We start from the raw sequence: 55,335 nt of genomic DNA, 5'->3' as shown, positions 1-55,335 counted from the left end.
GGCGGCGAAATCGCGTCGCGGCCGGCGTGGGTTCGGTTTCTTCGGACTTTTCGGCGGCGTCTGCTGCCTCTTCGTCGTGGCCGCGATTGTGCTGGTCATCGTGCTGGTGCAGCGGAACAAGCGGAACAAGCGCCCGTAACCGGGAGTGAGGGATTGTCGATACCCCGGCGATCATGGCGGAGCGCGACCTAGCGTTGAAGGATGCGGATCCGCCCTCACCACGTCAGGACGGTCGCGCTCGGCGTCGGTCTCGCCGCGGTGCTCTGCGCACCGCTGGCCATCTCGGTGGCCGCCGGGGCCGACAACACGGTGGTGATCTCGCGCGGCCGCCCGGCCCTCGCGACGTCGAACCTGGGCAGTGAGATCGCGACCCGGGCCAACGACGCCAGCACGGTCACCCGCTGGTCCAGCGCGGCCGGGCCGGGCACCCAGTGGGTGCGGATCGACCTCGGCTCGGTCAAGCGGATCGAGCGCGTACGCCTGAGCTGGGGCAGCACCTACGCCCGGTCCTATCGCCTGCAGGTGTCGTCGGACGGCTCGAACTGGACCGACCTCTACACCACCTGGGCCGGCAACGGCGGCGCCGACGACCTCAAGAAGCTCAGCGGCAACGGCCGCTTCCTGCGAGTGCTGGCCACTCAGCGGGCCCGGGCCACCGGCGGATACACCCTGGCCGACGTCCGGGCGTGGGGCCCGCAGTCGACCGCCCTGCCGGCCGCCGCCCCGGCCACCGGTTCGCTCGTGTCGGGCCTGGAAGACACCCGCAAGAAGGAACGGGCACTCGAGCTCGTCTCCAGCGCCGAGAACTCCACGCTGAGCTGGCGGCGCTCGTTCAGCTACATCGAAGACATCGGCGACGGCCGCGGCTACACGGCCGGGATCGTCGGCTTCACCTCGGGCACCTCGGACATGCTGGCCGTGGTGGCCGAATACACCAAGCGCAAGCCCGGCAACGTACTGGCGAAATACCTGCCCGCCCTGCGCGCGGTGGACGGCTCGGACTCGCACGCCGGTCTCGACCCCGGCTATGTCACGGCCTGGCGGACGGCGGCCCGCGACCCGTTCTTCCAGCGGGTGCAGGAGGCCGCGCGGGACACGTACTACTTCAACCCGTCGATGAGGGTCGCCCGGGCCGACGGTCTACGGGCCCTGGGGCAGTTCGCCTACTTCGACGCGGCCGTCGTGCACGGGCTGTCGGGGCTGCGGACGATCCGGGCCAACGCGATGCGGACGGCCCGGACACCGGCCCAGGGCGGGGACGAGATGGGCTATCTCAACGCGTTCCTCAACGCCCGGGTGGCCGAGATGCGGACGGAGGCGGCGCACGAGGACGTCAGCCGGATCGAGACGGCACAGCGCCTGTTCCTGCGGCGCAGCAATCTGGACCTGACCGCGCCGCTCACCTGGCAGGTCTACGGAGACCCGTATCGCATAGTCAGGTGAGCAGCGCGGTAATGCAGGCTAGGCCTTGGTCCACTTCTGGTTGCTCGTGCCGGCGCAGTCCCAGAGCTGGAGCTGCGCGCCGTTGCCGCCGTTCCAGTCCTTGATGTCCACGCAGCGGTTGGCCGAGATGTTCACCAGGTCGCCCTGACCCGAGAGGGTCCAGCGCTGCACCGGGTTGCCGTTGCAGGTGACCAGCTGGATCGGCGTGCCGTTACCGAGCGCGCCACCGGCCGGGTCGAAGCACTTGCCCAGCGCGGTCAGCGTGCCGTTGGAGTTGAACGTCCACTTCTGGGCCCCGGAACCGTTGCAGTCCCACATCTGGATCCGGACGCCGTCGGACGCGTTGCCGTTCGGGATGTCGATGCACCGGCCGCTGAAGTTGCTCTTCAGCATCGTGCCGCCGGTCGAGGGCGGCGGGGTGGTGCCACCGTCGTTGTTCCAGGCGTTGACCCGCACCCAGTCGACCAGCATGGTCTGCGGCATCTGCGTGCTGCCGTCCGGGTAGCCGGGCCAGTAACCGCCGACGGCCACGTTCAGGATCATGAAGAAGTTGTGGTCGAAGACCCAGTTGCCGGGCAGGTTCGACGGGGTGACCCGGAAGTACTCCGAGCCGTCGAGGAACCAGCGGATCAGGTTGGGCGACCACTCCACGCCGTAGTTGTGGAAGTCGTTGCCGAGCGGCGCGCCGTTGACCCGGTTGCCGCCGATGCTCGCGCCGCCGGAGTAGCCCGGGCCGTGCACCGTGCCGTACAGGGTGTTCGGCTCCTTACCGACGTTCTCCATGATGTCGATCTCGCCGGTCTGCGGCCAGTTGTTGCCGCCCAGCATCCAGAACGCCGGCCAGATGCCCTGACCCTTGGGGATCTTGATGCGGGCCTCGAACTTGCCGTACGTCTGCGAGAACTTGTCCGCGGTCAGGATGCGACCCGACGTGTACTGGCACGAGCCGTAGTGGCACTGGTAGCCGGCCGGGTTCTCGCGCCGGGCGGTGATCTCGAGCTGGCCCGCGCCGTTGACCCGGACGTTGCTCTGCGAGTTGGTGTAGTACTGCTGCTCGTTGTTGCCCCAGCCACTGCCGCCGATGTCGAACTTCCACTTGCTGCCGTCGATCGGGCCGGCGGCGCCGTTGAACTCGTCGGAGAAGGTGACTCCTCCGACCGCGGCCTCGGCGGTGTCGTTGCGGGAGGCGGCGAAGAGGCCGCCCGTGAGTGTCGTCGCGATCACGGCCGCGGCGAGAAGAACCCTTGCCTTACGCATGGGGGGATGCCTCCGGGGGAAGAGGTGCGTATCGGAAACAGTCTTTATAGATTGACGTCGTGCAGTCAATGGAGACCGTTCCCGGAACCCCGGATAACGCCTTTTCTTACAACTTTTCGAAGAGATTGGGCAGGGCGGACGGCTCCCAACCGGGCAGCGCCGTGTGCGCCTCCTTGACCCGGTAGGTCGCGCCTCCGTAGGTCACCAGATCGCCCGCCTTGTACGCGGTGAACGCCTTCCACGGCTTGGCTGCCGGCTTGGGCTTCGGCGGCGCGCTGGTGGGCGCCTTCGTGGGCGGCTTGGGCGGAGTGGTGGTGGCCGGCGGCGCAGTAGTAGCCGGGGGCGCAGTGGTGGCTGGCGGCTCGGATGTGGGGGCCGTCGTCGGCGGCGGGGCCGAAGCGGTCTCCGTGGGCTCGACGGACGGGTCGGTGGGCACGGGCATCGGCTTCGACCCGGCCGTCACCCGCACGAAGTCGACCAGCATGGAAGCCGGCCGCCGCCCGTCGGTCGCCAGGTTGAGCACCAGCGCGATCGGCAGCCCCGGCTCGTCCGGCGTCAGCTTGAGGCTCGGCCGCCCGTCGACCGACCAGATCACCGACTCCGGCGACCAGTCGATCACGTACGTGTGGAAGGACCGCCCGGACGTCGGATCGGCCCGCCGGTTCAGGGTCTCCACGTTGCCGCGCAACACCCGGCCGTACTTGTCGACCACGCCGAAGGCCCGCCACGGCCCGGCCGCGCGGCGCACCTTGATCCGCGCCTCCGCGCGCCCGTACGGCTCCGCGAACGCCTGCTTCGTGATGATCAGCCGGTCCACGGCCAGGCGGCCGTCACCGTCCAGCCGTCCGTTGCGGTTGTCGCCGTCGAGCCGCCACTTGTCCAGGTCGACCGCGGCTCCCCGCCGTCCGCCGAAGTCGTCGGCGAAGATCGGCCGGTGCTCGGACGCGACCGCGACGCCGCCTCCACCGGTGAAGATGACGGCCGCCGCGAGGCCGGCGCTCGCCGCGCCCAGCGCGACCAGAGCACGCGGCCGGATCCTCCACGACGACGTGCCGGTACGGTGCCGCGCCTCGCCCACCCTTTGCCCCCTCAGGTAACAGCAGGCACGACTTTGGGAGAGGTGAGATGTTCTCGCAAGATCGGAGCGGCAGAGTTAAGGGTTGCTTAAAGAAGACCGGCTGGACACCCGAACCGTGGTGCCCGCATCGCCGGTGATGAGCTCGAAAGTATCGGTCAGTTCCTCGGCCAGCCACAGTCCCCAGCCGCCGGGTTGATCGGCCGCCGGGCGGGTCGCCGGCTCCGGCCGTGTCGCGGTCAGCCCGGCCCCGGAATCGCTGACTTCGCACACCACGGCGCCCTCGGCCGCCCACATGACGACGCGGCCGAGACCCCCGCCGTGCCGCACCGCGTTGGTGAGCAACTCGTTGACCGCCACTACGAAATCGGCCAGCCGGTCACCGCTCAGTCCGGCCGCCCCGGCGCAGGACGTGACGGAGTGCCGCAGCGTCGTGATGGCGTCGCGGTCGAAGGTCTGGGAGAGCAGAACGTCGGTGCCGATGCCTCCGACGGTAGGCCACGCCTGATCTTCCCGCAGGGCGGGCCGATGGTGGCGCATCTCATGTGGGAGGGTCGGCGCATGCTCCCCGTGCGGAACAGCGGCCTCGAGGCACCGCTGTGGCGGGCGATCGCGGTCTATCGCATCGCCGCCCTGGCCTACGCGTCCGGCCTGGTGATCGCGAACGCCGGCGACTACGCGCGACCGGTGTGGGCGTGGCCGGTGCTGGCCGCGATGGCGGCGTGGACGGTGCTCACCACGTACGGCTACGCCGACCCGAACCGTCGCCGGCTGCCGCTGCTGGTGGCCGACCAGCTCGTCACCATGGCCGCCCTCACCTCGAGCCTGTTCGTCGTCGGTGAGAACGAGCTCGCCGCGGGCACGCCCACCCTGACCGTCGCCTGGCACGTCTCGCCGGTGCTGTGCTGGGCGGTCGGTGGCGGCCGGCGGGCGGGCATCACGGCCGCGCTGGCCATGGGTGCGGTCGACCTGATCGTCCGCGCGCACTGGGACCAGGCCGCCTGGACCGGCACGGTGCTGATGCTGCTGGCCGCCATCGCGGTCGGCTATCTGGTGCGGATCGCCGAGGTCGCGCAGGAGCGGCTGGAACGCGCGATCGAGCTCGAGGCGGCCACCCGCGAGCGGGAACGGCTGGCCCGCGACATCCACGACTCCGTGCTGCAGGTGCTGGCGCTGGTGAAGCGGCGCGGGGCCGGTCTCGACGGGGAAGCGGGCGAGTTGGCCCGGCTGGCCGGTGAGCAGGAGGCGGCGCTGCGCACCCTGGTGGCGGGACGGCAACAACCGGTCATCGCCGGTGACGATCTCGACTTCATGGCCATGCTTTCCCCGTACGCATCACCCGAGGTCACCGTCTCAGGTCCGGCCGACCCGGTGCTTCTCCCCGCCCACGCTGCCCGCGAGCTGCTGGCCGCCGTGACCGCAGCCCTCGACAACGTGGCGCGGCACTGCGACCCGGGCACCAAGGTCTACCTGTTCGTGGAGGACGAGCCGGGCGAGGTGGTGGTGACCGTCCGCGACGACGGTTGTGGCATCGCCCCCGACCGGCTGGCCCAGGCCGAGGCGCAGGGCCGGCTCGGCGTCGCCCAGTCGATCCGCGGGCGGCTGACCGACCTGGGCGGCCGGGTGCGGATCGTCTCCGAGCCCGGCGAGGGCACCGAGGTCGAGATGACGCTGCCCCGGACCCCGATATCGTGACGGGCATGACCACAGCGATCCGGGTGATGGTGGTCGACGACCACCCGATGTGGCGCGAGGGCGTCAGCCGCGACCTGTCCGCCGCCGGCTACGACGTGGTCGCGACCAGCGGCGAGGGCCGGCAGGCGGTGCGCATCGCGGCCGCGGCCCGGCCCGACGTCGTGATCCTCGACCTCCAGCTCCCCGATGTGTCCGGGGTCGAGGTCATTCACGGCCTGCAGACCGAGGTTCCGGGCGTACGCGTCCTGATGCTCTCGGCCAGCGGCGAGCAGCAGGACGTGCTCGACGCCATGAAGGCCGGCGCCACCGGCTACCTGCTCAAGTCGGCCGCCCAGGCCGAGTTCCTCGACGCGGTGAGCCGCACCGCCGCGGGCGACACCGTCTTCACGCCGGGTCTGGCCGGGCTGGTGCTGGGCGAGTTCCGCAGGCTGGCCACCGCGCCCCCGGCCGGCCCGGACGATGCGGCGCCGAAGCTCACCGAACGCGAGACCGAGGTGCTGCGCCTGGTGGCGAAGGGGCTGTCGTACCGCCAGATCGCCGAGCGGCTCGTGCTGAGCCACCGCACGGTGCAGAATCACGTTCAGAACACGCTCGGCAAGCTCCAGCTGCACAACCGCGTGGAGTTGACGAGATACGCCCTGGAGAACGGGCTCGACTGACCTACTCGTAGCGCGGGGCGTTGGTCTCGTGCATGGCCAGCTCTTCGGCGCTCGCGCCGCCGCCGGCCGCACCCGCGTCGTAGGCCACGCTGTCGGCCTCGTCGTCGAAGCCGTAACCCTCGTCCGGCGCGACCAGGCGGCCCACGGTCTGGGGGTCGTCGTCGTCGAGCTGGCCGTCGTCATAGAGCGAGACCTGCGAGTCGGGGTCGGAGGTCGGGCTCGCACCCCACACGTCGGCGTCGAAGTTGCGCTGTTCCGAGTTGCCGACCGTCTCGTCGTCGGTGTCGTCGGAGTCGTCCGAGCCGACGTCGGGCTCCTCCTGCCGCAGACGGCGGTCGAGGGACTCGCCCTCGCGCGCTTCCTCGGCGGTGTCGCCGAAGCGGTTGGACCCGCCCGGTCCGACCCCGGCCAGCGCCGCCGGATCGGGACCGTCGGCCCAGCGCGAGCTCTCCACCTGGTCGTACGCGGTCGAATCGTCATCCGCGGTGTCGGGCAGACCGGATGCTTCCGGGTCGGACACCTCGGCGGGATAGTCGTTGTCTCGCATGAGCGCAATCTACCCGCGGAAGGGGTCTTACATGCTTGCCGATTCCGGGTCTTCGGAGTCCGGCAGCAGCGCCCAGACGACCTTGCCCTCGCCCAGCCGCAGGTTGCCCCAGCGCTCGGCCACCGAATCGATCAGCAGCATGCCCCGGCCCCCGTACGCCGTGGGCGGAACCGGTCCGCCGGTGAACGTCGGCACGATGCCCGAGTGGTCGCGTACGGCCACGCTGAGCCCGCTGCCGTGCGTCGCGACGAGCACGACCATCGGCGTGCGGGCGTGGACCACGACGTTGTTGACCAGTTCGGTGACGACGATGCAGGCCGGGCCGGCCAGCTCGGGCCGGTCCCAGCGCGCGCACGCCTCGGTGATCAGCTCGCGGGCCCGGCGGGCGGCGCCCAGCGCGGGTTCCAGGGCCAGGTGGAGCCGGTGGTCGGGGTCGGGACGGCCCAGGTCGGCCAGGGCCTCACGCGGACCGGGCCAGACCGGCCAGCCGATCCCGGGCCAGGCCGCGGCGCCCCGGGTGTCGCACAGGGCGAGGTGGGCGGCGGGCCAGTCGGCCGTCTCCTGACGCACATCACGCAGCACGCTCACGGCGTCGGGCGCGGGCAGGATCAGCTCGCTGGCGTCGACCAGAACGGCCTCGGGCTGCTCGGCGAGCACATCCAGCAGGGCGGCGCGCATCGCCTGCGCGGTGCCGGCGTCCAACGCCCCGGTCAACCGCACCAGGGGGTACTCCGACCCGCGATCGACCAGGTGTCGCACCTCGCTCGCCATGATCGCTCCATTGTGCATAACGTGTCCCCTTTTCGCATTTCCCGCGTGCCTGGGGGACCTCGGACCGCCTTCCGACGCGAGTCTCACGGAATTTATCGGGACATAACATCCGCCAGCGGCATGGTCAGCAATTACCCGGGGTCGCATGTCTCATGCCCCGTGAAGCTCCAGAAATGCTCAAGCTTTTCGGAACTCCGGAGTTCCTCTCGCGCGGCGGCTCAGCGACTGGGCGAGGGGGTGCGCAGCGGCGCGGGCTCGCGACGGCGCTCGGGCGGCGCCGGGGCGGCGTGGTGCTGCGGCTCGGCATAACGGGTCAGGGCGATCACCGCGGCCAGCGTGACCACGAACCCGAGCCCGGCCAGCCACTCCTTGCCCGGCTCGATGCGGTCGCCGAGCAGAAGCAGGCCGACGATCGCCGCGGGGACCGCGCCGGCCGCGTCCATCGCCGCCACCGCGGCCGTGGTCGAGCCGCGCTGCATCGCCAGGCCCAGCAGCAACTGGCCCACCAGCGAGTGCACGACCAGCAGGTAGAGCAGCGGGTTGGCGAAGAAGCCGACGGCCGAGTGCTCGTTGGCCAGTGGGCGGGCGGCGATGGCGGCGGCCGAGAAGCCGACCCCGGCCAGCGAGCCGAGCACTACCGAACCGAGGGCGCCCTGGAGGCGTACGGCGAAATAACCCAGACCACCGATGACCAGGAGCGCCAGGGTCAGACCGATGATGGCGGCGGCGCCGAGCGGGCGGGCCGGAGCCGGCTGGGCCGACTTGACCAGCGCGGCGATGCCCACCATGAGCAGAACCAGCAGCACGACCTCGGCCGCGGGCAGCGACCACTTGAGGAAGACGACGCCGAGCACGGCCGTCACGCCCAGTCCGGCGGCCACGCTGGCCTGCACCAGGAACAGCGGCAGATCGCCGCGGGCGAGGAAGGCGAGCACGAAGCCGAGCACCTGGCAGCCCAGGCCGAGCAGGTAGGTCCGCTGGCCGGCCAGCCGCACGAGCAGGCTCGGGTCGAAGGTGTGGTGGACCGTCGTGCGGGCTGCGGCCGCCGACTGCAACAGGTTTGCCACCCCGTACGCCAGAATCATGGCGGCGAGGAAGCACCAACCCGAGGACACCACCTGACGCACGATAGACCAGCCCAGCCCGGGCATCAGCGGTTCGGGGGACACTGTCGTCGTGGGGTGTTTGTCCGCTTACTCAGCGCTATGACTTCTGGGCTTTTTGTCCGTTTACCGAGTCAGCGCGGTGAGCACCGTTTCGTGCAGCAGCCCATTGGTGGCGATCACTGAGGACTTGTCGGCGGCCGGGCGCCCGGACAGGTCGGTGATCGTGCCGCCGGCCTCCTGGACGATCGGGATCAGCGCCGCCACGTCCCACAGCGACAGCTCCGGCTCGACCATCGCGTCGAGGGCGCCCTCGGCCAGCAGCATGTAGCCGTAGAAGTCGCCGTAGGCCCGGCTGCGCCACGCGGCCAGGCTCAGATCCACGATCTTGTGCAGCCGCCCGATCTGCTGCCAGCCGTCGAGGCTGGCGTAACAGACGCTGGCGTCCGAGACCCGGCCGACGCCGGAGACCTTGATCCGCGTGGCGGCGTGCTGATGCTTTCCCGCGTACGCCCCGTGGCCCCGCGCGCCCCACCACCGGCGGCCCAGGGCGGGGGCGCTGACCAGGCCCGCGACCGGGGTGTCGCCCTCGAGCAGCGCGATCAGCGTGCCCCAGATCGGCACGCCGCGCACGAAGTTCTTGGTGCCGTCGATCGGGTCGATCACCCAGCGGCGGCTGCCCGGCCCGGCCGCGGCGTGGGTCAGCCCGAACTCCTCGCCGAGCACGCCGTCGCGCGGCCGCGCCCGAGCCAGCGTCGAACGGATCGCCTGCTCGACCGCAGTGTCGGCGTCGGAGACCGGGGTCAGGTCGGGTTTGCTCTCGACCCGCAGGTCGAGGGCCCGGAACCGGCTCATCGAGATCGAGTCGGCGGTGTCGGCGAGCAGATGGGCAAGCGCGAGATCGTCGGCGTAACCGGGCATGCCCGAACGCTAGCCGATGATCGCCCCCGGCTCGTCGTCCCCGCCGCTGTTCTCGCGCGGATCGGTCTCGCCGGCCCGGGATGCGAGCAGGCGGCGGTAGGACTCCAGGCGGCGCGGGTCGGCCTTGCCGGCGGCGACCCACGCGTCCAGGTGGCAGTCCACGTCGGCGGCGGTGTGGCCGCAGTTGGGCGGGTCGTCGAGCGTGCCCTCGACCAGATCGGGGAAGCCGTGCAGCAGGCTCTCGGCGCTCACGTGGGCCAGACCGAAGCTGCGGATGCCGGGCGTGTCGATGATCCAGCCCGGATCCTTGCGGCTCTTGCCGACGACCGGCAGCCGCAGGGCGACCGCGCTGGTCGACGTGTGCCGGCCCTTGCCGACCGCGCTGACCACCCCGACGGCGCGCAGCGCGTCCGGCACCAGGCGGTTGACCAGCGTGGACTTGCCCACGCCGGAGTGTCCGACCATGACCGAGATCGCGCCCGCCAGCCGCTTGCGGAGCTCGGTCAGGTCGCTGTCCGGGCGGACCAGCACGTACGGCAGGTCGAGCTCGGCGTAGTAGTCGACCACCGCCTCGGGGCCGGCCAGGTCGGCCTTGGTCAGGCAGAGCAGCGGCTCGATGTCGGCGTCGTACGCCGCCACCAGGCACCGGTCGATGAACCCGGTGCGCGGCTGCGGGTCGGCCAGCGCGCTGACGATCACTAGCTGGTCGGCGTTGGCCACCACGACCCGTTCGAGCCGGCCCTCGGGGGTGGTGTCGTCGTCGTCGGCCGTGCGGCGCAGCACCGACGTGCGCTCGGCGATCCGCACGATGCGGGCCAGCGCCCCGGCGTCGCCCGACACGTCGCCGACCAGGGCGACCCGGTCACCGACCACGACCGACTTGCGGCCGAGCTCGCGGGCGCGCATGGCGGTGATGATCGGGCTGTCGGGCGGCGCGTCCTCGCGGACACAGCCGTAACGGCCCCGGTCCACCGTGATCACCAGGGCGTCGACGGCGTCGTCGTGCTTGGGGCGCGTCCGGGTACGGGGGCGTGACGAACGACCGGGCCGGACCCGGACATCGTCCTCGTCGTACTCCCGCTTGCGAGGTGGCAGGTCTGGCTCCTAGCTCTCAACGCCGGCTACGAGTCCCGCCCAGAGTTCGGGGAACTCGGGCAGCGTCTTCGAGGTACACGCTACGTCGGTCAGTGAGACCCCCGGCACGGCGAGTCCGATTACCGCGGCCGCGTGGGCCATGCGGTGATCGGCGTAGGTCTCGAAGGTGGTCTCGTGCAGCGGCCGGGGCTCGACCCGGAAGCCGTCGCGGAACTCGGTGACCTCGGCCCCGGCCTTGCTCAGCTCGGCCACCAGCGCGGCGATGCGGTCGGTCTCGTGGCCCCGGATGTGCTCGACGCCGCGCAGTTCGGACGGCCCGTCGGCCAGCGCGGCCAGGGCGGCCAGCACCGGGGTGAGCTCGCTGACCTCGGACAGGTCGGCCGTGATGCCGTGCAGCTGACCGGTGCCGCGGACGGTCAGCCCGTCACCCGACTGGGTGACCTCGGCGCCGATCGCGGTGAGCAACTCGGTGAGCCGCCCGACCGGCTGCCAGCTCTCGGCCGGCCAGCCGCTGAGCGTTACCGCGCCGCCGGTGACCATGGCCGCGGCGAAGAACGGGGCCGCACCGGACAGGTCGGGCTCGATCACCCACGTGCGCCCGTGCATCGGACCCGGCTCGACGGCCCAGACGTCGGGCACCGACTCGTCGACCACGGCCCCCGCGGCCCGCAGCATGTGGGTGGTCATGCGCAGATGAGGCGCGGACGGCACCGGCGGGCCCTCGTGCCGCAGCACCAGCCCCTTGGTGAAACGCGGCGCCGACAGCAGCAGACCCGACACGAACTGGCTCGAGGCGGACGCGTCGATCACCGCCTCGCCGCCCTCGATCAGGCCGGCGCCGCGCACGGTGAGCGGGAGCCCGCCGGTGGGCGACGAATCGATCGACGCGCCGAGCGAGCGCAGCGCCTCGATGATCGGCCGGAGCGGGCGGTTGCGCGCATGCGGATCGCCGTCGAACTCGACCGTGCCCTCGGCCAGCGCCGCGACCGGCGGCAGGAATCGCATGATCGTGCCGGCGAGACCGACGTCGACCCGGGCCGGACCGCGCAGCGGGCCCGGCTCGACCAGCCAGCGCTCGTCGTCGGCGGTGTCGACCGTGACGCCGAGCGCGCGCAGACCGGCGGTCATCAGCTGGGTGTCGCGGGCGCGCAGCGGGCGCTCGATCACCGACGGCCCGTCGGCCAGCGCGGCCAGCACCAGGGCCCGGGCCGTCATCGACTTGGAGCCGGGCAGCCGCACGGTGGCCGAGAACGGGGCGGACGCGGACGGGGCGAGCCAGGGGCGAGGTTCTGCAGTCACGCGGGCCATTGTGCCGGGGGAGTCCGACAATTTCCCGGACGTTTCCCGTCCGGCGGGACGGGTAGCGTGTGCGGACATGTGCGGGCGGTATGCGACGACCCGGAGCGAGGCCGACCTCGAAGACCTGTTCGAGGCGGTCAGCGTCGCCGGTGACCGGGAGCCGAGCTGGAACGTCGCACCCACCGATCCGGTGCCGGTGGTGCGCATGTCGGCGTCCCGCGAGGCCCGGGTGCTCGACCGTGCGCGCTGGGGCCTGGTGCCGCCCTGGGCCAAAGATCTGCGGGCCGGCGCCCGCATGATCAACGCGCGTTCCGAGACGGTGGCGACCTCGCCCGCCTTCGCCAAGTCGTTCGCTCAGCGCCGCTGCCTGGTGCCGGCCGACGGCTGGTTCGAGTGGGTCCGCGACGGCAAGCAGCGGCAGCCGTTCTACATGACCCCGGCCGACGGGTCTCCGCTCGCCTTCGCCGGCCTGTGGACCACGTGGGGCCCCGACGCCGTGCTCACCTGCAGCGTGCTGACCACGGCGGCGCTCGGCGGCCTGGCCCGGGTGCACGACCGTATGCCGCTGATCCTGCCCCGCGACCGCTGGCCGTCCTGGCTGGCCGGGGGTGGCGATCCGGCCGGCCTGCTGACGCCGCTGACCCCGGCCGAGCTCGAGAAGATCGAGATCCGTCCCGTACGCAACGATGTGGGCAACGTCCGCAACAACGGTCCCCACTTGCTTGAGCCCCCGCCTACGCCCGAGGCCGCCACGCTGTTCTGACCGGCCCTCTTTCGAGTCTGACCGGCCCTCTTTCGAGTGGTCGAGCGAGCCGGGACCGGTTCCGTGAAACCGCAAGATCAAGAGACGGTTTCGTTGGGCGATGTCACGATTTTGTATTGGCAACTTTGTTTCAAGATAGATAAGACCCTTGTTCTGATCTCCTACCGTGCGATACAAAACTGCGCCGGAGTGGTGCAGGTTCGCACGGTGCGGACCCTTCGCCACATGCACGACCGGTCCCACGGGGGAGGTGGGCTGATGACACGGGCTCGTATGCCGCGTCCACATGAGGTAGCCATCGCGCGGCGTGATCCGCGCTTGATCGAAGCCATCGGAGAACGCCGCACCGACGAGGCTTGGCGGACCCGCGGCGCGTGCCGCACGGTCGACCCGGAAACGTTCTTTCCGGCGCCCAATGAGCCGTCCGAGAGTGCCGTCTCGCTCTGCGGCACCTGCACCGTCCAGGGGCCTTGCCTGGCCTGGGCACTGCAGGTCGGCGACTGCCACGGCGTCTGGGGCGGCACCACGCCCCGCGAACGCCGGGCGATGCTCGTCGCCTGGCGCGAACGCGTCGGCCCGAACGGCGAGGAAGTCGACGACGACACCGACGAGGAAGACCGCCGGTTGCTCAGCCTGACGCCGATCAGCCGCTGACCATAACGTCCACACCGACCGGCCCGCCACCAGCGGCGGGCCGGCCTGTGGATTGTGGATAACCGCGTGCTGTTTACGCCACTGTCTTAGGGTGGTGGCCCCCTGGGTGGGCGGGTCAGGGCTGGTTGGCCCTTGTCGAGTGCCAAGGCCTGGTTTGATGGTGCGGTGAATGACATCGAGGTCGACACGCCCCGCGGCCCGGCCCGCATCCGGGTCACCGAGCCGGTCGGTGACGTAGTCAGCGTTCTGGTGCTGGGGCATGGCGCCGGTGGCGGGGTCGACGCGCCGGACATTCAGGCCGTGCAGGACGCCGCGGTCGCCGCGGGTGTGCGCGTGGTGCTGGTGACGCAGCCCTATCGCGTGGCCGGTCGTCGCGCGCCGGCGCCGGCCGGGCAACTCGACGAAGCCTGGTCGGCCGTGGTGCGCGGTCTCGACGTACGGGGAAAGCCGTTGATTCTCGGTGGGCGGTCGAGCGGGGCGCGGGTGGCGTGCCGGACCGCGGGTGATCTCGGGGCGTCGGGTGTGCTTGCGCTGGCCTTTCCGCTGCATCCGCCGGGCAAACCGGACAAGAGTCGCGCCGACGAGTTGCCCGTGACGCTGCCCACGCTCGTGCTCAACGGGGACCGGGACGCCTTCGGGGTGCCCGCGCCGACCGCCGCCGTCGAGGTCATCGTGCGGCCGGGGGCGACCCACGACCTGCGTAAGGGTGTGCAGGGCACCGCTGAGCTCGCGGTCGGCTGGATGCGCAAGCACGGCTGGGGGGTCGGCAACGGGTGAGGTGAAGTGAAGGAATGCAAGTTGCGCCGCCGACGTTATTAGCCCCGGAGCATGAAAGTCGGAAGGGGTTTTTCTGGTGCGAGCCGGAACCGAGAGCATCGAGCGCCGGGACGTCGACCGGGTGCGGAACCTGCTGGGTTCCCCGGAATGGCCGGCCACCGAGACCATGAACACCGCCGCATCGGTGAGTGTCAGCACACCGGCGGTTTTCGAAGCCACTGAAGGGGTAGTGCCCGTATCCTCGGCGGGGCGGTCGAGGGGAGAGCTCAGGGTGGCCCAGACAGAACGGACCGAGGAGCGCCGTGCGCGCTTCGAGCGGGACGCGTTGCCTTTTGTGGACCAGCTTTACGCTGCTGGTCTGCGGATGACGCGCAACCCGGCCGACGCGGAAGACCTGGTGCAGGAGACGTATCTCAAGGCGTTCTCCGCGTTCCACCAGTTCGAAGAGGGCACCAACCTCAAGGCGTGGCTGTACCGCATCCTCACGAACACCTATATCAACTCGTATCGGCGCAAGCAGCGTCAGCCGGTGCAGGCTCCCACCGAGGAGATCACCGACTGGCAGCTGGCCTCGTCCGAGTCGCACACGTCGGTCGGCCTGCGTTCGGCCGAGACCGAGGCGCTCGACCGGCTGCCCGACAGCGATATCAAGGAAGCCCTGCAGGCGCTGCCGGAGGACTTCCGCCTGGCCGTCTACCTCGCCGATGTCGAGGGTTTCTCATACAAGGAGATCGCCGACATCATGGGTACGCCGATCGGCACCGTCATGTCCCGACTGCACCGCGGGCGGCGCAACCTGCGCAAGACCCTCGAGCAGTACGCCGCCGACCGGGGCATCACCCGGACCGCGTCGGAACCGCAGGAGGCGTGAGGAAGCGATGAGCGGCCTGAACGGTGAGGATCACGAGACCGACTGCGGCATCGTCATCAGCGAGGTTTACCTCTACCTCGACCTGGAGTGCAGCGAGGACCGCCGGACGCTGATCCAGAAGCATCTGGACGACTGCGACGGGTGCCTGCGCGAATACGGCATCGAGCACGAGGTGAAGGCGCTGGTGTCCCGCTGCTGCGGCGACGAGAAGGCGCCGCGCGAGCTGCGTGAGCGGCTGCGGATCAAGCTCGATCAGCTCGAGGTGCAGGTCGAGACCAGGGAATATCTGCCGTGAGAAAAGGCCCCGCCGAGGCGGGGCCTTTTTCGTGTCAGCTGTTGGGGCGCTTGCCGTGGTTCGCGCTGCTCTTCTTACGGGCCTTCTTCTTACGGGCCTTCTTCGCCATGGTGTGACTCCTTGTTCGTGCGGTGTTTCCCGCCGTCGATCGTAGTCGGCGCGTCCGGCCGCCTCGGACTCACCCGGAGCCGATCCGTGGTTTGATGGCGCATACCAACTGGTGAGCGTAAGGGGTTCCTCGATGGCCGACGAGATCCGCGCCGAGATGGTGGCCAACGTGTGGAAGGTCGTGGCCTCGACCGGCGACACGGTCGCCGAGGGGGACACCCTGGTGATCCTCGAGTCGATGAAGATGGAGATCCCGGTCGTCGCCGAGACCGACGGCACGGTGGCCGAGCTCAGCGTGCACGAGGGTGACGTGGTGCAGGAAGGCGACCTGATCGCCATCATCCAGGGCTGAGTCCGGGGCGGAGAAAACTCAGCCTCGGCGCCATCGCAGCAACAAGCGGCTCCGGCCTCGCTGGCGGGGCAGGGCCGGCACCCGGGTCATGGCCGCGGCCAGCTGCCGGGTCGGCACATCGAGGGCGGGCGTGGCCAGGGCCAGTTCGGCGAACGAGCGCGCCCCGGGCCGCTGCGCCACCTCGGTGAGCCGGGCGGTGACCACCTCGGCCACGTCGGCTCGGGCCGAGGGGTCGATCCAGGCCGCCACGATCAGCGCGAACAGGGCCGCCTCGGTGACCCGGTCGGCGGCACCGTCGACCAGCCCGAGCAGCATCCGCCGTCGTTCCGAGTCGAGCCAGGGCTCCTCGGGACGCTGGTGCAGCAGGCCCAGGCAGGCCCAGATCTCGGCGGCGGCCACGTCGGCCGGCGGGTGGGCCAGCAGCGCCATCAGGTCGGCGGGCGACACCATGATCAGCGGGAGCGCCGCGTCGTAAGCGGCCGGTGGATGCGCCCACGAGAGCGCAGCGACCTGGCGGAGACGGCGTACGGCCTCGTCGCCCGGCTCGTCCGACGCCGGCGCGTGCCCGCGGGGCAGGGACGCCGACGCCGGGATTCCGCTCAGCCAGGACGTGTCGCGGCAGCAGTCGGCGAGGTCGGTGTGCTCATGCGACTCGTCCGGGTGGTCGCGGATGTAGTCGGCCAGGCGCACCAGGTGCATCAGGTCGCCGTCGGCCCGGTGCCGCAGCCGGTGCGCGGTGTGCACGGCGCAGTCGTAGTCGGGGTCGCGTTCCAGGGCCCGGTCGACCCAGCTCAACGCGTCGTCGAGCCGGCCGTTGTCGGCCAGGGTGCCGGCGATGTCGGCGTACACGGAAAGGTCGTCGGGGTCGTGGGCCACCGCCCGGCGCAGGGCGGCCAGGGCCTCGGGCAGGCGACCGGCGCTGCGGTAGGCGTAGCCCAGCCAGATCTCGCCGAGCTTGGACGGCCGGACCCGGGAGCCGCGGGCGGCCCAGTCGACGGCCAGCTCGTGTTCGCCGACCCGCCGGGCCAGGGCCGAGCCGGCGCCCAGCAGCATCGCGTGCTCGGGATAGGCGGCCACCGCGTGCCGGGCCACGGTCAGATAGGGGCGCAGGGTCGGCGGGGCCGGTTCGCCCACCCGGGTGCACAGACGCATGAGCACCTGGGCCAGCAGGCCGGGATCGATGCGGACGCCGAGGGCGGGCTCGGCCACCCAGGGGATGCCGGCCCAGTCACCGATCGGAGCCTGGCCACTGGCCGCGGCCAGCAGGGGCAGACCGTCTTCGGGGCGGCCGGCCGCGGCCAGCAGGTGCGCGCGGGCGGCGAGGCGGCCGGGGGAGGCGTGCGGACCGGCGCGGAACAGATCGAGGCCGCCGCCGGGGCGCGCCGCCAGCCGGCCGAGCACCTCGTGCACCTCGGGCAGGGCGGGGGCGTGGGCCAGCGCGCCGGCCAGGTGATCGGCGGCCTTCTCCGGCTGATCCGCCGCCAGCGCCGATCTTGCCTGTTCAAGAGCGCGGTCGGCGGCGCGGCGTACATCCACGATGCAAGACAGTAGGGGAAACCGTCTCTCCTGTCAGTAGGAGACCGGCTGCGCATTAGTGCTCGAAACGTTGACCAAGTAAGCTCTTTCTTGCAAGACTGCGCACGAATCGAGCGTAGAGTCGCTCATCAAGGTCGTCAGGGGAGGAACACGTGACAGCACGAGGCCACGGGATGGCCGCGGACATCGCGGAACAACCGGGCGGATTCGCGCGGCTGCTCGAGGGTGAGCACGCCGGGGCGATCGCCGCGGTGGCGGCCGAGGTGGCGCGGCGCCGGCCCCGCAATGTCGTCTTCGTGGCCCGGGGCACCTCCGACCACGCCGCGCTCTACGGCGCCTATCTGACCGAGATCCGGCTCGGCTTGCCGGTGGCCAGCGCCTCGCCGAGCGCGATCACGCTCTTCGGCGCCCGGCCCGACTTCACCGACACTCTGGTGGTCGGCGTCAGCCAGAGCGGCGGGTCGCCCGACCTGACCGGTGTGCTCCAGGTGGCCCGGGAGACCGGCGGGCTCACCCTGGCCGTCACCAACAACCCCGAGTCGCCGCTGGCCCGGGCGGCCGAGCTGTCGATCGACGTCGCGGCCGGGCACGAGCGGGCGGTCGCGGCCACCAAGACGTACACGGCCGAGCTTCTCGCCCTTCTGCTGCTGATCGAGGGCATCCGCGCCGGCGACGGCACGCTGCCCGACGACGAGCGGGCCGCCCTCGACAAGCTGCCCCAGCTGGCCGAGGACGCGCTGGCCGACCGGACCGCCGACGACCTCGCGCAGCGCTACCGGTTCGCGTCGAGGATGGTGACGACCGGCCGCGGCTACGCCTATCCGACCGCGCGCGAGGCCGCGCTGAAGCTGATGGAGACGTCGTACCTGCCCGCGCTGGCCTTCTCGGGCGCCGACCTGCTGCACGGCCCGCTGGCCATGACCGACCCCGACGTGCCGGTGCTCGCCGTGGTGGGCGACGGCCCGGGCGGGCAGTCGATGCGCGACGTGGTGACCCGGCTCGGCGAGCGGCGGGCCGACGTGGTGACGATCGGCGCGACCGACGTGCCGGGGGCGGCCGGGCGGCTCTCCGTGCCCGCGGTGACCGACGAGCGTTACAGCGCGCTGCTCGACATCCTGCCGCTGCAGAAGCTGGCGCTCGCCCTGGCCCTGGCCCGCGGCGAGGACCCGGACGCGCCCCGGGGGCTGAAGAAGGTGACCACGACTCTGTAACCCATTTAATTGCAGTGCGGCGAAGCCGCCTTAGCCGCTCAGTAACAGTGACGTGGCACGCTTGCTGCGTGTCAACGTTGCGTGATCTGGCCGAGGAACACACCGGTCTGGGGCCGGCCGACATCGACCACCTGCACCGGCTCGCCGGTGACTGGCAGCTGCTGTCCGACCTCTCCTTCGCCGACCTGCTGATGTGGGTGCCGGTGCGGGGCGAGGACGGGCAGCCGCGCCGTTATCTCTGTGTCGCGCAGGTGCGGCCGACCACCGCCCCGACCGCGTACCAGGACGACCAGGTCGGCAAGATCGTCGGCGGTCCCGAGGTGGCCCACCTCGACATCGCCTTCGCCCAGGAGCGGATCTGGCGCGAGGGCGATCCGGTCTGGTACGGCGACACCCCGGCCCGGCACGAGGCGATTCCCGTACGCCTGCGCGACCTCAACGACCACGACGAGGGCTTCAGCGAGGTCGTCGCCGTGATCGGGCGGGACACCAACCTGTCCACCGCCCGTACGCCGAGCCAGCTCGAGCTCAACTATCTGACCACCGCCGACGACCTGGCCCAGATGGTCGCCGACGGCACCTTCCCGCCGCCCCGTCACCCGGGTGAGACCACCTCGGCGCCCCGGGTCGGCGACGGCCTGATCCGGCTCGACGCCAGCGGCAAGGTCACCTACGCCAGCCCGAACGCCCAGTCGGCCTACCGGCGTCTCGGCTTCAACGCCCACCTGGTCGGCGAGGAGCTTTCGGCGCTGACCAGCCGGCTCGCGGCCGACCCGCTGGAGGGCAACGACACCGCCGAGCGCATCCTCTCGGCGCTGCGCGGCGAGTCCCCGCCCCGGCAGGAGATGGAGGCCCGCGGCGCGACCGTGCTGATCCGGGCCCTGCCGCTGATGCCGGCCGGGGTGCCGATCGGCGCGCTGGTGCTGGTCCGCGACGTGACCGAGGTCCGCCGCCGCGACCGTGCCCTGATGACCAAGGACGCGACGATCCGCGAGATCCACCACCGGGTCAAGAACAACCTGCAGACGGTGGCCGCGCTGCTGCGCCTGCAGGCCCGCCGGGTCGACGCACCCGAGGCCAAGATCGCGTTGCAGGAGTCGGTGCGCCGGGTCGCCTCGATCGCCCTGGTGCACGAGACGCTGTCGATGTCGAGCGACGAGGCGGTCGAGTTCGACGGGATCGTCGACCGGGTCGCCACCGCCGCCTCCGAGGTCGCGGCGACCAGCGTGCCGGTGAAGATGCGGCGTGAGGGCACGTTCGGCGTGCTGCCCGCCGAAATCGCCACCTCGCTGGTCATGGTGCTCAACGAGCTGCTGATCAACGCGGTCGAGCACGGTTTCCCGGCCGGCGAGGACGATCTCCCCCCGGAAGACACGGAAGGGGACGGCGAGGTCGTCGTCTCGGCCCACCGGTTCCGCAAGCAGTTGCACGTCACGGTGGCCGACAACGGGCAGGGGCTGCCCGACGACTTCCAGCCGGACAGCCAGCGGCTCGGCCTGCAGATCGTGCGCGCGCTGGCCACCGGGGAGCTGCGCGGCAGCATCGAGCTGCGGAATCGGGCCGGCGGCGGCACCGAGGCCGTGCTGGTGGTGCCGCTGGGCAAGCGGTGAACGACACACTCCCGAAATCTGGACCGCACTGGCCCAGATTCGAATGCCGTGAGAGGCTTGCCGACATGACCGCTGCTCTGAACCGCCGCTTCGTGGCTCGCCGCCACGTTGATTACGGCCGTGTTCGCAGCGCGATGTGTCCGGCGTCCTGACGCCGTCCGTTTTCATTTCCGGGCGCGCGAGACGCCCGGCCTCTCCTGACACTGAAGTCACGAGCCTCCGCCGTGAGCGTCCAGCCGCGCCCACGAAACCCGGAGGATCGCCGACATGGCGCCCAGCAGCACCCCAGCAGGCCCCACCGCCCGCCCCCGCAAGGCGCGTGGCGAGGGTCAGTGGGCGCTCGGACACCGCGAGCCGCTGAACCCCAACGAGCGGATCAAGAAGGACGACAACCCGCTCAACGTCCGCGCGCGCATCGAGAACATCTACGCCCACACCGGTTTCGCGTCGATCGACCCGCAGGACCTGCGCGGCCGGTTCCGCTGGTGGGGGCTCTACACCCAGCGCAAGGCGGGCATCGACGGCGGGCGCACGGCGGTGCTCGAGCCGCACGAGCTCGAGGACGAGTACTTCATGCTCCGCGTCCGCATCGACGGCGGCGCGCTCAACCTGGCCCAGCTGCGCACCATCGCGCAGATCTCCGAGGAGTTCGGCCGCGGCACGGCCGACATCACCGACCGGCAGAACATCCAGCTGCACTGGATCCGGGTCGAAGACATGCCGGAGATCTGGCGGCGCCTGGAAGCGGTCGGCCTGCAGACCACCGAGGCGTGCGGCGACTGCCCGCGCATCGTGCTCGGCTCGCCCGTGGCCGGCGTCTCGGTCGACGAGGTCATCGACCCGACCCCGGCGATCGACGAGATCCTCGAGCGCTACATCGGCGACCCGCGCTACTCCAACCTGCCGCGCAAGTTCAAGTCGTCCATCTCGTGGCTGGTCGACACGCCTTACCAGGTCAACGACATCTCGTTCCTGGGCGTCGACCACCCCGAGCACGGCCCCGGCTTCGACCTCTGGGTCGGCGGCGGGCTCTCGACCAACCCGCGCCTGGCCGAGCGGCTCGGCGTGTGGGTGCCGCTCAACGAGATCCCGGACGTCTGGGAGGCCGTGGTCGGGATCTACCGCGACTACGGCTACCGCCGGCTGCGGACCCGCGCCCGTCTGAAGTTCCTGCTGGCCGACTGGGGTGTCGCCAAGTTCCGCGAGACCCTCGAGAAGGAGTACCTCGGCCGCACCCTGCTCGACGGCCCGCCGCCCGAGCTGCCCGAGAAGCCGATCGACCACATCGGTGTGCACAAGCAGGTCGACGGGCGTAACTACGTCGGCGCGGCGCCGGTGGTCGGCCGTTCCTCGGGCGGGCAACTCGCGAAGCTGGCCGATCTGGCCGAGGCGGCCGGGTCGGACCGGGTACGGCTCACGGCGTACCAGAAACTGCTTGTCCTGGATGTTTCGGACGACAACGTCGAGGGTCTCGTGCGCGGCTTGCGCGACATCGGGCTCGAGGCGCGCCCGTCGGCCTGGCGGCGCGGCACCATGGCCTGCACCGGCATCGAGTACTGCAAGCTGGCGATCGTCGAGACCAAGGCCCGCGGCGAAGAGCTGGTGGCCCGGCTCGAGGAGCGGCTGCGCGACTTCGACGCCGACATCTCGATCCACATCAACGGCTGCCCCAACGCCTGCGCCCGCACCCAGGTGGCCGACATCGGGCTCAAGGGCCAGCTGGTCATGAACGCCCACGGCGAGCAGGTCGAGGGCTTCCAGGTGCACCTCGGCGGCGCGCTCGGCATGGCCAAGGGCGAGACGGCCGGCTTCGGGCGCAAGGTCCGCGGGCTCAAGGCCACGGCCGAGGAGCTTCCCGGGTACGTCGAGCGGGTGGCCCGCAACTACCTGGCCGACCGCTCGTCGACCGACGAGACATTCGCCAACTGGGTGGTCCGCGCGGACGAGGAGCTCATCAAATGAGTGACGCCCGGTCGACCCCCCTGTACTGCCCCTATTGCGGCGACGAAGACCTGTACCCCAACGAGGCATCGCACGGCGCGTGGGAGTGCCACTCCTGCGCACGGGTTTTCACGGTCAAGTTCAACGGGCTGCTTTCCAAGGGAGTGAACCGATGACAGTCGTGGCTGCCACTTCTCTCAATCTCGTCAACCTGGGTTTCGGCAGTGCTGCCGTCGACCCCGGCCGGCGCTCCCGCGACGAGCTCGAGGCGCTGGCCCGCGACGCCGGCCGTGACCTCGAGGGCGCCCCGGCCGAGGTGATCGCCAAGTGGGCGACCGACACCTTCGGCGACCGGTTCTGCGTCACCAGCTCGATGGCCGACGCCGTCGTGGCGCACCTGTTCTCCCGGGTCGCGCCGGGCGTCGACGTGGTCTTCCTCGACACCGGCCTGCACTTCCCCGAGACGCTCAAGGTGCGCGACATCGTGGCCGCGACCATGGACGTGAACGTCCGCTCGATCCGTCCGCGCCAGACGGTCGGCCAGCAGGACGGCGAGCTCGGGCCGCGGCTGTTCGCCCGCAGCCCCGACGAGTGCTGCTTCCTGCGCAAGGTCGAGCCGCTCGAGCGCGCCCTGTCCGAGTACGACTCGTGGGCCACCGGCCTGCGCCGTGACGAGTCGCCGACCCGGGCCAACACGCCGGTCGTGGCCTTCGACCCGAAGAAGGGCAAGGTCAAGGTCAACCCGATCGCGGCCTGGACCCAGGCCGATGTGGACCGCTACATCAGCCGGTGGAACGTGCCGGTCAACGAGCTGTTCAAGATGGGCTACGGCTCGATCGGCTGCTGGCCGTGCACCCGCCGCACCAAGGCCGGCGAGGACCCGCGCGCGGGCCGCTGGGCGATGTTCGAGAAGACCGAATGCGGTCTGCACGTCTGACCGACCGTCTCGCGGTCGTCCTGGTCGCTCACGGCAGCCGGGACCCGCGGGCGGCCGAGTCCACTCACGCGCTCGCCCGGGCGGTGCGCCGGGCCCACCCGTCGTGGGACGTGCACGCGTCGTTCCTCGATCACGCGGGGCCGCGTCCGCTCGACGTGCTGGCCGCGCTGCCGGGTCGCCGGGCCGTGCTGGTGCCGCTGCTGCTGACGGCGGCCTACCACGGGCGGGTCGACGTGCCGGCCATCCTCGACGACGCCGCCTCTTTGCCCGTCGACGTGACGCTGGCCGACGTCCTGGGGCCGGCCGGTCTCATCGATGGTCTCGTACGACTGCTGCCCGGTTCTTTCGATGGCGTCGTGCTGGCCGCGGCCGGCACACGTGACGCTGTCGCCCGGGAAACGATCATGTGGGCCGCGGACGCCCTCAGTGCCCGTCTGAGCGTCCCGTGCGTGCCCGCGTATGCCTCGGCCTCCCCGCCCGACCCCGGCGCGGCTGTGAGCCGTCTGTGGGCGTCCGGTGCCCGCCGCATCGGGATGGCGACCTATTTCCTCGCTCCGGGCTTCCTGTACGACGTGGCGGTGCGCTCGGCTCTGGGGGCCGGCGCCGTGGCGGTGGCGCCACCGCTGGGTGATGCGCCCGAGCTCGTACGTCTCGTGGCCGCCCGCGTGCTGGCCGCTACCGGCCGAAGCCTGCACGCCGCCGCCTGAGAGAGCGCTGCTCGATTCGCCAGTTGGGCGTTCGCCGCTGTATACCGCGCAAACTACCGGGAATCTCCTAAGAGGATCGGTAAGGCAACCCTAAATTGGTGGCTCTGCGTTACCGGGCGTTGTGCGCTCCGCCTATCGCCACGCGGCGTGCGGGGAATGTGGACCATTGGTGGTCGTCGCGCAATTTCGAGATCATTTCGTGGATTCTCGATGAAACCCAACGTGATCGAATTAGCGCGTTCGGCGAACCTCTCACGAAGCTCTCAGGATTCGACGCGCTGAGTAGTCGGCCGGAAACAGCAAGACGCCCCGGTGCCGAACGGCCCGGGGCGTAAATGCTGTGGGGGATTGATTCAGGCGGTGGGAGCTCCGACCCGCAGGCCGCCGCGACGCTTGACCGCGCGCCGTTCGTCTTCGCTCATCCCGCCCCATACGCCGGCGTCCTGACCGGACTCGAGGGCCCACGTGAGGCAGTCCTCGGTCACGGGACACCGCCGGCACACGGCCTTGGCCTGCTCGACCTGCAGGAGCGCGGGGCCGGACGTCCCGATCGGGAAGAACAGCTCCGGGTCCTCGTCGCGGCAGATCGCATCGTGACGCCAGTCCATGGCGGCAACACTCCTTGTTTCGGATGGGGTAATGAATTGCGTTACTGGTTTACCTATGCGTTCGCGGTGGCGTCCGGCGGTGAGTGACCCGCGGCTCGCCATGCGTAGCAAGCTTTTGTGTTATCGGAAGCCGTACGGCGCTTCTGGATTGGAAACGCGCGCAACCGGCTACCGGTTACTTCTTATCGCTTGTGAATGCTTTCACGAACTCTCGCGATGTCAAGGGTAGCGCCGGAAGTTTCTCCGGGCGGGTGAGCTGGCTCACGCCCTCTTTGTCCGGTTCTGCGGCTTGCAGGCAGCACCGGGTGACCAACGCTCCTATCAATGTAGTACGGTCCGTGCCCTCCTGCCGACCTTTTGATCGCGTTTCTGTAACTGATCGTGATCTCCGGTACCCAGCGATCAGCAGATCACACGCAAAGCTTCGGGGACGGACACGAAGTGCACCTTCTGCCGCTCGCCCAGATAGTCACCGTCCAGCTGGAACGCCTGCGGACGGGTGGCGATCACGGTGAACTCGTCCTGGTCGTGCAGGTGCACCACCTGCTTGCCGTGCGGCTCGGCCCGGCGCAGGGCCAGCTGGGCCATCGTCCGGCTCGTGCTGGTGACGGCCAGGCCACGCAGCGCCATCACGTCGAGGCCACGGTCGAACGAGGCGCCGGGGCTCGGGTTGATCGGCCGGTCACCCAGATAGGTCCACGGCGCGGTGTTCTGCACGATCACGGTGCCCAGGTCGGGCTCGGGGGCCTCGCCCGGGCGCTCGATGGTCAGCGGCGGGGACTTGCGGTCCTCTTTGCTGATCATCTGGCCGACCACCGAGCGGAAGTAAAGGGCAGGCGTCGACGTGCGGCCGCGCAACCGGGCCTGCTCGACCCGGCGGACCACAGCCGCGTCGAGTCCCATGCCGGCCGCGAAGGTGAAGTAACGGTCGTCGGCCCGGCCGAGACCGATCACCCGGTGCCGCCCGTCGCGCAGACCGTCGAGGATCACGCTGACGCCCTCGACCCAGTCGCGCGGCAGGCCGAGCGCGCGGGCGAAGACGTTGGTCGATCCGCCCGGCACCACCGCGAGCGCCGGCAGCACCTGGGCGCGGGGGCCGGACAGCCCGCTCAGCACGGCCTCGGCGGTCATCAGCCCGTTCACCGCCTCGTTGACGGTGCCGTCGCCACCGAGCGTGACGACCACGTCTACCCCGCTCTCGGCGGCCGACCGGGCCAGGGCGGCGGCGTGCCCCCGGCGGGTCGTGTATTCCACCGACAGCTCGACCGCGCTCCGCAGTGCTCTGACCAGGACGTCCCGGCTGCGCTCGCTGGTGGTCGTTGCCTTGGGGTTGACCAGCAGTAACGCTCGCATGCGCGGCACTGTACCCAAGAGCGCGCGAAAACACTGTCGGTATGGTGCTGGTGTGACCGGTGAGAAGTCCGTCGTTGACAACCCCACGACCCTGCTGTGGGCGGTGCGGCTGCTCTATCTGGAGTGTCTTGCCCTGGCCGGGCTCACGGTGTATTTGGTGGTTCTCGATCTGACGAGCCGTTCCGAGAACGTCGGGATGGCCGTGGCATTGACGGTGTTTGCCGCTCTCGGCGTGGCGGCGATCTTCTTCGTCGCGCGGGGCCTCGGCCGCCGCACCCGGGGCGCGCGCGGCCCGGCGATCGTCATCCAGCTCTTCACCATCGCCACCGGCGGCTTCCTGCTCCAGGTCGGCCCGCTCTGGCTGGGCGTACTGATGATGGTGCTCGGGGTGCTGACCGGGTTGCTGATCGTGCTGCCGGCCAGCACGAGGGCGTTGGGCATCGATTAATCGCCCTCATCCGGCGGGGCAGGGCCTACCCTGTGGAAGTGACCGGATCAACGGTGCGGCCGCCCGCATATCAGCTGCTGGCGGACGAGTTACGGGCAGACATCACCTCGGGCCGGCTGCAGCCCGGTGAGCGGCTGCCCCCGGAGCCCGAGCTGTGCGTCAAGACCGGAGTCAGCCGGAGCACCGTACGGGAGGCTCTGCGCCTTCTGGCGAGTCAGCATCTGATCGTCACCACCCGCGGGGTCACCGGCGGCAGCTTCGTCGCGCATCCCGACGCCGAGCAGCTCGCCGACACCCTGACGACCGGGTTCACGCTGCTCACCCAGTCGGACGGGGTGGGCTTCGCCGATCTGCTCGAGCTGCGCCGGGCGCTCGAGGTGCCGGCCTCCGGGCTGGCCGCGCTGCGCCGGGACGACAGTCACCTGATCGAGATGCGCGGGGCGCTGTTCGATCCGGCGGTCGACGAGTTCGAGACGATGATGGCGGCCCATGCGGCGTTCCACATGGCGGTGGCCAAGGCGACGCAGAATCCGCTGTTCGAGCTGGTGGTGCGCCCGCTCTATCACGCCCAGTTCGGTGAGGAGGTCACCGACAACCTGCCGCCGGGCTACTGGCGCCAGATCGACGCCGACCACCGCCTCATCCTGGACTGCCTGGTCATGCGGGACGCCGAGTCGGCGACCAGGGCGGCCACCCAGCACATCGACTACATCTCGGCCGTGGTCCGGTAAGAAGAGCTTCAGGCTCCCGTACGCCGGGTGACGAGCCGGATCGTCGCGCGTTGCCCGGTCGCCTCCGCGGCGGCCGACGTGGTCAGCGCGGTCAGCACCTTCCAGGCGAACGACGACTCGGCGGGCAACTTCGCTCCCCGTACGGTCGTGACCGTCACCTCAACCGTCAACGCGTCTTCGGTCACGGCGAAGCGACACTCGAGCTCGGCCCCGCGGGTCGCGATCGCCAGCAGCATCGCGCACGCCTCGTCGACGGCGATGCGCAGATCTTCGATCTCGTCGAGGGCGAAATGCAGCCGGGCGGCCAGGCCGGCCGTGGCCGTGCGGAGAACGCCCAGATAGCCGCCGTCGGCCGGCACGGTCAGCATGACGATGTCGTCGCCGATCGCCGGGTCCGGGTATGCGTCCGTCCGCTGAGTCACCGTTGCTCCTCCCACCGCCAGCAGACTCTAGTCGCTGAGCGCAGTCGGCCGGTACGCCCGGGTGGGCGTACCGGCCGGTAGTGCTGCTCGGAGCTCAGGCCTGCTTGGTCTCCCAGAAGATCTTGGAGATCTCCTCGATCTTGCCGAGCAGCTGGTCGGCCACGGCCGGGTCGACCGAACCCTTGGCCCCGGAGGCACCGGCGAGCTTGGTGGCCTCGTTGAAGAGCTGGTGCAGGTTCGGGTACTTCTCGAAGTGCGGGGGCTTGAAGTAGTCGGTCCACAGCACCCACAGGTGGTGCTTGACCAGCTCGGCCCGCTGCTCCTTGATGAGGATGGCCCGAGTGCGGAACTCGGGGTCCGTGTTCGCCTGGTACTTCTCGGCGATGGCCTTGACCGACTCGGCCTCGATCCGGGCCTGGGCCGGGTCGTAGACGCCACAGGGCAGGTCGCAGTGGGCGCTGACCACGGTTGAAGGCGTGAGGAAACGCGGAAGTCGCATCAGGACTCCTCCATAGAGTTTTGCGATGATCCGTGGTTGACACTACCCCTTACATCCGGGCCGTAACGCCGAGGAGGACTGATGCCGTGAGGTGGCAACTACCACTGTTCGCGGTGCTGGTCCACGGGCCGTCGATGGCGCCTGCTCTGCGCTCGGGCGACGCGTTGCTGGTGCGCCGCGGCGGACGGGTGCGCGCGGGCGACATTGTGGTCGCGCGCTTTCGATCCCGGCCTGACCTGCTGGTCGTCAAGCGAGCGGTAAGGCCGCAGGACGGGGGCTGGTGGATACAGGGGGACAACGAGCTGGTCGAGGACGACAGCCGGGCGTACGGGGTGGCGGATGTCATCGGCCGGGTGTGGATTCGCTACTATCCGCGGCTCGGTCGGCTAGGTTAGGGTCGCAGAACCGCGGCGCACACTCGCGCTTCGCGGTTGCTTCTCACGGGTGATCCCCGCGCAGCTCTCTGATCCGCCGCCCAATCGCTGCTGTGATCGATGAGCGCCTCCTCGACCACCATCGCCATGCCGGTTGGAGTCCCCGTGTCCTTCTTCAGCTTCGAACTCGACCCCGCCCTCGCCGCCGATCCCGTCTTCGACCTGCACAAACGCGGCAAGATGGAGATCAACCTGACCGTTCCGCTGGCCAGCCGCGACCACCTGTCGCTGGCCTACACGCCGGGCGTGGCCCGGGTCTGCGAAGCGATCGCCGACGACCCGGAGCTCTACCCCGACTACACGTGGACGGCCAACACGGTCGCCGTGGTCACCGACGGCTCGGCCGTGCTCGGCCTCGGCAACATCGGCCCCAAGGCCGCGATGCCGGTCATGGAGGGCAAGTCGATCCTGTTCAAGCAGTTCGGCGGGGTCGACTCGATCCCGATCTGCCTGGACACCCAGGACGTCGACGGCATCGTGGCCGCGGTCAAGGCGATGGCGCCCTCGTTCGGCGGCATCAACCTTGAGGACATCAGCGCGCCGCGCTGCTTCGAGATCGAGCGCCGGCTCGACGCCGAACTCGACATCCCGGTCTTCCACGACGACCAGCACGGCACCGCGGTGGTCACGCTGGCCGCGCTGCGCAACTCGGCCAAGCTGCTCGGCCGCCGGTTCGCCGACCTCCGCGTGGTGATCAGCGGGGCCGGTGCGGCCGGGGTCGCCATCACCCAGATGCTGATCGCGGCCGGTGTGGACGGGGCCAACGTCATCATCTGCGACTCGCGGGGGATCATCCACGCCGAGCGCGGCGACCTCACCCCGATCAAGGCCGAGCTGGCCGCGACGACCAACCTCTCCGGGCGTACGGGAGGAATCTCGGAAGCCCTGATCGGTGCGGACGTGCTGGTCGGAGTCTCGGGCGGGACGATCGAGGAGAGCGCGGTGGCCGGCATGGCCCCCGGCGCGATCATCTTCGCCATGGCCAACCCGACGCCCGAGGTGCTGCCGGACATCGCCTGCAAGTACGCGGCGATCGTGGCCACCGGGCGCAGCGACTTCCCCAACCAGATCAACAACGTGCTGGCGTTCCCGGGCATCTTCCGGGGCGCGCTCGACGTGCGGGCGACCACGATCACCGACCGGATGAAGGTGGCCGCGGCCGACGCCATCGCCGGTGTCGTCTCGGACGACCTGACCGCCGACGCGATCGTGCCGTCGCCGCTCGACCCGCGGGTCGCCCCCGCGGTCGCCGCGGCCGTGGCCGCGGCCGCGCACGCCGACGGGGTGGCTCGCCGTGCCCCGGCCCCCGCCCCGGAGCCGCGCGCGGCCGTTCTGCCGTAAGACCACTATGGTCGGGGGCTATGCGCGCCGCCTACGCCATAGCTTCCGCCCCGACCGACCCCCGCTCCGCCCTGCAGGTGGGTGAGCAGCCCGAACCCGTCCCGGCCGAGGGCTGGGTCACCGTCGACGTGCGGGCCGCCTCGCTCAACCAGCACGACCTGTGGTCGCTGCGCGGCGTCGGCCTACCCGCCGACCGGCTGCCGATGATCCTGGGCTGCGACGCGGCCGGCGTCGACCCCGACGGCAACGAGGTCGTCGTCTATCCCGTGGTCGAGGACAAGGCCGACCCGCGTGGCTACTCGATGTTCTCCGAGCGGTACCCGGGCACGCTGGCCGAACGCATCGCCGTGCCCCGGGAAAATCTGGTGCCGAAACCGGCCGGCCTGTCCTTCCTCGACGCGGCCTGCCTGCCGACGGCGTGGCTCACCGCGTACCACATGCTGGCGACCCGGGGCCGGGCCGACGAGGCGTCCTCGGTGCTGGTGCAGGGCGCCGGCGGGGGAGTGGCGACGGCGGCGGTGGCGCTGGCGGTCGCGATGGGCAAACGGGTGTACGCGACCAGCCGCGACCCGGGCAAACGGGAGAAGATCGCCGCCCTGGGCGCGACGGCGGCGGAACCGGGGGCGCGGCTGCCCGAGCGGGTCGACATCGTGATCGAGTCGGTCGGGGTCCCGACGTTCGAGCACTCGATGAAGTGCAGCGCGCCCGGCGCCCGCATCGTGGTGTGCGGGGCGACCGGCGGGCACCTGGCCACGGTGGATCTGCGGCGGGTGTTCGCGATGCAGCTCGACATTCTGGGCAGCTCGATGGGCACCAGGAGTGATCTGGCGGCGCTGCTCGACCTGATGGTGGCCCAGGAGGTGCGCCCGGTGATCGACTCGACGTACGGGTTCAGCGCGGTGGCCGACGCCTTCGCCCGCCTCGAGTCGGGCGACGTCTTCGGCAAGGTGGCGGTCGACTTCCTGCACTGACCCCTACAGGCGGTCGGCGAATGTGGCCAGATCTCCGCGGGTGGCGTCGGCTTTCAGGCGGGCGCGGGCGTTCTTGTCGCCATAGAGCGTCCAGCGCCAGAAGTCGGTCGACGTGGTGGCGACGACGTCGAGGGCGCGTCCGGTGGCCAGGTGCCCGCCGTCGGTGATGCTGACGAACGCCTTGGGCCACGTCACCGCGTCGTAGGCGGCCCGGCCGTCCGCATAGGCGACCGTGGGGTCCTTGCGGCCATGGACGAACAGCATGGGTGCCTCGGGGCCGACGAACGGCTGGGGCAACACCTGGCGGCCGGCCAGCACCACGCCCGCGCGCAGGCGTTCGTCGCGGGCACCTGAGAACAGGCCCAGCGTCGTCACCCCACCGGCCGAATGCCCGGCCGCGGCGACGCGATCGGGGTCGGCGCTGGAAATCTCCCCGAGCGTCTGCGTGATCACGTAGCCGGCGTCGGCGGGCTGGTTGAGCACGTCGAGCACGTTCATCTTGGCCGCCGTGCGCGACGTGAACGGGTAGGCCGGGGCGGCGACCACAAACCCGGCCCGGGCCCAGGCGGTGAGCAGCTCGCGATAGTCGGCCGGGCTGCCGCCGAGGCCGTGGCTGAACAGGATCAGCGGATACGGGCCGTCGCCTCGGGGGACCCAGACCGTCGTCGTCAGCGGGCGGTCGGCGCCGCGCTGCAGCCGGAGAGTGCGGGTCTCGACCTCGAATGAGCGGGTGGGCGCCGCCGTGGTGGGCGCCGTCGGGACGGGCGCTGTCGTGGCCGGCGTTGACGGGGCGGGCGTCGACGGGGCGGGCGTCGGGGGAGACGAGCACGCGACGAGGAACGCCGGCACCAGAGCGAGGGCGAGAATTCGGCGATGCACCCGACCCATTGTGCTGCGGGCTGCCTCAATGGGGTGAATTCCCCCGGACGGATGACGTTTGTCCTGGTCGGAGCTGTGACCGCTAAGATACGGGACTCCGTGGAAGTGCATGGTGCGGCTATGGTCTTGGCCATGTCTGACAACAGCGTGGACCCGAGCGGCAACACCGAGGCGTTCCGGGCCTTCACCGAGAGCACTCCTCAGGAGCCCGCGGCGGCCTCGAAGACCCCACTGATCATCGGCATCGCCGCGGTCGCCGTGGTGGTCGTCGCCGCGATCATCTGGCTGGCTCAGTAGTAGCCGGCGAGAGCGCCGTCCGGGACTGGTCGGCGATCTCCAACTCCTCGTCCGTCGGGATCACACAGACGGGGATGCGAGCGCCGGGCGGGGAGATCACCTCGTCCCGGCGCTCGTTGCGTTCCGGGTCGATCGCGATGCCGAGCGGCTCGAGACCGCTGAGCGAAGACGACCGTACGGCCGCGGAATTCTCGCCCACACCGGCGGTGAACGTGATGGCGTCGACCCGGCCGAGCACGGCCAGGTAGGCCCCCACGTATTCGCGGATGCGCCGGCAGTAGACGTCGAACGCCAGCCCCGCGTCCGGATCGCCGGCCGCGCGCCGCTCGAGCACCGAGCGCAGGTCGTTGACCCCGGTCATGCCGAGCAGCCCGCCGTGCCGGGTCAGCGAGTCTTCGATCTCGTCCAGCGGCAGACCGGCCACCCGGTGCAGATGGAAGATCACCGTCGGGTCGACGTCGCCGCTGCGGGTGCCCATCACGAGCCCGGGCAGCGGGGACATGCCCATCGAGGTGGCCACGCTGCGGCCGCCCTCGACCGCGCAGGCGCTCGCCCCGTTCCCGAGATGCAGGGTGATCACGTTTGTGTCCGCCGGGTCGCGGCCCAGCACCTGCGCGGTGCGGCGGGACACGTACGCGTGGGAGGTGCCGTGGAATCCGTACCGGCGGATCTGCCATCGCTCGGTCAGCTCGCGGGAAAGAGCCCAGGTGACCCCCTCGGGCGGGATCGTCGCGTGGAACGCGGTGTCGAACACGGCCACCTGCGGCACGTCGGGCAGCAGCTTGCGGGCGACCTCGATGCCGGTCAGCGCGGCCGGGTTGTGCAGCGGCGCCAGCGGCACGAGGGCCTCGATCCGGGCCACCACCTCGTCGTCGATCACGGTCGGGCCGGTGAACTCGGCCCCGCCGTGCACCACCCGGTGCCCGACCGCGGCCAGCCCGGACAGGTCGACCTGGTCCATGATTCCCTGCAGCGCGGCCCGGTGGTCGGCGACCTCGCCGCCGCTCTCCCCGATCCGTTCGACCAGCCCCTTGGCCAGCGTCTCGGCGCCGTCGAAGAGCCGGTACTTGACCGACGACGAGCCACTGTTGAGCACCAGAACCCTGGTCATCGCGCCGCCGCCTGAATCGCCGTGATCGCCACCGTGTTGACGATGTCTTTGACCGTGGCCCCGCGGGACAGGTCGTTGACCGGCCGGCGCAGGCCCTGCATGACCGGCCCGACGGCGACCGCGTTGGCCGACCGCTGGACCGCCTTGTACGTGTTGTTGCCGGTATTGAGGTCGGGGAAGATCAGCACCGTCGCCTGGCCGGCCACCGCGCTGCCCGGAAGCTTGGTCGCCGCCACCGCCGGGTCGACGGCCGCGTCGTACTGGATCGGGCCCTCCACCGGCAGGTCGGGATGCCGTTCGCGGACCAGAGCGGTGGCCGCCGCGACCTTCTCGACGTCGGCGCCCGCGCCCGAGCTGCCGGTCGAGTAGGACAGCATGGCCACCCGCGGTTCGATGCCGAAGGCGGCCGCCGTACGCGCCGACGAGAGCGCGATGTCGGCCAGCTGGGCCGCGTCCGGGTCGGGGTTGACCGCGCAGTCGCCGTAGACCAGCACCCGGTCGGCCAGCAGCATGAAGAAGACGCTGGACGCCACCGACACCTCCGGGACCGTCTTGATGATCTCGAAGGCGGGCCGGATCGTGGCCGCCGTCGTGTGGTTGGCCCCCGACACCATGCCGTCGGCCAGCCCCTCGGCCACCATCAGCGTCCCGAAGTAGTTGACGTCGCGCACCACGTCGTAGGCCAGGTCGAGCGAGACGCCCCGCTTCCGGCGCAGTTCGGCGTACCGCTCGGCGAACCGGTCGCGCCACTCGCTCGCGGCCGGGTCGATCAGCCGCGCGGCCCCGATCTCGACGCCCACTTCCCGGGCCCGCCGGGCGATCTCGGCCGGGTCGCCGAGCAGGGTGAGGTCGGCGACGCCCCGCCGCAGCAGGGTCTCGGTGGCCCGCAGGATGCGCTCGTCGGTGCCCTCGGGCAGCACCAGGTGGCGGCGCTCGGCCCGGGCCCGGTCGATCAGATCGTTCTCGAACATCAGCGGCGTCACCCGGCTCGACCGCGCCACGTCGAGCAGCCGGGTCAGCTCGGCGGTGTCGACGTGTTCCTCGAACGCGCCCAGCGCCGCGTCGATCTTGCGTGGGGTGGCGGTGCCGAGACGGGCCTGGATGTGTGAGGCGGCCGCGATCGTGTGGTAGCTGTCCGCGTCCACGAGCAGCATGGCCAGGCCGGTGTTGAGCTTTTCGATGACCCGGACGACCCGGGGGTCGGGCGGTTCACCCAGCGTCAGCACCAGCCCCGACAGTGTCACGTTGCCCGCCGCGTGCGCCGCACTGGCGGCCAGCAGCAGGTCGGCCCGGTCGCCCGGCGTGATCATCAGCGCGCCGTCGGTCAGGTGGTCGAGCACGGTCGGCACATGAGCCGCGCCGACCACGTAGTCGAGCACGTCGCGATCGAGCGCACCATCCCCACCGGACACCACCGTCGCGTCCAAGGCGGCGGCCACCTCGGCCACCGTGGGCGCCGCGACCGCGGCCACCGACGGGATCGACCACATCGGCACCGGCAGACCGCCGTCGGCCGGCGGCCCCTCGGACACCCGGTTGGCGATCACCGCGACCACGGTGGCGTCGAGATCGGCGAGCGCGTGATAGGCGCTGCGAACCGCCGACGTCAGCGACTCGGCCGATCGGCCCTCGCCGCTGACGACCGGCACCACGACGCTGCCGAACTCGGTGGCCAGCCGTGCGTTGAAAGCCAGCTCGCGCGGGATCTCGTCGCGGTCCCGGGCGCCACCGGCGGCCGCGAAGTCGCTGCCGATCACCACCACGGACGCCGCGTGCCGCTCCACTTCGCGATAGCGCTCGACGATCCGCGAGATGAGCTCTTCCCACTTGCCGTCGGCCACCAGAGCGCTCGCCTCGGCCATCGTGACGCCGTAGGACTCCGCATAGGGCGCGACCACCGGATAGCGCTTGGTCAGCAGCGTCAGCAGCGAATCATCACCGTCGCCGGACACCAGCGGCCGGAACACCCCGATCCGCGCGACCTGCCGGGACAACAACTCGACCAGCCCCAGCGCCACGGTGCCCTTGCCGACACCGGGCCCCAGACCCGCCACATAGACGCTTCGTGCCACGAGCCCAACCTACCGGCCGCTCCCTGTCGTCGCCGGGTCGAAAGTCCTAACTCCCGATGACGTCGGACACCGGAGAATCAAGATCAAGAGCTTCATGTCCCGGCCGGGTGGTGGGTGACGGACCGTCGCTCCCGTGGGGACCGCGTCGAGCCCCGCTGGCCGCTGGCGCGTCCAGAACGCGAAGCACGCCACGGCGACCTGCGTGAGCGGTTGCGCTCAAAACCTCAGCCTGTCGGCGGTGCGCTCATCGCCGCGGCCAGGAAGGTGACCGCCCAGCGACGAGCCGGCTCGGTCGGGTTCGGCGTGCAGGGCTGGTTGTGCCGGTCGACCCGATCGACGGCGGCCACGGCGAGGATCCCCCGCATCCGGAACCACAGCTCCTCCGCCGGCAGATCAGGCAGCGCCCGTGCGAAAGCCGCCCGATAGCGGTCGCGGACCTGCTCCTCGGCCGAGCCGGTCCAGTCGCGCATCTCTTCGGACGGGTCGCCGAAGATCCGCACGATCAGCCGGGACGTGTCGGCTCGCATCTCGTCGAACAGCGGGCCCGCGAACGCCTCGACCAGTTCGGAGATCGTCGGTTCCGAGCCGAGTCGCTCGAGGCCGGCGAGCTGGGCCGCGGTGATGGGCTCGATCACCCGGCGGACCACCGCGGACAGCAGCTCGGCCTTCGAGCCGAAGTGGTAGCCGACGGCGGCCAGGTTCGCGCCGGCCAGGTCGGTGATCGCCCGGACCGACGTGCCTCGGAAGCCGCGCTCCGCGAACAGGCGCTCGGCCGCGTCCAGCAATTGTGTGCGGGTGTCGAGGGGCGCCATGGGCAGGTACTCTAACAAACGTTTGATTCAAACGATCGTATGATGGAAGGGCGCGAGATGAAACTTCTCGTTTATGGCGCCGGGGTCTGCGGCAGTCTCCTCGCGGCCCGGCTGCATGAGGCCGGCCACGACGTCTCGCTCCTGGCTCGCGGCGACCGGCTGACCGCCCTGCAACGGCACGGCGGTGTGCTGGTGGCCGAGGGCGACAGCACGAACGTCACCCGTGTGCCGGTTCCGGTGATCGAGCGTCCCGAGGGCGGCTACGACCTGATCACCGTCGTCGTCCGCGCCCACCAGGTCGACCCGGTGCTCCGGTCGATCGCCGACGTCGACGGCGACGTGCTGTTCCTGGTCAACTGGGCCGCCGGCGCGGAGCCGCTGGGCGCGGTGATCGGCCCCGGCCGGGTGCTGCTCGGCTTCCCGCCCACCGGCGGCGTGATGGACGGTGACGTGGTCCGCTACCGCCCGCCCAGCCTGCTGACCCGCCGCGTCCCGATGCCGATCGGCGAACCCGGCGGCCGCGCCACCCCGCGCCTCGACCGGATCGTGCGGACATTCCGCGCCGCCGGCATCAACGCCAAGGCCGAGCCGCGCATGGAGGCCTGGCTCCGGACGCACGCCGCGTTCACGGTGCCACTGGGCCAGGCGGTGGTCGCGGCCGGTGGCCCGCAGGCACTGGCCGGCGATCCGGCCGCGGTCCGCGACATGGTCCACCACATGCGACGACAGATGTCCGCTCTGCCGGAGACGGTCCCGGCCGGGTTCGCCGCGCTCCGCGTACTGCCGGAAGGCCTGCTCACGGCCGGATTGCGACGTTTCCTGCGCAGCGACACGGCCACGCGCAGCGGATTGAGCTCACCGGCCGAGGCCGCCGAGATCGCGCGAGTGGCCGGCCAGATCAGCGCCGGATAAGGACTCCCGGCTCAGGAGACGCGGGGCCCTACTCGTCGTCCTCGTCGTCCGCGCGGGCCAGCCACGTCGCGAAGCGTTCGATCGGGGTCTCGAACTCCGGGTTCTGGTCGACGAAGGTGCGCAGCTGGTCGGCCACCCATTCCAGCGTCACGCTCTCCTCGCCGCGCCGGTCGACGAGTTCCTCGATGCCACGATCGGTGAAGTACATGCCCGGATACTAAAAGGGGGCGCCCCGCCGTAGCGGAGCGCCCCCTTCTCAGCAGATCACGGACGCGGCAGCGCGGCCTCGATCAGGGCCGCCTGCTCGGCCTCGTGCATCTTGGCCGAACCGACGGCGGGCGCCGCCGCGGCCGGACGCGAGATGCGACGCAGCCGTACGCCCTCGAGGTGCTCGAGCAGGTTGAGCGCGACGAACGACCACGCACCCTGGTTGGCCGGCTCCTCCTGCACCCAGACGAAGTCTTCGGCGTTGGGGAACTGGGCCAGCACCGCCTTGAGCTCGTCCACCGGCAGCGGGTAGATCTGCTCCATCCGCACGATCGCGGTGTCGGTGATGCCGCGTTCGGCCCGGGCCTGGAACAGGTCGTAGTAGACCTTGCCCGAGCAGAGCAGCACCCGCTTGACCGAGCCCTTGTCGAGCGGCGCGCCGTTGACGCCGGCGTCGCCGATCACCGGCTGGAACGTGCCCTCGGTGAAGTCGGCGACCGACGACACGGCGAGCTTGTGGCGCAGCAGCGACTTCGGCGAGAAGACGACCAGCGGCTTGCGCTTGCTCGACAGGGCCTGGCGGCGCAGCAGGTGGAAGTAGTTGGCCGGGGTCGTCGTGTTGGCCACGCGCATGTTGTCCTGCGCGCAGAGCTGCAGGAACCGCTCGGGCCGGCCGGAGGAGTGGTCGGGACCCTGGCCCTCCTGGCCGTGCGGGAGCAGCAGCACCAGCGACGACTGCTGGCCCCACTTGACCTCGCCGGACGAGATGAACTCGTCCACGATCGACTGGGCGCCGTTGACGAAGTCGCCGAACTGCGCCTCCCAGAGGACCAGCGCCTCCGGGTTCTCGACCGAGTAGCCGTATTCGAAGCCCATCGCCGCATATTCGCTGAGCAGCGAGTCGTGCACGAAGAAGCGGGCCGAACCGGTGGTCAGCGTGGACAGCGGCAGGAAGTCCTTGCCGGTCTTGGCGTCGACGATCGAGGCGTGCCGCGAGACGAACGTGCCGCGGCGCGAGTCCTGCCCGGCCAGCCGCACGGTGACGCCCTGGGCGAGCAGCGACCCGAATGCGATCAGCTCGCCGAAGCCCCAGTCGATGCCGCCCTCGGTGCCCATCTTGGCCCGGCGCTCGAGCAGCTGCTGCACCCGCTTGTGCGGGGTGAAGCCCTCGGGCAGTTCGACGTGCGCCTGGCCGACCGCGCGGACGGCGGCGGCGTCGATCGCGGTGTCGACCTCGGGCTCGGGCTCCTCGGAGATGACCCGCGGGCGCGGCGGGGTTCCGGCCGCGTCACGGGTGGCCTTGAAGACCTGCTCGAGCTGGGACTGGTAGTCGCGCAGCTGCTCCTGGGCGTCGTCCACGGTGATGTCACCCCGGCCGATCAGCTCCTCGGTGTAGAGCTTCCGCACCGAGCGCTTCTGGTCGATGATCTCGTACATCCGCGGGTTGGTCATCGACGGGTCGTCGCCCTCGTTGTGCCCGCGGCGGCGGTAGCAGACCATGTCGATGACGACGTCCTTGTTGAACGCCTGGCGGTATTCGAAGGCGAGCTTCGCGACCCGGACGACGGCCTCGGGGTCGTCACCGTTCACGTGGAAGATCGGCGCCTGGATCATCCGGGCCACGTCGGTCGAGTACATCGACGAACGGCTGTATTCCGGAGCCGTGGTGAAGCCGACCTGGTTGTTGACGATCACGTGGACCGTGCCACCGGTGCGGTAGCCGCGCAGCTGCGACAGGTTGAGCGTCTCGGCCACCACGCCCTGACCGGCGAACGCGGCGTCACCGTGCACCAGCAACGGGAGCACCGTGTAGCCGTGCAGGCCGAGGTCGAGGCGGTCCTGCTTGGCCCGGACGATGCCCTCGAGCACCGGGTCGACCGCCTCGAGGTGCGACGGGTTGGCCACCACGCTGACCGTGGTCGAGTGCTCGCCGTCGGGCGTCGTGTACTTGCCCGACTGGCCCAGGTGGTACTTGACGTCGCCGGAGCCGTGGGCCGACTTCGGGTCCATCTGACCCTCGAACTCGTTGAAGATCTTCTCGTACGGCTTGGCCACGATGTTCGCCAGCACGTTGAGCCGGCCGCGGTGGGCCATGCCGATGACCATCTCGTCCAGCCCGGCGTCGGCCGACGACTCGAGCACGGCGTCGAGCAGCGGGATCAGCGACTCGCCGCCCTCGAGCGAGAACCGCTTCTGCCCGACGAACTTGGTCTGCAGGAACGTCTCGAACGCCTCGGCCGCGTTCAGCCGGTTGAGGATGTGCTTCTGCTCGTCCGAGTCGGGCTTGGTGTACTTGATCTCGATGCGGTCCTGGATCCAGCGCCGCTCCTCGGGGCCCTGGATGTGCATGTATTCGATGCCGACCCGGCGGCAGTACGTGTCGCGCAGGACGCCCAGCACGTCGCGCAGCTTCATCCGCTGCTTGCCGGCGAAGCCGCCGACCGGGAACGCGCGGTCGAGGTCCCACAGGGTCAGACCGTGCTGGAGGACGTCGAGATCGGGGTGCCGGCGGATCTCGAACTCGAGCGGGTCGGTGTCGGCCATCAGGTGACCGCGGACCCGGTACGCGTGGATCAGCTCGACGACCCGGGCCGCCTTGTCGATCTGCCCCTCGGAGGTGCGCGCGACGTCCCGTACCCAGCGGACCGGCTCGTACGGGATCCGCAGCGAGGTGAAGATCTCGTCGTAGAAACCGTGCTCGCCGAGCAGGAACTCGTTCATCGCCTTGAGGAACTCGCCGGACTGCGCGCCCTGGATCACCCGGTGGTCATAGGTGCTGGTCAGCGTGGTGATCTTGCTGACGCCGAGCTCGGTCAGCATCTCGTCGCTCATCCCCGAGTACGACGCGGGGTACTCCATCGCGCCGACGCCGATGATCGCGCTCTGGCCGTTCATCAGGCGGGGGATCGAGTGGACCGTGCCCAGACCGCCCGGGTTGGTCAGCGAGATCGTGGTGCCCGAGTAGTCGTCCATGGTCAACTCGTTGCGCCGGGCGCGCCGGACCACATCTTCGTACGCCTGCCAGAACTTGCGGAAGTCCATCTGTTCGCAGTTCTTGATGGACGGCACGACCAGGGTGCGCGAGCCGTCCTTCTTGGCCAGGTCGATGGCGATGCCCAGGTTGACGTGCTCGGGCTGGACCATCGCGGGCTTGCCGTCGACCTCGGCGAACGAGTTGTTCATCTCGGGGTGCTGAACGACCGCGCGGACCATCGCCCAGCCGATCAGGTGGGTGAAGCTGACCTTCCCGCCCCGCCCGCGGGCGAGGTGGTTGTTGATCACGATGCGGTTGTCGACCATGAGCTTCGCGGGTACCGCGCGCACCGAGGTGGCGGTCGGCACCTCGAGCGAGGCGTCCATGTTCTGCACGATCTTGGCGGCCACGCCGCGCAGCGTCGTGACCTTGGCGCCTTCGGCCTTGCCGTTCGCGGCGGCGGGCGCGGGCTTGGCGGCCGGCTTGGGCGCGGGTGTGGCCGCGGGCTTGGCCTTGGGGGCAGACTCCGTGCTGGGAACAGTCGGCTTGACCGGGGCGACGGTGGCCGCGGCCGGGGCGTCGGTGCCGGCCCGCGCCGCCGAAGCGGTCGCGTTGGCGGCTTTCGCCTCGTCGGGCGTCACGATCGATCCGGTGGCCATCGCGGGCTTGTAGTCGGCGAAGAAGTCGTGCCAGGCCGGGTCGACGCTGGTCGGGTCGGCCAGATAGCGCTGATACATCTCGTCGACGATCCACTCATTCGGCCCGAAGTCCGCGAGGGGGTTCTCGTGCGAAGTCTGCTGGGTCGACACTTCCGTGTTCGCCTCTTTCACCATGTTTGTCAGCACGCGACTGTTTCGTCACATGGGACGGGAAGGATTCGGCGTCAAGGCTACGCCGTGCTCCCCGCGCCTACTCCTGGCACGTCCCACGGGGTGACGAAAGATCCCACGTCACATTGTGACGTGGGATCTGATTCGTAACCCGGTTCAGCTGATGTCGCGCCGCTTCGTCAGCCAGGTGCCGAAGAAGCCCAGCACCGCGGCGTACCCGATCAGCACGACCGCCCCGACCCAGCGCGGCGGACTGCCCGGCAGATCGGTGCCCGAGATCATCAGCGCCGACGCCGTGGTCGGGATGATCACCTGGAGGTTGTTGATCCACTCGGCCACGTACTCGCTGAGTAGGTAGAAGATCAGGCTGATGACCGAGGTGCCGACCACGTAGACGATGCCGAGGATCAGCGTGGCCGCGATCTGGCTGCGGATCAGCACGCCGGCGCCGACCCCGAGGATCGCCCACAGCACGAAGGCCAGCGCGTTGAGCCCGATGGCCCGCCAGACGGCCGGTTCACCGAGTTGTGAGCCGCCGACGTCGAGCGAGTTGAGGATCAGCGGCACCACGATCAGGTTGAGGATCGTGGTGAACAGCCAGACGATCACGCCGATGATCACCGCGGCGCCGAACTTGGCCAGGATGACCGCCTCGCGGCGCGGCGTCACCAGGAACGTCGTGGTCGCCGTGAGGTGGAAGAACTCGCTGGTCACGATGATCGCCGAGAGCAGCAGGACCACCAGGATGCCCATGTACTGGCCGCTGGTGTAGAGGTTGGTGGCCACGTTGATCGGCTCGAGGGCGGCCTCGATGGTGGCGCTCTGCGAGTCGGAGACGCCCGCGTCCGCCGGGGGCGCGCCCGCGCTGGCCTGGGCCCAGTTGATCAGCACGCTGGCCGCGTACAGCGGGATCAGGATGATGCCCATGATCCACCACAGCGAGGTGGTGCGGACCTTGAAGAGCTCGGCGTTGACCAGACTCATCGGATGCCCGCCTTTCCGGCCGTGAGCTGCAGGAAGACCTGTTCGAGATCGCCGCGTTCGGCGGACAGCTCGTGCAGCTCGACCCCGGCCTTGAAGGCGGCGTGACCGACCGCGGCCGCCTCGGCCCCGTGCACCAGCAGAACGCCGTCCTGCGTCGCGGTCACGGTCGCGTTGAGCTCGGAGAGCGCGGCGGTCAGGGCCTCGGCCTGCGGAGTGCGGACCCGCACGCTCGCGCCACCGCTCATCGCGCCGAGCACCTCGTCGACCGGGCCCTGCCGGATCAGCTTGCCCGCGGCGACGATCACCACGTCGTCGGCCAGCAGCTGCATCTCGCCCAGCAGGTGGCTCGAGACCAGCACCGTGCGGCCCTCGGCGGCCAGCGACTTGAGCAGGTCACGCATCCAGCGGATGCCCTCGGGGTCGAGACCGTTGGCCGGCTCGTCGAGGATCAGCACCCGCGGGTTGCCGAGCATGGCGGCCGCGATGCCCAGGCGTTGCTTCATGCCCAGTGAGTAACCCTTGAACTTGCGGGACGCGGCCGGGGTGAGGCCGACCAGCTCGAGCACCTCGTCGGCCCGGGTGTCGGGCAGCCCGGCGGCCTTGCAGATCATCCGCAGGTGGTTGCGACCGGTGCGGCCGCGGTGGGCGCTCGACGCCTCGAGCACCGCGCCGACCTCGCGCAGCGGGTCCTTGATGTCGACGTACCGCTGGTTGCCGAAGGTGGCCGTGCCCGCGGTCGGTGTGACCAGGCCGAGCAGCATGCGCAGCGTGGTCGTCTTGCCGGCGCCGTTGGGACCGAGGAAGCCGGTGACCCGCCCCGATCGCACGCGGAACGACAGATCATCGACGGCTCGGAGCTTCTTGTACTGCTTGGTGAGGCGATCGACGACGATCTCGTCGGTGCCTGGCGCGGTCATCGACAACGCTCCCTTCCCCCTGAGGTGAAAGGTCAACTTACTAGGTCGTGGCTATCCACGTGGCCCTGGCCTTGGCCAGCACCCGGCCGTCGGGGCCGTGAACGGTGGACAGGACCATCGCCTTGCGCCCGGCGAACTCGACCGCCTCGCCGGTGACCACGCAGGCCGATCCCGGCTCGGGCAGAGCGTCGGCGGTGACCGCGATCCGGCCCAGCACGTAGGTGCGCCCGGTGCCCAGCGCGGCCCATCCGCCGGGGCAGTCGAGCGCCGCCCACAGCACCTTGAGATCGACCTCGGCCGGGACGGACCAGGGCGCGGCCGTACGCCCGTCCGGCAGCGCCCGCGAAAAGATGCGCAGCCCGTCCGGCCGGTCCGGACCGCACACGTAACACGTGGGGAAGGGGTGGTGGCTGAAACCCGGGTACGTCTCCACCTCCCCGGGGTCGACCGCCGCCACCGCCGGGATGTCGCCGGTCGCCTCGGCCACCGTCGCCACCAGCACGTCACCGTGGTGGACGGCGCCCTCGGCGTACGTCATCGCGGTCTCGAGCGGAGGTGGCACGCGCAGGGTCACCTCGAGGGCCGGACCGCCGAGCCGGGCCCCGGCCGCCTCCGCGAACAGACCGGCCGACCACCCGCCGTTCCCGGATCCGGGCGGACCGTTGAACCGTGTCGGAATGCCCATCCGACCGCCCCGACCGCCACCCCTGACCCGACTGAAGGCATCCACATGAGGAAGGCTCGCACAAGCCGTTCATTTTGTAGCCATGAATCGCCTCCTGAGGCGACATTCCATCGGCAGGTGTCGCCCTTACACACATCACATGGCCGTATTGCTGACTGCCGCCGCCCCCACCGGAACCAGCGGCTACACCCTGCTCATCGCCGACGACCCGAGCCAGGTCGCCGCCGCGCAGCGCCTGCGCCACGACGTGTTCGCCGGCGAACTCGGCGCCACGCTGGCGGGCGCGACCCCCGACGGGCGCGACGTCGACGAGTTCGACGACTTCTGCGACCACCTGATCGTGCGCGACGACGCCACCGGCGCCGTGGTCGGCACCTACCGGATGCTTCCCCCGAAGGCCGCCGAACGGGCCGGCCGGCGCTACGGCGACGGCGAGTACGACCTGTCCGCGCTGAGCCCGCTGCGCGACCAGCTGGTCGAGACCGGCCGCTCGTGCGTGCACCCCGACCACCGGTCCGGCTCGGTGATCAACCTGATGTGGGCCGGGATCGCCCGCTACCTGCACCTGAACAACCTGCGCTGGCTGGCCGGCTGCGCCTCGGTGCCGCTCGACGACGGCGGCGTGACCGCGGCCGGCGTGTGGGCCCGGGTCGAGGCCAGGCACCTCGCTCCGCCCGCCATGCGGGTCACCCCGCGCCGCGACTGGCTGGCCGAGACCGACATCGTCGGCGACCCCAAGGTGCAGCCGCCCGCGCTGCTCAAGGGCTACCTGCGGCTGGGTGCCTGGGTCTGCGGCCGGCCCGCCTACGACCCGGACTTCAACTGCGCCGACTTCTACGTGCTGTTCTCGATGGACCGGATGGACCCGCGCTACCGCCGGCACTTCCTCGGAGCGGCGCGATGATCGCCGGGGGTGCGCTGACCGGGCTCTGGCAGCCGGTCTCGGGCTGCGGCGACCAGTGCCGCGACGGCGGCGACCGGCACGCCACGCCCGGCGCCGGCACGCTGCGCATGGTCGCTCTCGGGTTCGTCCTGGTCGGCGGGATGCTGCTGGCGCCGTTCCTGCGCGGACTCGCCCTGCGCGGGGTGGCTCGCGCGATGCTACGGGTGCTCGGCATCCGGCTGGTCCGCCGCGGACCGGCCCTCAAGCCGGGCAGCCTGCTGGTCGCCAACCACGTCTCCTGGCTCGACATCCTGGTGCTGATGGCGGTCGCGCCGATGAGCCTGGTGGCCAAGGGCGAGGTCGGTGGATGGCCGGGCATCGGATCGCTGGCCGGGCTGTCCGGGGCGATCTTCATCGACCGCTCCCGGCCCAAGGCTCTGCCCGGGACGGTCGCCGAGGTGGCCGCGGCACTGCGCTCCGGTCGTACGGTCGCCGCCTTCCCCGAGGGTACGACGTTCTGCGGCGCCAACCAGGGTCGCTTCCGGCCGGCGCTGTTCCAGGCCGCGGTCGACGCGGGCGCACCCGTGGTGCCGGCCTCGATCTGCTACGACTCGACGGCGGCGGCCTTCATCGGCGACGACACCCTGTTCGATTCCGTACGCCGGGTGGCGGCGCTACGGTCGCTGACGGTGACCCTGGTGACCGCCCCCGCGCTGCGCCCCGCGCCCGGCGCCGACCGCAGGGCGCTGGCCCGGGCCGCCCAGTCCTCGATGGGAGTGAGCGGCTACCGCCTGGCTGCCTGATTCTTCACAGAAAACTTTCAGGCACCGTGCAGGCAAGCTGCAGCGGGCTGATAAACAATGGTGCGCATGGCCGCCCAGACCCAGCCCAAGCAGAGCGAGGCGAAACTGCTCGTCGTCGAGGACGATGCGAACATCCTCGAGCTTCTCTCCGCCAGCCTTCGTTTCGCCGGTTTCGACGTGAGCACCGCGACGAGCGGCAGCGCGGCGGTCAGCGCGGCGAAGAACACCACGCCCGACCTCGTCGTGCTCGACGTCATGCTGCCCGACCTCGACGGCTTCGAGGTCATCCGGCTGATGCGCGAGGGTGGCCAGCGCACCCCGGTGGTCTTCCTGACCGCCCGCGACGGCACCGACGACAAGATCCGTGGTCTCACCCTGGGCGGTGACGACTACGTCACCAAGCCGTTCAGCCTCGAAGAGCTCACCGCCCGCATCCGGGCGGTGCTTCGCCGCACGACCCAGGGCGACGACGAGCCGTCCCGTCTGGTCTTCGCCGACCTCGAGCTCGACGAGGAGACCCACGAGGTCTACCGGGCCGGCCAGCGGGTCCAGCTGTCGCCGACCGAGTTCAAGCTGCTGCGCTACCTGATGCTCAACGCCAACCGGGTGCTCTCCAAGGCGCAGATCCTCGACCACGTGTGGAAATACGACTTCCGCGGTGACGACAACATCGTCGAGTCCTACATCTCCTACCTGCGCCGCAAGGTCGACAACGTGCAGCCGCGACTGATCCATACGCTCCGCGGCGTCGGCTACGTGCTCCGCAAACCAGCCGTCTGAGCCCCGTCGTGACGCTCACCGAGCGGGTTCGCGGGTCGATACCGCCGCAGCCGAGCCTGCGCAAGGTGTCGCTGCGGGTCAAACTCGTGGCGTCCGTGCTGATCCTGGTGTTCGCGGCGCTGACCGCGATCAGCGCCGCCAGCACCTACGCGCTGCACAACTACCTGCTCGACCGGCTCGACACCTCGCTGTCGATCTATGCGGCGACCATCGCCAAGGCCCGGTCCGGCTCCGAGATCCCGGTGCCGAGCGACTACTACGTCTCGTCCAGCAGCGTCGACGGAGTCCGCTCGGAAAAGCCGGTGATCGGCGACCTCGACCTCGACCCCGACGACGTGCCGCCGCTGGTCAAGGGCTCCGACGACATCAACGCCCTGCTGGGCGAGCCCTACACGGTGCGCTCGCCCAGCGGCGACGTCACCTGGCGGGTGGTCATCGTCATCGACCAGTGGGGCCAGGTCATCCAGGTCGGCGAGAAACTCTCGGTGATCGGGCTCGCGGTCAACCAGATGGTCTGGGTCGACCTGCTGGTCGGCGTGGGCGTGCTGATCGCGCTGGCCTCGATCGGGGCCGCCATCGTGCGGCAGAGCCTGGTGCCGCTGTTGCAGATCGAACGCACGGCGGCGGCGATCGGGGCCGGCGACCTCACCCAACGTGTGCCCGACCCCGAGGCTCACGACGGCGAACCGCAGACCGAGCTGGGCCGGCTGGCCAAGGCGCTCAACGCGATGCTGGCCCAGATCGAGGCCGCCTTCAGTGCGCGCGCCGAGTCCGAGGCGGCGGCCCGCGCGGCCGAGGTGGTCGCGGTCGACGCGGCCGACGCGGCGCAGGCCTCCGAGGCCCGGGCGGTGCAGTCCGAGGGCAAGATGCGGCAGTTCGTGGCCGACGCGTCGCACGAGCTGCGCACCCCGCTGACCACCATCCGCGGCTTCGCCGAGCTCTATCGGCAGGGCGCGGTGACCGATCCCGACGACGTCGCCCGGCTGGTGCGCCGGATCGAGGACGAGGCGGCCCGGATGGGCCTGCTCGTCGAGGATCTGCTGCTGCTGGCCCGGCTCGACCGGGAACGCCCGCTCACCCTCGGCCCGGTCGAGCTGCCGGTGCTGGCCCTCGACGCGATCGACGCGGCCGAGGCGATGGCCCCCGAGCGCACCATCGAGCTCGAGGTCCGCGACCAGCCGGAGCAGCTGGTGGCCCTGGGCGACGACGCCCGCCTGCGCCAGGTGATCGGCAACCTGATGACCAACGCGCTGGTGCACACCCCGCTCGACGCCAAGGTGATTCTGCGGCTCTACGCCGAGGGGGAGGACCGCGCGGTGGTCGAGGTGTCGGACACCGGGCCCGGCCTCTCGACCCAGCAGCGGGCCCACGTCTTCGAGCGGTTCTATCGCGCTGACGAGGCCCGCACCCGGAACACCGACCGCACCGCGACCGGCACCGGTCTCGGGCTGGCCATCGTGGCGGCGATCGTCCGGGCGCACCAAGGAAGCGTCGAGGTGATCAGTGAACCCGGGCAGGGAGCCACCTTTAAGGTCGCTTTGCCCACCGTAAAATCGGATAAAGGGTTCACAGAAAACATCCAGGACTAACACAGGTCGATCCGAGAGCGACGGGGCAAGGTTGGTGGCATGAACGAGAACGAGACCGACCCGCGACCCGCGGACGCCTCCTCTGAGAGCAGCAGCCCGGAGCGGGGACAGTCTGAGCAGCCGACCGCCGCGCAGCCCGCCGCTCCCCAGCCGGCGGCCCCGCAGGCCCCCCAGTGGGCCCGGCCGGTGTCGAGCGCTCCCCACCCGGGCGCTCCCCAGGCAGCTGCCCCGCAGTCCGGCATCCCCCAGTCAGGTGCTCCCCAGTCCGGCGCGCCGCAGTGGCCGCACAACCCGCCGCCCGCCGCGCCGCAGTCTCCGTGGCAGCAGGCGGGCTATCAGCAGCCGCAGCACCCCGGCCAGCAGCCCCACCCGGGCCAGCAGCCCCACCCGGGCTACGGGCAGCAGTCGGGCTATCCGCAGCAGCAGCAGCCCTACGGCGGTCATGGCCACCAGTCGGCCTACGCCGGAGCGGGCGCCGCGGCCGGCGGCTGGGCCGCCGGGCACACCCAGCAGCACACGACGCAGCCGCTCGGCATCACCGAGGGCGGCCAGGCCTGGGGCGAGGGCCAGGCCTGGACGCCCGGCACCGAGGGCCAGCCCGCGTGGGCCCAGCCGGTCGACCAGCCACCGCGCAACCCGGGCCGGGGTCGCAAGATCTTCGTCGCCGGCGCCGCCGCGGTCGTGATCGCGCTGGCCGCGGGCGGGGTGGGCGCGGCGACCGCGCTCGCCTTCGGCGACAACGGCTCGTCCCCGTCGGTGCAGACCGGCAACTCGTCGGTCACCCGGGTGGTCGACCGCTCGTCGCTGGCCCAGATCGCCGCCGCGGTGCAGGACAGCGTCGTCTCGATCACCACCGGCAGCGGCGAGGGCTCGGGCGTCGTGATCTCGGCCGACGGCTACATCGTCACCAACAACCACGTGGTGGCCAGCGCCTCGGGCAACACGGTCACGGTCATCTTCGCCGACGGCAAGAAGGCCAGCGCCACCATCGTCGGCACCGACGAGCGGACCGACCTGGCTGTGGTCAAGGTCTCCGGCGTCTCCGACCTCAAGCCCGCCACCTTCGGCAGCAGCGCCAAGATGCAGGTGGGCGACACGGTGCTCGCGATCGGCAGCCCGCTCGGCCTCGAGGGCTCGGTCACCGCCGGCATCATCAGCGCCAAAGACCGCACCATCACGTCCAGCAGCGAGGGCGGCGGCCAGCAGGAGAGCCCGTTCGGCCAGCAGCAACAGCAGCAGGGCTCGTCCACCACGATGTCCGGCCTGTTGCAGACCGACGCGCCGATCAACCCCGGCAACTCGGGCGGCGCCCTGGTCAACACCAACGGCGAGATCATCGGCATCAACTCGGCCATCGCCACCCAGGGCAGCAGCTCGGGCAACATCGGCCTGGGCTTCGCGATCCCCAGTGACAAGGCCAAGCAGGTGGTCAACGACCTGATGGCCGGCAAGAAGGTCAGCCACCCCGCGCTCGGCGTCAGCGTGACCGAGGCGGAGAACGGCGGCGCCCTGGTCAGCCAGGTCACCGCGAACAGCGCCGCGGCCAAGGCCGGCCTCCAGCAGGGCGACGTGATCACCTCGGCCGGTGGCAAGGCCGTCGGCGACTCGGAAGACCTGATCGCCGCCGTCCAGGCGGGCACGGTCGGCCAGCAGATGGTCATCGAGTTCACCCGCAGCGGGGCCAAGAAGTCGGTCACGGTGACGCTGACCGAGGCGCAGTAAACAGGCTTTACCCCTCTCGCTACGGCGGGTGGTGTGACAAGGGGGGTTGTCACACCGCCCGCCGTACGTTTGTACGGAGTGATTCTCCGACTTCCGGAGGAAACGGCCGAAAATGGCACGGGGGACTCGCCATGGTGCTGGCTGACCGCCTAATCTCCCTTCGTCATCGGCGGTATCCCGGCAGTGAGAGGCACCAGGTTGACCTACGTCGAGACCCGGATGAACGTCTGGGAGGCGCTGGCAGGTCGAGCTCCGGGTGAGCCGTCCGGCCCGGCCGATCCTGGGCTGTGGGGCGCGGTCGTCGATCGGCTCAATCCGACCAGCGCCCGTCCCGTGCTCCGCGCCGGAGTCGAGTATGTCCAGCTCACCGCGGTCCGCGGCGGCGACTACATCATGCTGCGGTCGCCCGATGACGGCGAGCGCGCCAGCTACCTGCGGCTGACCCCCGAGGAGTGGGAGCTCGCGCTGCTGATGGACGGCGAGCACACGGTGGCCCGGCTGGTCGCCGAGTTCGCCCGCATCGCCGGCCGGCTCGCCCCCGACCAGGTGCGCCGCGTCGTGGCCGACCTGGCCGGCAACCGGATGCTCGACGAGTTGCCGATGGACGCCTTCCGCCCGCTGCAGGAGCTGCGGCGCCGCCCGGTGGGGGAGCGGGTCGGCAACTCGCTGCTCGCCGCCGCCCGTGGCCGCCGCATGCTGCTGGTCAACGTCGACGGTCTGGTCACTGCGCTCTACCGGGCCGGCGGCAAGCTTTTCTTCAACAAGGCCGTCGGCATCGTGACCGCCGTGCTCTCCGTGCTGGGCCTGGGCCTGTTCGTGGCCACCTGGACCCGCGGCAGCCGCTCGCTCTTCCTCACCGGCGACTCCTACCTGTTCGGCGCGATCACCCTGCTGCTGCTCAACCTGGTCGTGGTCGGTGTCCGCGAATACGCGCGGGCGATGGCGGCCAAACACACCGGCCGCGAGGTGCCGGCCGCCGGGTTCCTGGTCTGGTTCGGACTGCCGTCGCTGTTCGTCGACACCAGCGACGTCTGGATGGCCGGGCGCCGGGCCCGGCTGCTGGTCTCGGCCGCCGGTCCGATGAGCGCGCTGCTGCTGGGCGGTCTGGCCCAACTGGTCGGGCTGGCCCTGCCGCCGGTCGCCGACGTCGCCTTCAAGCTGGCCTTCCTGAGCTATCTGAGCGCGTTCGTGCACCTGAGCCCGCTGCTCCCGCTCGACGGTCAGCTCCTGCTGATGAACTGGCTCGAGGTGCCGCAACTGCGCAACCGGGCGCTGGCCTGGGTCAGCGGCCGCCTGCGCGGTCGTCCGCCGGCCTGGGGCTCGCTCGACCGTGAGGGCCGGCTGATCGCCCTGTACGGCTTCCTGGCCGTCTGCTGGGTGGCCCTGGCCGCCAACGTGGCCGTCCGCATCTGGGAGGACCGGCTGGCCGGGGTCGCCACCGGCCTGTGGCACGAGGGCGCGGCCGGGGCGTTGCTGCTGATCGCCGTCGCGCTCGGCCTGGCCGCCCCGATCGTCTACTTCCTCCTGAGCCGGCTGACCCGCTGGTGGGGCCTCTCCCGGCTGCGCCGCGCCGAGAACGACCGCGAGGCCGACAGTCCCCGACGGCTGGCCGCGCTGCGGGCCTCCGACCTGGGTGGGCTGCCCGAGCCGGCGTTGCAGGGGCTGGCCTCCCGGGCCCGCTGGGTGCACCCGCCGACCGGCCGTCAGGTCATCGCTGCCGGTGGCGCCCAGCAGGCCGTCTACGTCGTCGTCGAGGGCGCGCTCGAGGCCCGCCGGCCCGGCGACCCGCCCGGCACGATCCGCCACCACGTCGGCCCGGGCGCCGTCGTCGGCCTGGTCAACGCGATCACCGGCCGGTCGACCGAGCTCGACTGGCACACCGCGGGCACCACGCTGCTGTCGATCCCGACCGCCACCGTGGCCACCGTGGTCGGCCCGCTGCCCGGTCCGCCGCCGCACGACCGGACCGAGGCCGAGTCGCTGTTCGCCGACACCCCGGCCCTGGCCGGCCTGGCCACCGATCAGCGGCTCGCCCTGATCGCCTCGGCCCACCCGGTCGACCTCGATCCGGGTGCGCCGGTGATCCTGCCCGGCCCGACCCACGCCGTCGTCGTCGAGTCCGGCGTGATCGCGCTGCCCGACGGTGTCGAGCTGCGGCGGGGCACGCTGGTCGGCCCGGTCGGCGACGGCAGCCCCGGCATGGTCGCGCAGACCATCACCCCCGTACGGCTGTGGGTCCTGCCCGACGCCTCTGATCTGCCCCCGCTGGTCGGGGCCACCCACCGGCCCGGCTCGCCGATGCCGGTCGTCACCGTGAAGGGCTCGCTGCGTCCGGGCGTCCCCGGCGGTGGCGCGGCCTACCCGCCGCTGACCATGCCGCCCGGCCCGCCCGACGGCCCCGGCGATCAGACGGCCGACCGGCGGTTCGAGCGCGGGCTGACCTGGCTGGTCGTGGTGCTGCTGACGGTCGCGCTCTTCCTCACCGGCATGTCGTTCCGGCCCGGCCCGGCGTGGGCCGAGATGCCGGCCGACCGGGTGTTGCTCTCCATCGAGCAGGGCCTGGTGACGGCGACGATGAACGGCGTACCGAAAAATCTCGATGCCGGTGCGGAGCGGTATCTCGACCAGGGTGAAGTGATCGAGGTGCCGGCGCGGGCCTCGGCCAAGCTCACCTTCGCGGGCGGGGCGACCACCCTGCTCTGCGCGAACACCCGGCTCGGCATCGGCAATCTGAGCACCGGCAACGGCCGTGACCAGAGTCCGAAGGCGACCGTGTCGTTGCAGACGGGCCGGATCCTGGCCGGCACGGGCAGCACCAGCGGGGCGTACAAACCGCTCGCCCTGACCATCGACCGCAACCAGCCGACGGTCACCAACACCGGTGCCGCCTGGTATTCGGTCGAGTCCGAGGCCGTTGTGGTCTCGCAGGGCACCGTCTCGGTCGGCGGAACCACGACCGCGGCCACCGGCGACCAGCTCGCCTGCGCCGACGGGGTGCCGGTCGAGGCGCCGCCGTCGAGCAGCCCCGAGCCGTTCCCGAGCGACGACCTTCTACCGTCCGATTCGGAATCGATCAATCCGTCGATCGCCCCGAGCGCGACACCCTCACCTACCGATACTGTAGTCACGCCGACACAGACAGTCGACCCCGGTGACGGCGACGACAACGGTGGCGGCGAGACCCTGGCGCCGACCACTGCCCCGACTACGACCAGGCCGACCCCGCGGCCGACCACCGCTCCAGCGTCCCCGCGGCCGCCGACGACGCCACCGCCGGCCACGACCCCGCCCGCCACCACGCCGCCGGCCAACACGCCCCCGCCGGAGACGACCCCACCAGAGACGCAGGCTCCCGAGAACACCCCCGCGCCGTCCGACTGACGTGTCGGGCGCCGGACGCCCGCCACGTCAGGAGGTTCGATGCTCTGCTGGTTCTGCGCCGAGTCGGCCCGGGCTAGTTGCCGCTTCTGCGGACGAGGGGTTTGTGCCGACCACGCCCGGTTCGGGCCCTACCTGTTGCAGGTGAGCCGGTCCGAGACCCGGCGGCGGGCGGAGTCGCTGGTGGTGGACGACGCGGTGCAGTGCGGCACCTGCCGGCCACGACCACACCCGGTGGCGATGCCGGAACTGGACTAGAGGCCGTACCTTCAGGGAATGGCTCGAAACGACGGCTACGAAGACCTCGGTGCCTGGTCCGAGTTCGGCTCGGTGTCCGGCATGGTCGCCAGTCACACGTCGGAGACGCTCGACCAGGCGGTCGAGACCGGCTTCGGCTCGCCCTCCGGCGGCCTCGACCTCGACGGCCTGCCCGACATCACGCTCGGCGCGGGCGTCGCCCAGGTCGCCGACGAGCTGGCGATCGACCTGTCCCCGCCCGAGGGCTACGCCAACGAGGTCGACGCCGACGGCGACGGCACGCTCGACGAGGCGACCTATCAGGGCCGCGCCGACGGCGGCGTCGACATCGTGGTCGACCTCGACGGTGACGGGAACGCCGACTTCATCGGCACCGACCTCGACCTCGACAACAAGGTCGACTACGCCGACTACGACAAGGACGGCGACGGCGTCTTCGAGAAGCGCATGTTCGACGACGACGGCGACGGCTTCCTCGACCGCGCGGAGTGGCTGCACGGAGGCAGCTAGCTATTTACAAATAAACTTTACAGTATTCATAATCACGTATGCGCCGATCGATGATCTTCGCCATGACCGCGGTTCTCGCGGCCGGCGGTGGCACCGTCTACCTCGCTTCCACCGCCAGCGCCGCCGCCGCGTGCGCACCGGCGTGGAGTGCCTCCGCCGTCTATGTGAAAGACAACGTGGCCTCGCAGAGCGGCCACAACTACACCGCCAAGTGGTGGACCCAGAACGAGCAGCCGTCCACCCACAGCGGACAGTGGGACGTCTGGATCGACAACGGGGTCTGCGGCGGCACCACACCCCCGACCACGCCGCCGACGACTCCCCCCACCACGCCACCCACGACTCCGCCGACGACGCCTCCCACGACGCCGCCGACCACCCCACCCACGACGCCGCCCAACACGGGACTCCCCAAGCGTGCGCTCATCGGCTACCTGCACTCCAGCTTCGCCAACGGCTCCGGTTACGTGAAGATGTCCGACGTACCCGCCAACTGGGACATCATCAACCTGGCCTTCGGCGAGCCCACGTCGGCCACCTCGGGCGACATCCGGTTCACGCTCTGCCCGGCCACCGAGTGCCCCGGCGTCGAGAGTGAGGCCGCCTTCATCGCCGCCATCAAGGCCAAGCGCGACGCCGGCAAGAAGGTGCTGCTCAGCATCGGCGGCCAGAACGGCCAGGTGCAGCTCACCACCACCGCCGCCCGGGACAAGTTCGTCAGCTCGGTCAGCGCCATCATCGACAAATACGGCCTGAACGGCGTCGACGTCGACTTCGAAGGCCACTCGCTGTCGCTGAACACCGGCGACACCGACTTCAAGAACCCGACCACCCCGGTCATCGTCAATCTGATCTCGGCCCTCAAGTCGCTCAAGGCCCGCTACGGCGCCGGCTTCGTGCTGACCATGGCCCCCGAGACGTTTTTCGTGCAGCTCGGCTACCAGTACTACGGCTCGGGCCCGTGGGGCGGCCAGGACCCGCGCGCCGGCTCCTACCTGCCGGTCATCTACGCGATGCGCAACGACCTGACCGTCCTGCACGTCCAGGACTACAACTCGGGCTCGATCATGGGCCTGGACAACCAGTACCACTCGATGGGCGGCGCCGACTTCCACATCGCCATGACCGACATGCTGCTGGCCGGCTTCCCGGTCGCCGGCAACACCGCCAACATGTTCCCGGCCCTGCGCGAGGACCAGATCGCGTTCGGTGCCCCGTCCTCGGTCAGCGCCGGCAACGGCTACGTCGCCCCTTCGGCGATCCAGTCGGCGGTCAACTGCCTGATCCGCAACACCGGCTGCGGTTCGTACACCCTGCGCAGCGGCACCAACCCGAACTTCCGGGGCCTGATGACCTGGTCGATCAACTGGGACAAGTTCTACGGCTACGAGTTCCAGAACCAGAACGGCGCGTATCTGAAGGGGATTGGCTAAAGGTCAAGGTCAAGATCTGGATGTCCCGGCGGGGTGGTGGGTTGCAGACCGTCGCTCCCGCGGGGACCCGGGCGGGGTGAGCAGGGCGCTGGCGCGCCCAGAACGCTCACCCCACCCGGGCGGCCTGCGTAAGTGGTTGCGCCCAACCCCAGCCGGCCCTCGTCTACTTCAACGCCGGCGGTAGGTGTGCGGTCCGCTGAGCCGCCGACTGAGGTATCTGCTCTGCAGGTCGCCGGCGAGCAGGGCGGCCAGAGTGGCGGCGAACCCGCCCGGTCAGATGTCCAATGAGCGGTATCGCCGAGCGGCCAATCCGCTTCCTCCGACCACGCGTCCGGGTCGCCGAAATCCATCCGCACCAGCGCCCGCGCGAACCGGTTCTCCTCGACGAGGTCGTTCCGCCCGCCCGGACCGTGCATGATCACGCAGTCGTCGATGACGCCGTTCCCGTGGGCGCCGACGAACTGTTTGTAGTCGCGCGGCAGAGTGACGCCGAGGGCTGGTCGACCTCTCGTTCGTGACGTCCGTGCTCACGCGTCATGACGTCGAACCGTTCTCCTGGTCGTGCCCAGTGCCGCACGTGAAAGTCCGGCTTGCCCTCGAGACGCCGGCCACGGTCGGCGGGCTCGACGGAGTCGATCCGGAAGCTGAGACGAATGACCGGCACGTTGGGTTGGGCGCAACCACTCACTCAGGTCGCCGTGACGCGCCTCGCGTTCTGGACGCGCCAGCGCCCAGCGAGGCACGGCGCGGTCCCCGCTACTTGTAGAGAGTTTGATGTACGACCGCGGCCCGGCCAGGCTTGGTCGAGGTGATCGGTAGGGAACTCAGGCCCCCGCTGCCCACTCATATAGCGGAGTGTGGCTCT

General features: G+C 70.7%; 56 protein-coding genes (1 of these 56 only partly in view). 32 read left to right on the top strand and 24 right to left on the bottom strand.

The genetic code is table 11. The features are described from left to right. Together KOI35_RS45870 and KOI35_RS48690 are read left to right on the top strand one after the other, a co-directional pair. Positions 1-139, top strand: partial view of a hypothetical protein gene (locus KOI35_RS45870; RefSeq protein ID WP_215796085.1) — the 3' portion only. 122 nt of this gene lie to the left of the window's left edge; the window shows 139 of its 261 coding nt (coding positions 123-261); its start codon lies off the left edge, out of view; the stop codon is at positions 137-139. 62 nt (positions 140-201) lie between these two features. Continuing rightward, entirely contained in the window at positions 202-1,443 is a 1,242-nt protein-coding gene (locus KOI35_RS48690; RefSeq protein WP_215796084.1) for a chitosanase, read from the top strand. 18 nt (positions 1,444-1,461) lie between these two features. Here KOI35_RS48690 and KOI35_RS45860 read toward each other — a convergent pair whose 3' ends face one another. The 3 genes from KOI35_RS45860 to KOI35_RS45850 all read right to left on the bottom strand — a co-directional run bounded on the left by KOI35_RS45860 (position 1,462) and on the right by KOI35_RS45850 (position 4,315). Continuing rightward, a complete protein-coding gene (locus KOI35_RS45860) occupies positions 1,462-2,700 on the bottom strand; it encodes a glycoside hydrolase family 16 protein (protein WP_215796083.1) in 1,239 nt (412 codons plus the stop codon). A gap of 106 nt (positions 2,701-2,806) precedes the next feature. Further along, positions 2,807-3,778, bottom strand: a complete 972-nt coding sequence (locus KOI35_RS49220) for a carbohydrate-binding protein (protein ID WP_215796082.1) — start codon at positions 3,776-3,778, stop codon at positions 2,807-2,809. 75 nt (positions 3,779-3,853) lie between these two features. Beyond that, the gene (locus KOI35_RS45850) at positions 3,854-4,315 is read right to left on the bottom strand and encodes an ATP-binding protein (protein WP_215796081.1); all 462 of its coding nucleotides are present in this window, start codon (positions 4,313-4,315) and stop codon (positions 3,854-3,856) included. Between the two features lie 21 nt (positions 4,316-4,336). Between KOI35_RS45850 and macS the strand changes: the two genes are divergently transcribed. After that, positions 4,337-5,470, top strand: coding sequence for a MacS family sensor histidine kinase (gene macS, locus KOI35_RS45845; RefSeq protein WP_246614885.1), 1,134 nt, complete (start codon positions 4,337-4,339; stop codon positions 5,468-5,470). 5 nt (positions 5,471-5,475) lie between these two features. Next, entirely contained in the window at positions 5,476-6,129 is a 654-nt protein-coding gene (locus KOI35_RS45840) for a response regulator (RefSeq protein ID WP_246614884.1), read from the top strand. Position 6,130: 1 nt separating this feature from the next. Here KOI35_RS45840 and KOI35_RS45835 read toward each other — a convergent pair whose 3' ends face one another. From KOI35_RS45835 to aroA, 6 genes are all read right to left on the bottom strand, one after another. Further along, positions 6,131-6,676, bottom strand: a complete 546-nt coding sequence (locus KOI35_RS45835; protein WP_215796079.1) for a DUF5709 domain-containing protein — start codon at positions 6,674-6,676, stop codon at positions 6,131-6,133. A 27-nt stretch (positions 6,677-6,703) separates the two neighbouring features. Continuing rightward, the gene (locus KOI35_RS45830) at positions 6,704-7,447 is read right to left on the bottom strand and encodes an ATP-binding protein (RefSeq protein WP_246614883.1); all 744 of its coding nucleotides are present in this window, start codon (positions 7,445-7,447) and stop codon (positions 6,704-6,706) included. Positions 7,448-7,665: 218 nt separating this feature from the next. After that, the gene (locus tag KOI35_RS45825; RefSeq protein WP_308121460.1) at positions 7,666-8,565 is read right to left on the bottom strand and encodes a hypothetical protein; all 900 of its coding nucleotides are present in this window, start codon (positions 8,563-8,565) and stop codon (positions 7,666-7,668) included. A 111-nt stretch (positions 8,566-8,676) separates the two neighbouring features. After that, entirely contained in the window at positions 8,677-9,471 is a 795-nt protein-coding gene (gene hisN / locus KOI35_RS45820; RefSeq protein ID WP_215796077.1) for a histidinol-phosphatase, read from the bottom strand. Between the two features lie 9 nt (positions 9,472-9,480). Next, a complete protein-coding gene (rsgA, locus tag KOI35_RS45815) occupies positions 9,481-10,566 on the bottom strand; it encodes a ribosome small subunit-dependent GTPase A (RefSeq protein ID WP_215796110.1) in 1,086 nt (361 codons plus the stop codon). A gap of 9 nt (positions 10,567-10,575) precedes the next feature. Further along, a complete protein-coding gene (gene aroA, locus KOI35_RS45810; protein WP_215796111.1) occupies positions 10,576-11,874 on the bottom strand; it encodes a 3-phosphoshikimate 1-carboxyvinyltransferase in 1,299 nt (432 codons plus the stop codon). 67 nt (positions 11,875-11,941) lie between these two features. Here aroA and KOI35_RS45805 point away from each other — a divergent pair, with 67 nt between their 5' ends. The 5 genes from KOI35_RS45805 to rsrA all read left to right on the top strand — a co-directional run bounded on the left by KOI35_RS45805 (position 11,942) and on the right by rsrA (position 15,225). Then, the gene (locus KOI35_RS45805) at positions 11,942-12,628 is read left to right on the top strand and encodes an SOS response-associated peptidase (RefSeq protein WP_215796076.1); all 687 of its coding nucleotides are present in this window, start codon (positions 11,942-11,944) and stop codon (positions 12,626-12,628) included. Between the two features lie 258 nt (positions 12,629-12,886). Then, positions 12,887-13,282 carry a WhiB family transcriptional regulator gene (locus tag KOI35_RS45800; RefSeq protein WP_215796109.1) on the top strand — a complete coding sequence of 132 codons (396 nt, stop codon included), beginning with the start codon at positions 12,887-12,889 and terminating at the stop codon, positions 13,280-13,282. A gap of 165 nt (positions 13,283-13,447) precedes the next feature. After that, positions 13,448-14,059, top strand: coding sequence for an alpha/beta hydrolase family protein (locus KOI35_RS45795; protein WP_215796075.1), 612 nt, complete (start codon positions 13,448-13,450; stop codon positions 14,057-14,059). Between the two features lie 76 nt (positions 14,060-14,135). After that, positions 14,136-14,930: a sigma-70 family RNA polymerase sigma factor gene (locus KOI35_RS45790; protein ID WP_215796074.1), complete on the top strand. Its 795-nt coding sequence runs from the start codon at positions 14,136-14,138 to the stop codon at positions 14,928-14,930. Between the two features lie 7 nt (positions 14,931-14,937). Next, positions 14,938-15,225 carry a mycothiol system anti-sigma-R factor gene (gene rsrA, locus KOI35_RS45785; RefSeq protein WP_215796073.1) on the top strand — a complete coding sequence of 96 codons (288 nt, stop codon included), beginning with the start codon at positions 14,938-14,940 and terminating at the stop codon, positions 15,223-15,225. 34 nt (positions 15,226-15,259) lie between these two features. Here the strand turns inward: rsrA and KOI35_RS49395 are convergent, their stop codons facing one another. Further along, a complete protein-coding gene (locus KOI35_RS49395; protein WP_369752275.1) occupies positions 15,260-15,334 on the bottom strand; it encodes a 50S ribosomal protein bL37 in 75 nt (24 codons plus the stop codon). A 132-nt stretch (positions 15,335-15,466) separates the two neighbouring features. Here KOI35_RS49395 and KOI35_RS45780 point away from each other — a divergent pair, with 132 nt between their 5' ends. Further along, positions 15,467-15,685: a biotin/lipoyl-binding carrier protein gene (locus KOI35_RS45780; protein WP_215796072.1), complete on the top strand. Its 219-nt coding sequence runs from the start codon at positions 15,467-15,469 to the stop codon at positions 15,683-15,685. A gap of 18 nt (positions 15,686-15,703) precedes the next feature. Here the strand turns inward: KOI35_RS45780 and KOI35_RS45775 are convergent, their stop codons facing one another. Further along, on the bottom strand, positions 15,704-17,221 hold the full coding sequence (locus KOI35_RS45775) for a tetratricopeptide repeat protein (RefSeq protein WP_438870670.1): 1,518 nt from the start codon (positions 17,219-17,221) through the stop codon (positions 15,704-15,706). A 173-nt stretch (positions 17,222-17,394) separates the two neighbouring features. On the opposite strand from KOI35_RS45775, the gene KOI35_RS45770 reads away from it, so the two are divergent. The 5 genes from KOI35_RS45770 to KOI35_RS45750 all read left to right on the top strand — a co-directional run bounded on the left by KOI35_RS45770 (position 17,395) and on the right by KOI35_RS45750 (position 23,627). Continuing rightward, entirely contained in the window at positions 17,395-18,432 is a 1,038-nt protein-coding gene (locus tag KOI35_RS45770; protein ID WP_215796107.1) for an SIS domain-containing protein, read from the top strand. Between the two features lie 68 nt (positions 18,433-18,500). Further along, on the top strand, positions 18,501-20,042 hold the full coding sequence (locus tag KOI35_RS45765; RefSeq protein WP_215796071.1) for a sensor histidine kinase: 1,542 nt from the start codon (positions 18,501-18,503) through the stop codon (positions 20,040-20,042). Positions 20,043-20,309: 267 nt separating this feature from the next. Then, complete coding sequence (locus tag KOI35_RS45760; RefSeq protein ID WP_215796070.1) at positions 20,310-22,004, top strand: nitrite/sulfite reductase; 1,695 nt, start codon at positions 20,310-20,312, stop codon at positions 22,002-22,004. Between the two features lie 151 nt (positions 22,005-22,155). Further along, the gene (locus KOI35_RS45755) at positions 22,156-22,920 is read left to right on the top strand and encodes a phosphoadenylyl-sulfate reductase (RefSeq protein ID WP_215796069.1); all 765 of its coding nucleotides are present in this window, start codon (positions 22,156-22,158) and stop codon (positions 22,918-22,920) included. After that, positions 22,902-23,627, top strand: a complete 726-nt coding sequence (locus KOI35_RS45750; RefSeq protein ID WP_215796068.1) for a sirohydrochlorin chelatase — start codon at positions 22,902-22,904, stop codon at positions 23,625-23,627. Before KOI35_RS45755 ends, KOI35_RS45750 begins: the two co-directional genes overlap by 19 nt. A 353-nt stretch (positions 23,628-23,980) precedes the next feature. Here KOI35_RS45750 and KOI35_RS45745 read toward each other — a convergent pair whose 3' ends face one another. Both KOI35_RS45745 and KOI35_RS45740 read right to left on the bottom strand, forming a co-directional pair. Then, a complete protein-coding gene (locus KOI35_RS45745; RefSeq protein WP_133874584.1) occupies positions 23,981-24,235 on the bottom strand; it encodes a WhiB family transcriptional regulator in 255 nt (84 codons plus the stop codon). A gap of 402 nt (positions 24,236-24,637) precedes the next feature. Continuing rightward, the gene (locus KOI35_RS45740) at positions 24,638-25,588 is read right to left on the bottom strand and encodes a diacylglycerol/lipid kinase family protein (RefSeq protein ID WP_215796067.1); all 951 of its coding nucleotides are present in this window, start codon (positions 25,586-25,588) and stop codon (positions 24,638-24,640) included. A gap of 52 nt (positions 25,589-25,640) precedes the next feature. On the opposite strand from KOI35_RS45740, the gene KOI35_RS45735 reads away from it, so the two are divergent. Both KOI35_RS45735 and KOI35_RS45730 read left to right on the top strand, forming a co-directional pair. Next, complete coding sequence (locus KOI35_RS45735) at positions 25,641-26,036, top strand: hypothetical protein (protein ID WP_308121459.1); 396 nt, start codon at positions 25,641-25,643, stop codon at positions 26,034-26,036. A 38-nt stretch (positions 26,037-26,074) separates the two neighbouring features. Then, complete coding sequence (locus KOI35_RS45730) at positions 26,075-26,767, top strand: FadR/GntR family transcriptional regulator (RefSeq protein ID WP_215796066.1); 693 nt, start codon at positions 26,075-26,077, stop codon at positions 26,765-26,767. Between the two features lie 8 nt (positions 26,768-26,775). Here the strand turns inward: KOI35_RS45730 and KOI35_RS45725 are convergent, their stop codons facing one another. After that, positions 26,776-27,135, bottom strand: a complete 360-nt coding sequence (locus KOI35_RS45725; RefSeq protein WP_215796105.1) for an ATP-binding protein — start codon at positions 27,133-27,135, stop codon at positions 26,776-26,778. Between the two features lie 148 nt (positions 27,136-27,283). Further along, on the bottom strand, positions 27,284-27,688 hold the full coding sequence (gene sodN, locus KOI35_RS45720) for a superoxide dismutase, Ni (protein ID WP_215796065.1): 405 nt from the start codon (positions 27,686-27,688) through the stop codon (positions 27,284-27,286). A gap of 86 nt (positions 27,689-27,774) precedes the next feature. Between sodN and KOI35_RS45715 the strand changes: the two genes are divergently transcribed. The 3 genes from KOI35_RS45715 (at position 27,775) to KOI35_RS45705 (ending at position 30,434) form a co-directional block, all read left to right on the top strand. Further along, positions 27,775-28,083, top strand: a complete 309-nt coding sequence (locus KOI35_RS45715) for a S26 family signal peptidase (RefSeq protein ID WP_308121458.1) — start codon at positions 27,775-27,777, stop codon at positions 28,081-28,083. Between the two features lie 126 nt (positions 28,084-28,209). Continuing rightward, the gene (locus KOI35_RS45710) at positions 28,210-29,463 is read left to right on the top strand and encodes an NAD(P)-dependent malic enzyme (protein WP_215796103.1); all 1,254 of its coding nucleotides are present in this window, start codon (positions 28,210-28,212) and stop codon (positions 29,461-29,463) included. 20 nt (positions 29,464-29,483) lie between these two features. Then, on the top strand, positions 29,484-30,434 hold the full coding sequence (locus KOI35_RS45705; RefSeq protein WP_215796064.1) for a zinc-binding dehydrogenase: 951 nt from the start codon (positions 29,484-29,486) through the stop codon (positions 30,432-30,434). A gap of 3 nt (positions 30,435-30,437) precedes the next feature. On the opposite strand, the gene KOI35_RS45700 is transcribed toward KOI35_RS45705, so the two are convergent. Continuing rightward, positions 30,438-31,313: an alpha/beta hydrolase family protein gene (locus KOI35_RS45700; RefSeq protein ID WP_438870669.1), complete on the bottom strand. Its 876-nt coding sequence runs from the start codon at positions 31,311-31,313 to the stop codon at positions 30,438-30,440. A 132-nt stretch (positions 31,314-31,445) separates the two neighbouring features. On the opposite strand from KOI35_RS45700, the gene KOI35_RS45695 reads away from it, so the two are divergent. Then, positions 31,446-31,610: a hypothetical protein gene (locus tag KOI35_RS45695; protein ID WP_215796062.1), complete on the top strand. Its 165-nt coding sequence runs from the start codon at positions 31,446-31,448 to the stop codon at positions 31,608-31,610. Here the strand turns inward: KOI35_RS45695 and KOI35_RS45690 are convergent. The 3 genes from KOI35_RS45690 to KOI35_RS45680 form a co-directional block, all read right to left on the bottom strand. Beyond that, positions 31,591-32,721, bottom strand: a complete 1,131-nt coding sequence (locus KOI35_RS45690; RefSeq protein WP_215796061.1) for an acetate/propionate family kinase — start codon at positions 32,719-32,721, stop codon at positions 31,591-31,593. The two genes, KOI35_RS45695 and KOI35_RS45690, sit on opposite strands and share 20 nt — an antisense overlap. Beyond that, the gene (gene pta / locus KOI35_RS45685; protein ID WP_215796060.1) at positions 32,718-34,793 is read right to left on the bottom strand and encodes a phosphate acetyltransferase; all 2,076 of its coding nucleotides are present in this window, start codon (positions 34,791-34,793) and stop codon (positions 32,718-32,720) included. Before pta ends, KOI35_RS45690 begins: the two co-directional genes overlap by 4 nt. Positions 34,794-35,017: 224 nt before the next feature. Beyond that, the gene (locus tag KOI35_RS45680; protein WP_215796059.1) at positions 35,018-35,605 is read right to left on the bottom strand and encodes a TetR/AcrR family transcriptional regulator; all 588 of its coding nucleotides are present in this window, start codon (positions 35,603-35,605) and stop codon (positions 35,018-35,020) included. A gap of 57 nt (positions 35,606-35,662) precedes the next feature. Here KOI35_RS45680 and KOI35_RS45675 point away from each other — a divergent pair, with 57 nt between their 5' ends. Continuing rightward, positions 35,663-36,517, top strand: coding sequence for a ketopantoate reductase family protein (locus tag KOI35_RS45675; protein ID WP_215796058.1), 855 nt, complete (start codon positions 35,663-35,665; stop codon positions 36,515-36,517). Positions 36,518-36,545: 28 nt separating this feature from the next. Here the strand turns inward: KOI35_RS45675 and KOI35_RS45670 are convergent, their stop codons facing one another. The 5 genes from KOI35_RS45670 to KOI35_RS45650 all read right to left on the bottom strand — a co-directional run bounded on the left by KOI35_RS45670 (position 36,546) and on the right by KOI35_RS45650 (position 43,114). Further along, entirely contained in the window at positions 36,546-36,725 is a 180-nt protein-coding gene (locus KOI35_RS45670) for a DUF6104 family protein (protein ID WP_215796057.1), read from the bottom strand. 56 nt (positions 36,726-36,781) lie between these two features. Continuing rightward, the gene (locus KOI35_RS45665) at positions 36,782-40,507 is read right to left on the bottom strand and encodes a multifunctional oxoglutarate decarboxylase/oxoglutarate dehydrogenase thiamine pyrophosphate-binding subunit/dihydrolipoyllysine-residue succinyltransferase subunit (protein ID WP_215796102.1); all 3,726 of its coding nucleotides are present in this window, start codon (positions 40,505-40,507) and stop codon (positions 36,782-36,784) included. A gap of 177 nt (positions 40,508-40,684) precedes the next feature. Then, complete coding sequence (locus KOI35_RS45660; RefSeq protein WP_215796056.1) at positions 40,685-41,512, bottom strand: ABC transporter permease; 828 nt, start codon at positions 41,510-41,512, stop codon at positions 40,685-40,687. Further along, positions 41,509-42,429, bottom strand: coding sequence for an ABC transporter ATP-binding protein (locus tag KOI35_RS45655; protein ID WP_215796055.1), 921 nt, complete (start codon positions 42,427-42,429; stop codon positions 41,509-41,511). The genes KOI35_RS45660 and KOI35_RS45655 overlap by 4 nt, the downstream gene beginning before the upstream one ends. 40 nt (positions 42,430-42,469) lie before the next feature. Continuing rightward, complete coding sequence (locus KOI35_RS45650; protein ID WP_215796054.1) at positions 42,470-43,114, bottom strand: hypothetical protein; 645 nt, start codon at positions 43,112-43,114, stop codon at positions 42,470-42,472. 139 nt (positions 43,115-43,253) lie between these two features. On the opposite strand from KOI35_RS45650, the gene KOI35_RS45645 reads away from it, so the two are divergent. From KOI35_RS45645 to KOI35_RS45600, 10 genes are all read left to right on the top strand, one after another. Then, on the top strand, positions 43,254-44,018 hold the full coding sequence (locus KOI35_RS45645; RefSeq protein ID WP_215796053.1) for a GNAT family N-acetyltransferase: 765 nt from the start codon (positions 43,254-43,256) through the stop codon (positions 44,016-44,018). Beyond that, entirely contained in the window at positions 44,015-44,800 is a 786-nt protein-coding gene (locus tag KOI35_RS45640) for a lysophospholipid acyltransferase family protein (RefSeq protein ID WP_215796052.1), read from the top strand. The genes KOI35_RS45645 and KOI35_RS45640 overlap by 4 nt, the downstream gene beginning before the upstream one ends. Before the next feature lie 66 nt (positions 44,801-44,866). Then, positions 44,867-45,580 (top strand): response regulator transcription factor, encoded by a 714-nt coding sequence (locus KOI35_RS45635; protein ID WP_127497738.1) that lies wholly within the window; start codon positions 44,867-44,869, stop codon positions 45,578-45,580. 8 nt (positions 45,581-45,588) lie between these two features. Further along, complete coding sequence (locus KOI35_RS45630) at positions 45,589-47,169, top strand: sensor histidine kinase (protein ID WP_215796051.1); 1,581 nt, start codon at positions 45,589-45,591, stop codon at positions 47,167-47,169. Positions 47,170-47,208: 39 nt separating this feature from the next. Further along, positions 47,209-48,891, top strand: coding sequence for a S1C family serine protease (locus tag KOI35_RS45625; RefSeq protein WP_215796050.1), 1,683 nt, complete (start codon positions 47,209-47,211; stop codon positions 48,889-48,891). Positions 48,892-49,089: 198 nt separating this feature from the next. Continuing rightward, positions 49,090-52,272, top strand: a complete 3,183-nt coding sequence (locus tag KOI35_RS45620; protein WP_215796049.1) for a cyclic nucleotide-binding domain-containing protein — start codon at positions 49,090-49,092, stop codon at positions 52,270-52,272. Between the two features lie 39 nt (positions 52,273-52,311). Next, positions 52,312-52,527 (top strand): hypothetical protein, encoded by a 216-nt coding sequence (locus KOI35_RS45615; RefSeq protein ID WP_215796048.1) that lies wholly within the window; start codon positions 52,312-52,314, stop codon positions 52,525-52,527. Between the two features lie 18 nt (positions 52,528-52,545). Beyond that, on the top strand, positions 52,546-53,037 hold the full coding sequence (locus KOI35_RS45610) for a hypothetical protein (RefSeq protein WP_215796047.1): 492 nt from the start codon (positions 52,546-52,548) through the stop codon (positions 53,035-53,037). A 62-nt stretch (positions 53,038-53,099) separates the two neighbouring features. Further along, complete coding sequence (locus KOI35_RS45605; protein ID WP_438870668.1) at positions 53,100-54,470, top strand: chitinase; 1,371 nt, start codon at positions 53,100-53,102, stop codon at positions 54,468-54,470. Positions 54,471-54,754: 284 nt separating this feature from the next. After that, positions 54,755-54,988, top strand: a complete 234-nt coding sequence (locus KOI35_RS45600) for a hypothetical protein (protein WP_215796045.1) — start codon at positions 54,755-54,757, stop codon at positions 54,986-54,988. Positions 54,989-55,335: the final 347 nt, after the last annotated feature.

The organism is Paractinoplanes bogorensis (assembly GCF_018829635.1).
In the GTDB taxonomy this organism is placed as follows: domain Bacteria; phylum Actinomycetota; class Actinomycetes; order Mycobacteriales; family Micromonosporaceae; genus Actinoplanes; species Actinoplanes bogorensis.
The sequence above is the reverse complement of the archived record's forward strand: the minus strand, read 5'-3'. Positions and strand labels throughout refer to the sequence as shown.

Bases quoted from the DNA above. Each gene is read 5' to 3' on its own strand.
- KOI35_RS45750 (WP_215796068.1), top strand. From the start codon at position 22,902: ATGCGGTCTGCACGTCTGACCGACCGTCTCGCGGTCGTCCTGGTCGCT.
- KOI35_RS45655 (WP_215796055.1), bottom strand. From the start codon at position 42,429: ATGACCGCGCCAGGCACCGACGAGATCGTCGTCGATCGCCTCACCAAG.
- KOI35_RS45690 (WP_215796061.1), bottom strand. From the start codon at position 32,721: ATGACCAGGGTTCTGGTGCTCAACAGTGGCTCGTCGTCGGTCAAGTAC.
- KOI35_RS45600 (WP_215796045.1), top strand. From the start codon at position 54,755: ATGAGCGGTATCGCCGAGCGGCCAATCCGCTTCCTCCGACCACGCGTC.
- macS (WP_246614885.1), top strand. From the start codon at position 4,337: ATGCTCCCCGTGCGGAACAGCGGCCTCGAGGCACCGCTGTGGCGGGCG.
- KOI35_RS45760 (WP_215796070.1), top strand. From the start codon at position 20,310: ATGGCGCCCAGCAGCACCCCAGCAGGCCCCACCGCCCGCCCCCGCAAG.
- KOI35_RS48690 (WP_215796084.1), top strand. From the start codon at position 202: ATGCGGATCCGCCCTCACCACGTCAGGACGGTCGCGCTCGGCGTCGGT.
- KOI35_RS45725 (WP_215796105.1), bottom strand. From the start codon at position 27,135: ATGCTGACCGTGCCGGCCGACGGCGGCTATCTGGGCGTTCTCCGCACG.
- KOI35_RS45740 (WP_215796067.1), bottom strand. From the start codon at position 25,588: ATGCGAGCGTTACTGCTGGTCAACCCCAAGGCAACGACCACCAGCGAG.
- KOI35_RS45615 (WP_215796048.1), top strand. From the start codon at position 52,312: ATGCTCTGCTGGTTCTGCGCCGAGTCGGCCCGGGCTAGTTGCCGCTTC.
- KOI35_RS45670 (WP_215796057.1), bottom strand. From the start codon at position 36,725: ATGTACTTCACCGATCGTGGCATCGAGGAACTCGTCGACCGGCGCGGC.
- aroA (WP_215796111.1), bottom strand. From the start codon at position 11,874: ATGGCCCGCGTGACTGCAGAACCTCGCCCCTGGCTCGCCCCGTCCGCG.
- KOI35_RS45830 (WP_246614883.1), bottom strand. From the start codon at position 7,447: ATGGCGAGCGAGGTGCGACACCTGGTCGATCGCGGGTCGGAGTACCCC.
- KOI35_RS45675 (WP_215796058.1), top strand. From the start codon at position 35,663: ATGAAACTTCTCGTTTATGGCGCCGGGGTCTGCGGCAGTCTCCTCGCG.
- KOI35_RS45710 (WP_215796103.1), top strand. From the start codon at position 28,210: ATGCCGGTTGGAGTCCCCGTGTCCTTCTTCAGCTTCGAACTCGACCCC.
- KOI35_RS45800 (WP_215796109.1), top strand. From the start codon at position 12,887: ATGACACGGGCTCGTATGCCGCGTCCACATGAGGTAGCCATCGCGCGG.
- KOI35_RS45770 (WP_215796107.1), top strand. From the start codon at position 17,395: ATGGCCGCGGACATCGCGGAACAACCGGGCGGATTCGCGCGGCTGCTC.
- KOI35_RS45660 (WP_215796056.1), bottom strand. From the start codon at position 41,512: ATGAGTCTGGTCAACGCCGAGCTCTTCAAGGTCCGCACCACCTCGCTG.
- KOI35_RS45605 (WP_438870668.1), top strand. From the start codon at position 53,100: ATGACCGCGGTTCTCGCGGCCGGCGGTGGCACCGTCTACCTCGCTTCC.
- KOI35_RS45645 (WP_215796053.1), top strand. From the start codon at position 43,254: ATGGCCGTATTGCTGACTGCCGCCGCCCCCACCGGAACCAGCGGCTAC.
- KOI35_RS45635 (WP_127497738.1), top strand. From the start codon at position 44,867: ATGGCCGCCCAGACCCAGCCCAAGCAGAGCGAGGCGAAACTGCTCGTC.
- hisN (WP_215796077.1), bottom strand. From the start codon at position 9,471: ATGCCCGGTTACGCCGACGATCTCGCGCTTGCCCATCTGCTCGCCGAC.
- KOI35_RS45860 (WP_215796083.1), bottom strand. From the start codon at position 2,700: ATGCGTAAGGCAAGGGTTCTTCTCGCCGCGGCCGTGATCGCGACGACA.
- KOI35_RS45840 (WP_246614884.1), top strand. From the start codon at position 5,476: ATGACCACAGCGATCCGGGTGATGGTGGTCGACGACCACCCGATGTGG.
- KOI35_RS45625 (WP_215796050.1), top strand. From the start codon at position 47,209: ATGAACGAGAACGAGACCGACCCGCGACCCGCGGACGCCTCCTCTGAG.
- KOI35_RS45835 (WP_215796079.1), bottom strand. From the start codon at position 6,676: ATGCGAGACAACGACTATCCCGCCGAGGTGTCCGACCCGGAAGCATCC.
- KOI35_RS45680 (WP_215796059.1), bottom strand. From the start codon at position 35,605: ATGGCGCCCCTCGACACCCGCACACAATTGCTGGACGCGGCCGAGCGC.
- KOI35_RS45805 (WP_215796076.1), top strand. From the start codon at position 11,942: ATGTGCGGGCGGTATGCGACGACCCGGAGCGAGGCCGACCTCGAAGAC.
- KOI35_RS45610 (WP_215796047.1), top strand. From the start codon at position 52,546: ATGGCTCGAAACGACGGCTACGAAGACCTCGGTGCCTGGTCCGAGTTC.
- rsrA (WP_215796073.1), top strand. From the start codon at position 14,938: ATGAGCGGCCTGAACGGTGAGGATCACGAGACCGACTGCGGCATCGTC.
- KOI35_RS45755 (WP_215796069.1), top strand. From the start codon at position 22,156: ATGACAGTCGTGGCTGCCACTTCTCTCAATCTCGTCAACCTGGGTTTC.
- KOI35_RS45780 (WP_215796072.1), top strand. From the start codon at position 15,467: ATGGCCGACGAGATCCGCGCCGAGATGGTGGCCAACGTGTGGAAGGTC.
- sodN (WP_215796065.1), bottom strand. From the start codon at position 27,688: ATGCGACTTCCGCGTTTCCTCACGCCTTCAACCGTGGTCAGCGCCCAC.
- KOI35_RS45705 (WP_215796064.1), top strand. From the start codon at position 29,484: ATGCGCGCCGCCTACGCCATAGCTTCCGCCCCGACCGACCCCCGCTCC.
- KOI35_RS45745 (WP_133874584.1), bottom strand. From the start codon at position 24,235: ATGGACTGGCGTCACGATGCGATCTGCCGCGACGAGGACCCGGAGCTG.
- KOI35_RS45650 (WP_215796054.1), bottom strand. From the start codon at position 43,114: ATGGGCATTCCGACACGGTTCAACGGTCCGCCCGGATCCGGGAACGGC.
- KOI35_RS45695 (WP_215796062.1), top strand. From the start codon at position 31,446: ATGTCTGACAACAGCGTGGACCCGAGCGGCAACACCGAGGCGTTCCGG.
- KOI35_RS45640 (WP_215796052.1), top strand. From the start codon at position 44,015: ATGATCGCCGGGGGTGCGCTGACCGGGCTCTGGCAGCCGGTCTCGGGC.
- KOI35_RS45850 (WP_215796081.1), bottom strand. From the start codon at position 4,315: ATGCGCCACCATCGGCCCGCCCTGCGGGAAGATCAGGCGTGGCCTACC.